Below are 55,987 nucleotides of genomic sequence, written 5' to 3' on the forward strand. Positions count from 1 at the left end.
GACGGCTCCAGGCGGGGACGGTCTGGGTCAACTGCCACTCCTTCCTGGGCCCGGAGCTGCCCAAGGGCGGCCACAAGGAGTCCGGCTGGGGCTACGAGAACGGCCCGCAGGGCCTGGAGAACTACCTGGAGACCAAGACGATCGTGGCGGTGATCTGAGTGACCAAGCCCCTCTCGCTGGGCGTGTTCGAGATGATGAACCCCAGCGTCGGCATGCCGACCTGGACCCACCCGATGGGCAAGGGCGACCACTGGGACTCCGTCGAGCACTGGGTGCAGCTGTCCCGGCTGCTGGACGGCGCCGGCGTCGACTTCCTGTTCTTCGCCGACACCTACGGCTACCCGACGATCGACGGCCGGCTGCCCGACGCGGTGGCCGAGCACGGCATCCAGTTCCCCGCGCTGGACCCGATGCTGCTCATCAGCGCGCTGGCCCGGGAGACGGAGTCGCTCGGCTTCGTGGTCACCTCGCCGACGACGGTGGAGCGGCCCTACGCCACGGCGCGGCGGTTCGCGAGCCTGGACCACTACACCGCCGGGCGGATCGGCTGGAACATCGTCACCGGCAGCTCCCAGTCGACGACCGACGAGCTCTTCGGCCTGCCGGACTCCGGCACGCACGACGGCCGCTACGACGCCGCGGACGAGTTCATCGACCTGTGCCTGGCGTTCTGGGAGGGCGTCTGGGAGGACGACGCCCTGGTCCGCGACGCCGCGCGCAACGTGTTCGTCGACCCGCGCAAGCTGCACCCGGTCGACCGGCAGGGGCGCTGGTTCTCGGGCGCGGGGGTCTTCGCCGTGCCGCCGTCGGTGCAGCGCAGCCCCGTGCTGTTCCAGGCCGGCACCTCCGACCGCGGCCGCGCCTTCGCCGCCCGCAACGCCGAGTGCGTGCTCATCCAGGGGCAGTCGATCGGCAAGGCCGGCGAGCACGTCTCCGACATCCGTGCGCAGGCCGTGGCGCACGGCCGGGACAAGGACGACGTCAAGGTGCTCACCGGCGCGACCGTCACGGTGGCGCCCACCCGCGAGGAGGCCCACGCCCGCCGGGCCGAGCTGGAGCGGCTGTACACGCTCGAGGACGCCGCCGTGATCTTCGCCGGCTTCACCGGCGTGGACCTGACCGGCCTGGACCCGGCCACCGAGCTGACCGCGATCCGCTCCGACCAGGGGCAGACCCTCATCGACCGGTTCGTCCGGCCGGGCGCGCCGGTGCCCACGGTGGCCGACGTCCTGGACGGCTTCCGGGTCAAGGCCAACCGCGGCTTCCAGATCACCGGCTCGCCCGAGGACGTCGCGGAGGAGATCGAGCAGATCGCTGTCGGCACCGACGTCGACGGCCTGCTGCTGGAGCCGACCTTCGGCGGCACCGACGCCTACGCGGACGTGGTGGAGCTGGTGCTGCCGCTGCTGCGCGAGCGCGGCCTGTGGGCCGACAAGCCGGCCGGCAGCCCCCTGCGCAGCCGGCTCACCGGCGGCCCCGACGGACGGCTGGCCGCCACGCACCCCGGCGCACGCTTCCGGCCCTGAGCCGGCGAGGACAGGAGAGACATGCAGCAGGAAGCGGTGGACGCCGTCCTGAGCGGGCTGAAGAAGGCGGGGGTCAGCGTCGCCTGCTACCTGCCGGACTCGCTGCTCGAGGAGCTGTACCCGGCGCTGGACGCCGACCCGGACATCCGCACCATCCAGGTGACCAACGAGGGGGAGGGCGCCGCCATCTGCGGCGGGGTGTTCCTCTCGGGCAAGCGTGCGGTGCTCGTCATGGAGAACTCCGGGCTGCGGGCCTCGGTCGAGCACCTCGCGCGCATGGGCCTGGGCGCCGGCATCCCGGTCATCATGATCATGAGTCACCGCGGCGACCTCGGCGAGAACAACTGGTGGGCCGTCCCGCACGGCATCACGATGGAGCCGGTCCTCAAGGCGCTGCGGGTGCCCTACCGCATCGTGCGGTCCGCCGACGAGGTGGAGCGGGCGGTCACCGACGCCTTCACCTGGTCCTACACCGCCTACTACCACTCGGCGGTCGTGCTCAGCGGGGAGACCGTCCGATGAGCATCAGCCGGTATGCGTGCATGGAGCTGCTGGGCCGGCGGCTGACCGACGAGCTGGTCATCCTGTCCCTCGGTGGGGCGGTCGACGAGTGGTACGACGCCGCGCCGCACATGCGGGCGGCCAGCCTCTTCCAGCAGCAGCTGGGCTGCGTGAGCGCCGAGGCGTTCGGGCTGGCCGTCGGGCTGCCGCACCGCCGCGTCGTCTCCCTCGACACCGACGGCGGGCTGCTGTTCAACCTGGGCATCCTCGCCACGCTGGGCAACGAGCGGCCGGAGAACCTCTTCGTCGTCGTCTGGGACAACGAGCAGTACCAGTCGATCGGCGGGCCGAGGACGCACACGGCGTCCGGCCGTGTCGACCTCGCGGCCATCGCCCGCGGTGCCGGCATCGACCAGGCGCACACCGTCGACACGCTGGAGGACTTCGACGCCCACTGCGCGGCCGGGCTGGCGGCCCGCGAGCCCTACCTGGTCGTGGCCAAGACCGACGGGGTCCTGCAGCCGGGGATCAGGCGGAAGCACTCCGACGGGCTGGAGGACAAGTACGTCTTCGTCCGGCACGTCGAGGAGACCGAAGGCATCACGATCATGGGCCCGAGCGAGCACAACTGATGGGGGCCACCCGACCGCTGCAGCCCGCCTACGACGTCGTGGTCGTCGGCGGCGGGTCGGCGGGCTGCGTGCTGGCCTACCGGCTCTCCGCCGACCCGGACGTCTCGGTGCTGCTGGTCGAGGCCGGGCCCAGCCACCGCGGCCTGGCCGAGCTGCTCGACGCCGGCCGCTGGGCCGGGCTGCTGGGCGGGCGGCACGACTGGGGCTACGACTACGCGCCGACCGACCTCGTCGACGGCCGGGTGGTGGCCATCCCGCGGGGCCGCGTGCTCGGCGGCTCCAGCAGCATCAACGCGATGCTCTGGTACCGGGGGCACCCCTCGGACTACGACGCCTGGGCCGCGGCCGGGGCGACCGGCTGGGACTGGGCCGGCCTGCTGCCGTACTTCCGGCGCAGCGAGGACTGGGAGGGCGGCGAATCGGCGCTGCGCGGCGCCGGGGGGCCGATGCGGGTGGAGACCTCGAAGGCGCCGCACCCCGTGGCCGAGGCGCTGCTGGGCGCTGCCGCCGAGCTCGGGCTCCCGGTGATCGAGGACGCGAACGGCCCGGACAACGAGGGCGCCACGCTGGCGAACTTCAACGCCACCACCCGCCCGGACGGCCGGCTGGAGCGGTGGAGCACCGCCCGCGGCTACCTGGAGCCGGTGCTGGACCGGCCCAACCTCACCGTCCTCACCGGCAGCGCGGTGCGCCGCGTCGTCCTCCGCGACGGGCGGGCCGTCGGGATCGAGCACGTGGTCGGCGGCCTGCCCACGACGACGGCGGCCCGCAGCGGTGTGGTCCTCACCGCGGGCGCGATCGACTCACCGCGGCTGCTGATGCTCTCGGGCATCGGCGACCCGGGGGACCTGGCCGCCCTCGGCATCCGGCCGGAGGTGCCGCTGCCCGGCGTGGGCCGTGGCTACCAGGACCACCCGCTGCTCATGGGCATGAACGTCCGGGCCCGGGCGCCGCTGGGTCCGGTCCGGGACAACGGCGGCGGCAGCATGCTCAACTGGCGCAGCTCGCTGGCCGGCGACCACCCCGACCTGCACGCCTTCGTGGTGCAGGGGCCGCACGCGAGCGCCGAGGTCCGGGCCGAGCACGACCTCTCTGGCGACGTGTTCGCCGTCTCCCCGGGGCTGATGCGCTCGCGCAGCCGGGGGCACGTGCGGCTGCGGTCGGCCGATCCGGCGGTGGCGCCGGAGGTGCAGCCCAACTTTCTCGCCGAGCCTGCGGACCTCGAGGCGCTCGTGGAGTCGGTGGACACGGTGATGGACCTGCTCGCGACCGGCCCCTACCGCGCGCTGAGCGCGGGTCCGGCCGCCCCGGACCGCCGGCTGGACCGCGCCGGGAAGGTCCGCTTCGTGCGCCGGAGCGTGGCGACGTTCTTCCACTCCTGCGGCACCGCGGCGATGGGCTCGGGGGAGGAGGCGGTCGTGGACCCCGGGCTCGCGGTGCGCGGCGTCGACGGGTTGTGGGTGGCCGACGCCTCGGTCTTCCCGGTCATCCCGACCTGCAACACCCAGTGGCCGGTCATCGCCGTCGCCGAGCGCGCGGCGGAGCTGGTCGGCGCCGCCATCGGCGCCGGCGTCCTCCAGGAGGCCGTCGGCCGCTGAAGCTGTCCGCACTCTCCCGTTCGCTGCGGCGATGACGATCCCGGCTCCCATGGGCCGGGGACAGGGACACCGCCGGCGCCCGCGGGCGCCGCGTCACCCGGTCCTGCCGGGAGAACGGTCGTGCCATGTCGGTCGATCTGCTGATCCGCAACGCCTCCCACGTCTACGTCGACCGGGGAGTGGAGGTGACCGGCGGGGGCAGCTGGCTCGCCGTGACCGGGGACCGGGTGAGCGGCTACGGCTCCTCGCTGGACCCCGAGCCCGAGGCTCTCCGCGTCATCGACGCCGGTGGCCGGCTGGTCACGCCGGGGCTGATCAACACCCACCACCACATCTACCAGAACCTGACCCGCTCGTTCGGGCCCGCGGTGAACGGTGACCTGTTCACCTGGCTCACCACGCTGTACCCGGTGTGGGCGCGGCTGGACGAGGAGGCGGTGCACACGTCGGCCTACATCGGCCTGGCGGAGCTGCTGCTCGGCGGCTGCACCACCTCCACCGACCACCTCTACGTGCATCCGCGGCCGAACCTCGTCGACGCCGAGATCGCCGCGGCCCGGGAGATCGGCTTCCGGTTCTCGCCGACCCGCGGGTCGATGAGCCGCTCGGAGGAGGAGGGCTACCTGCCGCCCCGGTCGGTGGTGCAGGACCGGGACACGATCCTCGCCGACTGCGAGCGCGTGGTGGCCGCCCACCACGACCCCGCGCCCGGGGCGCTGATCCGCGTGGGCCTGGCGCCCTGCTCGCCGTTCAGCGTGGACGACGGCCTCATGCGGGCCACCGCCGAACTGGCCGAACGGCTCGACGTCCGGCTGCACACGCACCTTGCGGAGGCGGAGTCGGAGATCGACTTCTGCCGGGAGGTGTACGGGCGCACCCCGGTCGAGCACTTCGAGGACGTCGGGTGGGCCACCGACCGCGCCTGGGTGGCGCACTTCGCCTACCCGAGCGAGGCGGAGGCGGAGCGGCTGGCCCGCGCCGGCGTCGGGGTGGCGCACTGCCCGAGCTCGAACATGCTGCTGTGTGGCGCCACCGCGAAGGTCCAGCAGTACCGCGGCTGGGGCGGTCCGGTCGGCCTGGGCTGCGACGGGTCCTCCTCGGCCGACGCCGCGTCGCTGTGGATGGAGGCGCGGGCGGCGCTGCTCGTCGCGCGGCTGCTGCACGGGCCGGCGTCGATGACGGCGCGCGACGCCCTCGACGTCGGCACCCGGGGCTCGGCGGCCTGCCTGGGCCGGGACGACGAGATCGGCCACCTGACCGTCGGGGCCCTCGCCGACGTCGTCGTCTGGGACATGGACCCCGTCTCGCTGGCCGGGGCGCACAGCGACCCGGTCGAGGCGTGGCTGCGGTGCGGTCCGGCGCGGGCGTGGGTGACGACGGTGGGTGGCCGGGTCCTCGTCGAGGACGGTCGGCTGAGGCTGCCCGGCCTGTCCGAGCAGCTGCGGACGCACGACCGGATCTCGCGGGAGATGCAGGGCCTGGTCTGAGGAGCCGGGTGCCGCCCGCTCACCGGGGGGCGGGCGGGCCCCGGCCGCAGGTCAGTCCCGCAGCGCGATGACGACGATCCGTCCGAGCTCGATCCGCTCGAACTCCGGGCCGGTGAGCACCCGGTCCGGGAAGCTGACGTCGTCGCCCACCGTGCGGTTCGGGAAGTCGTCGACCGTGAAGGGGAGCACCAGCGCCTCGCCGACCCGTGGCAGCACGAGGCCGTCGACCCGGTCGAACTCGTTGTCGCGCAGCAGTTCGGCCGCGCACGCCGAGGTCGGGCAGTCGCCGACCTCCTCGAGCAGCTCCACCCGTTCCTCGAACTGCCCGTTCGGATGGGAGTAGATGCTCTTGAAGGTCAGGAACCCGTGCACCGGCGTCGTGGCGAGCAGGTCCACCTGCGAGGTGACCAGGACGGCCTCGTCCAGGGGGATGTCGGGCCGCAGCGTCCGCCAGGCCGCGCGGACCTCGGTGACCGGCTCGTCGGCGGGGTCCACGAACAGGGTGGGGATGTAGGGCGGCCCGTCGGGGTCGCCGGCGGGCACCGAGCCGTCGGGGTAGCGCGTGGTCTGGGCGGTCAGCGCGTGGTGCCCGACCACCCAGTACGACGCGAGGTGGTGGGCCGCCGACGCTGCCGCGCACCCGACGAGGACGACGGCGGCCAGCCTGGGGAGCCAGGCGGCGCGCGCCCTCCGCTCGGAGTGGCGCAGCCAGCGCCCCAGCCAGTCGGCGGCACCGACCACGCCGGTGGCCAGCAGCACCATCAGGAGGGCGTCCTGCGTCTTGAAGGCGAGGAAGCCGATGTCGGCCCGCTCGGCGAGAGCGCCGAGTTTCAGCGTGGCGCAGCAGCCGAGGACGGCGAGGCCCAGCCCGCCGGCGAGCGGGTAGGTGCTGCCGCCGAGGTCCCGGCCACGGAGCCGGCACCAGGCGGCCCAGGCGAGCCAGGCCAGGCCGACCAGCCCGGCGGCCTGGGCCTCCTCGAACGGCGAGGGCAGCACCAGGTCGTGGCCGCCGAGGACCGAGTAGCGGATCTGCAGGCTGTCCGACGGGAAGCGGAGCCGCGCCACGACGAGGGGCACCCAGGTGGGCGTGGACACCACGAGTCCCACGACGCCGATGGCCGCGGCCCGCCGCAGCGGCAGCCGCGGAGGGGGTCGCTCGCCGTCGCGGCGCGGGAGGCGGCGCCGCACCGCGTCGTAGGCGAGGGCCAGCACGGTGGCGACGCCGAAGGGCAGGAGCCAGTAGGTGTGCACGAGCGCGAGCAGCCCGAACACCACACCCAGCCGCCAGGCCGGCCACCGGGCGACCCCCGGCGCCCGGACGTCGCGTACGGCCAGCAGCCACCACGGCAGCAGGCAGGCGAGGACCAGCCACTCGTCGGGCTTGTGCGGCTCGGCGGTCCAGATCGTCACGAGAGCGGCGACCGCTGCCGCCGGGAGGGCGCCGGCCACCGGCCGCCACAGCAGGTAGGCCGCCAGCGGCACGAGCACGCCCACGAGCAGCTGGACCGGCTTCACCGCCTCCCAGCCCGCCAGGTCGGTGAGGGCCGCGAAACGGCCCTGGACCCAGCCCAGGGCGGGCGGGTAGTAGGCCGGCAGGCCGCGGTAGTTGTAGTCGAACAACCCCGGTGTCTCGGCGTACCGGGTGGCGATCTGCGTGCGGAAGGAGGAGTCGGCGTAGAGGCCGCCCCAGCCCCAGCGGGTGCCGTGCAGCGCGGCCGTCGTGGCCGCGCCGATCAGCACTCCCGCGAGGACCGCACCGGCGTCCGCGGCGGTCCCCGGCCGGCGGCGGGCCACGAGGGCGACCGCCGCGCCGGCCAGACCACCGACGGTGGTCAGGACCGGCACGAGGCGGTCCCGCCACTCCGCCTCGACGATCGACACCTCCCAGAGGGCGACCAGCCAGGCGGTCAGCGCCCACCCGGCCAGCGCCGCTCCGACGAGCAGGGCCGGCCGCAACCGGCCGGCGACCCACCGGGGACCGGGGTGAGCCTGCGGAGGGGGAGGAGGGGGGACGGGCGTGCGCACGTCCTCGGCGGCGGGCGTGCTCACGTGCCGGCGGGGCCGTCCGACGACGACGGCGCCGGGATCCGGGGGGACGCCGGGCGGGAGGTCATGCAGCCATTCTGACGCGGCCGGCGCAACCGCACCGGCCGACCCGGCTGGGCCCGCCCCGCGGCGCCGCGGTCACGGTTGCATCCTCGGGTCGTGCGTGGGGTCGGCGTACATGCCGGGGCACCCCCGGTCCGCCGCGCCGGCCCGCAGCTCGTAGTGCCACGGCTCGTTGCGGTAGATCTGGCACAACCCGTACGCGGCGCCGTGCTCGGCGAGCCACGACCGGGCCGACGCGGGCCCGAGGTCGACGGCGTCCCCCGACACGTGGGCCGACGTGTCGGAGGTGGCCACCCAGCGGGCGGCCTCCTCGGCCGAGCCGTGCTCGGCGACCGCCTCCCGCAGCAGCTGCTCCTGGTACTCCGCGGACCGCCAGCCGCTGGTGACGGTGAACGCCACGCCGTCGTCCGCCGCGGCCCCGGCCGCCCGGCGCAGCGCGGTCAGCAGCGCGGGGTCGAGCTCCGTGACGGCGGGCAGCCCGCTGCCGACGGTCGTGCCGCCCCCGGGGACGACGCCGTCGTCCACCGTGACGCCGTCCGGGACGAGCGGGACCGCCGCACCCAGCTCGGGAAGGGGACGGACCACCGTCGCGGAGGACGCGTCCACCGCCTGGGATCCGACGACGGCACCGACGCCGGCGGCGAGAGCCACGGCCAGGAGGGCGACGACCGCCCCTCGCACACGTCGTGCCGCCCTGCTCGGGGATCGCGGGTTCTGAGGCATGCCGGCAGTCAAGGCAGCTGCGCGTTGCCTGCCCGTAAGGCGATCTCCATATGCCGGCGATACGCAGCGGCTCTCTAACCTCGGCGCATGCGCGTGCTGATCCTCGAGGACGAACCCCTGCTGGGCGAGGCCATCCGCGACGGGCTGCGGCTGGAGGCGATCGCGGCCGACCTCGCCGGGGACGGCGACACCGCCCTGGAGCTGCTGCGGCTGAACTCCTACGACCTCGCCGTGCTCGACCGCGACGTCCCCGGCCCCTCCGGTGACGAGGTCGCCCGGCACGTCGTCGCCTCCGGCAGCGGCATGCCGATCCTGATGCTCACCGCCGCCGACCGCCTCGACGACAAGGCCTCCGGCTTCGAGCTGGGCGCCGACGACTACCTGACCAAGCCCTTCGAGCTCCGGGAGCTCGTGCTCCGGCTCCGGGCGCTGGACCGCCGGCGGGCGCACCACCGGCCACCGGTGCGGGAGATCGCCGGCCTGCGGCTGGACCCCTTCCGGCGCGAGGTCTTCCGCGACGGCCGGTACGTGGCGCTCACCCGCAAGCAGTTCGCCGTGCTCGAGGTGCTGGTCGCCGCCGGGGGCGGTGTGGTCAGCGCCGAGGAGCTGCTGGAGAAGGCCTGGGACGAGAACGCCGACCCCTTCACCAACGCGGTGCGCATCACCGTCTCGGCCCTGCGCAAGCGGCTCGGCGAGCCCGCCCTCATCGCCACGGTGCCCGGCGTCGGGTACCGGATCGGGAGCGCGCCCGCGCCCGGCGGGGGAGCAGCCGGTGCCTAGGCCGCCCGGGCCGAGCGTCCGGCTGCGGCTCACGCTCAGCTACGCCGGCTTCCTCCTGCTCGCCGGTGGCCTGCTCCTGGCGGTGGTGTGGGTGTTCCTGCTGCGCTACGTGCCCGACGCCGTGGTCATCAACGCCACCTCCCGCGGACGCGGCCCCGGGCTCTTCGTGCCCAACCGGTCGGACCTCCAGCGCGCCTTCGCCCCGAGGGCCGCCGCGGCGCTGGCCTTCCTGCTGCTGCTCGGCCTCGCGGGAGGGTGGTTCCTCGCCGGACGGGTCCTGGCCCCGCTGACCCGCATCACCGACGCCACCCGTGCGGCCGCGACCGGATCCCTGTCCCACCGGATCGCGCTGCCCGGGCGGCGGGACGAGTTCCGCGAGCTCGCCGACGCCTTCGACGGCATGCTGGCGCGGCTCGAGGCGCACGTCGGCGAGCAGCAGCGCTTCGCGGCCAACGCCTCGCACGAACTGCGCACCCCGCTGGCGATCACGCAGACCCTGCTCGAGGTCGCCCGCAAGGACCCCCACCACGACCCGCGCGAGCTCGTCGACCGCCTCCTCGCCGTCAACGCGCGCGCCATCGACCTCACCGAGGCGCTGCTCCTGCTCAGCCGGGCAGACCAGCGCTCCTTCGCGCGGGAGACCGTCGACCTGTCCCTGCTCGCCGAGGAGGCGGCCGAGACGCTCCTGCCCCTGGCCGAGGAACACGGCGTCGACCTCCGGGTGTCCGGGAGCATCACGCCCGCTGTCGGCTCACGGCCCCTCCTGCTGCAGCTGACCACGAACCTGCTGCACAACGCGATCGTCCACAACGGCACGGACGGCGGCACCGTGTGGGTCACGACCGGCGTACCGGCCGGGACGGCGGTGCTCACCGTCGAGAACACCGGTGACGTCCTCGCGCCCGAACTGGTGGCCACCCTGACCGAGCCCTTCCGGCGGGGCACGGAACGCGTCGGCGGCGGCTCCGCCGGGGTCGGCCTCGGTCTGGCGATCGTCGAGCGGATCGCCCAGGCGCACCGGGGCGTTCTGGCGCTGGACCCCCGCCCCGGCGGCGGGCTGCGCGCCGTCGTGCGACTGCCTGCGGCGGTGCCGGAGGAGCAGGCTGTCCCTTTCCGTGCCCGTGCCTGAGCCGTGTGGCGGAAGTCATCGCGCGTTCACAAACATTTCGCTCGGACAAAGGTTGCGCGCGCGTTAGCATTCACGGGTGCCTGCCGAACCCGACGACCTCTTCGGCGTGCTCGTGGAGTTCGTGACGCGTCTGATGAGCACGGGCGAGTCCGACGGTCTGGACGCCCTGGCCGAGAGCGACCTGTCGTTCTCGCAGGCACGCACGCTCTTCCTGCTCACCAGGAAGACCGAACCCATGCCGATCCACTCCATCGCCGACGCTCTCGGGCTCTCGATGGCCGCCGCCGGCCGCAACGTCGACCAGCTCGTCGGCCTCGAGATGGTCGAGCGGCGCGAGAGCCCGGTGGACCGGCGGGTGAAGCTCGTGTCGCTCACCCCGCTGGGAGAAGAGCTGGCGACGCAGCACATCGCGGCGAAGCACGAATCGCTCAAGGCGTTCACCCACGCCCTGCCCCCGGAGCAGCGCGACCAGCTGCACCGGGCGCTCACCGACATCCTCGCGGGCGGCGCCCTCCGCCCGGGACCAGACCAGGAGACCTGCCTGTGACCACCTCAGCCCCGCCGGCCCAGCCGGCGTACCCCGAGAAGATCGACGGGCCGGTGCTCAAGATCGCCGGCGTCGTCGTCCTCGGCGCCATCATGTCGATCCTCGACATCACCGTCGTGAGCGTCGCGCTGCCGACCTTCCAGGACGTCTTCGACGCCAGCTACGCCACGGTCGCCTGGACCATGACGGCCTACACGCTGGCGCTGGCCACCGTCATCCCGCTCACCGGCTGGGCCGCCGACCGCTTCGGCACCAAGCGCCTCTACCTGGCCGCGCTGTTCCTCTTCACCGCCGGCTCCGTGCTGTGCGCGATGGCCACCTCGATCGAGATGCTGGTCGCCTTCCGCGTCCTGCAGGGCCTCGGCGGCGGCATGCTGATGCCGCTGGGCATGACGATCCTGACCCGCGCGGCGGGCCCCGACCGCATCGGCCGGCTCATGGCCGTGCTCGGCATCCCCATGCTGCTCGGCCCGATCTCCGGCCCGATCCTCGGCGGCTGGCTCATCGACATCGCCTCGTGGCACTGGATCTTCCTGATCAACCTGCCCATCGGCATCGCCGCGCTCGTCTACTCCTACAGCGTGCTGCCCAAGGACGAGCCGAGCCCGACCGAGCGGTTCGACTTCCTCGGCATGCTGCTGCTCTCGCCCGGCCTCGCGCTGTTCCTCTTCGGCGTCTCCTCGATCGCCGAGGGTGGCGAGGGGGCGTCCTTCGGCCCGCGGGTCTGGGTGTCGGCCACGATCGGCGTCGCGCTGATCCTGACTTTCATCGCCCACGCTCTGCGCACCGAGAAGCCGCTGATCGACCTGCGGCTGTTCAAGAACCGGCGGCTGACGATCGCGACGGTGTCGATGTTCGTGTTCGTCATCGCCTTCATGGGCGCCGGCCTGCTGTTCCCGTCCTACTTCCTGCAGGTGCGCGGTGAGACCACGCTGATGGCCGGCCTGCTCATCGCCCCCCAGGGCCTGGGCGCCATGGTGACGATGCCGATCGCCGGCATCCTCGCCGACAAGGTGCCGATCGGCCGGACCGTGCCGATCGCCCTGCTCGTGATGGCCAGCGGCTTCTTCGTCTTCACGCAGGTCGACGCGGACACGTCCTACCTGGTGCTGTGCAGCGCGCTGTTCGTCATGGGTCTGGGCATGGGCGGCACGATGATGCCGATCATGACCTCGGCGCTGAAGTCGCTGACCAACTCCGAGGTCGCCCGCGGCTCGACGCTGGTCAACATCGTCCAGCAGATCGGTGGCTCCATCGGCACCGCGGTGCTGTCGGTCGTGCTGACCAACCAGCTCACGTCGCGGGTCCCGGGGTCGGCCGACCCGCTGCAGTCCATGGCCGAAGGCTTCGGGACGACGTTCACCGTCGCCTTCGCCCTCATCCTGCTCGCCCTCATCCCGGTGGCGTTCCTGCCGCGGAAGAAGGAGGAGTCGCACCTCCTCGACGACGAGGACGGCGCCGTCCCCGCCCCGGTGCTCATGCACTGATCCGCCCCGACGGCACGACGACGGCCCTCCCGGTCCTCCCGGGAGGGCCGTCGCCGCGTCCGGGTCGCCTCCGTACCCTCGGCCGGGTGTCCGACCTCTTCGCGCCCCTGACGTTGGCCCACGGCCCGGCCGCTCCGAACCGCATGTGGCTGGCCCCGCTCACCAACACGCAGAGCCACCCCGACGGGCGGCTCTCCGACGAGGAGCTGCACTGGCTGTCGCTGCGGGCGCGCGGCGGGCACGGGCTGACCATGAGCTGCGCCGCGCACGTCCAGGCCGGCGGTCAGGGCTTCCCCGGGCAGCTCGGCGTCTTCTCCGACGACCACCTGCCCGGGCTGACCCGGCTGGCCACCGCGCTGAAGGACGCCGGGTCGCTGTCCTCCCTCCAGCTGCACCACGCCGGCATCCGCTCGCCGCAGGAGCTGGTCGGGCAGCCGGTGGGGCCCTCGGACGACGAGGAGACCGGCGCCCGCGCCATGACCGGGGACGAGGTCGGGCAGCTGGTCGAGGACTTCGCCGTCGGCGCGGAGCGGGCCGAGCGGGCCGGTTTCGACGGCATCGAGGTGCACGGCGCGCACGGCTACGTCGTCGCCCAGTTCCTCTCGCCGGAGATCAACCGGCGCACCGACGGCTACGGGGGCTCCCTGGAGAACCGCGCCCGGCTGCTGTGGGAGATCCTCAGCGCCGTCCGCGAGCGGTGCAGCCCCGACTTCCAGGTGGGTGTGCGGCTCTCGCCCGAGCGCTTCGGCCTCCGCCTCGGTGAGATCCGGGACGTCGCCGCGGAGCTGATGGGCCGGGGTGACGTCGACTACCTGGACATGTCGCTGTGGGACGTGGCCAAGCTGCCGGTGGAGGAGGAGTACTCCGACCGCCCGCTCATGGAGTGGTTCACCGACCTCGACCGTGGCACCACGCGCCTCGGCGTCGCCGGCAAGGTGCGCAACGGCCGCGGGGCCGCCGAGACCCTCGAGCGGGGCGCGGACTTCGTGATGGTCGGCCGGGCCGCGATCCTGCACCACGACTTCCCCGAGCAGGTGCGGCGCGACGGCGGCTTCGTGCCGGTGCCGACGCCGGTCAGCCCCGACCACCTGGCCGCCGAGGGCCTGTCGCCGGTGTTCGTCGAGTACATGCGCAACTGGCGGAACTTCGTCGCCGACGCCTCGTGACCGGCGCGGGCTGGGCCGACACCGTCGTCTGGTGGCACGTCTACCCCCTGGGGTTCACCGGTGCGCCGATCCGGCCGGAATCCGCCGCCGAGGGCCCGGTGCCGCGGCTGGACCGGCTGCACGCCTGGCTGGACCACGTCGTCGAGCTCGGGCTCAACGGTCTGGCGCTGGGGCCGGTGTTCGCGTCCCGGACCCACGGCTACGACACGGTCGACCACCTCCGCGTGGATCCGCGCCTGGGCACCGAGGCAGACCTCGGGCGGCTGATCGGGGCCTGCTCCGACCGGGGGATCCGGGTCTGCCTGGACGGCGTCTTCAACCACGTCGGCCGAGCGCACCCCGCCTTCGCCGAGGTGGAGGCCCGGGGGCCCGAGGCGTCGACGGCGGGGCTGTTCCGCATCGACTGGACCGGCTGGCGGCCCGGCGACCCGGTGCGGGCCGACGTCTTCGAGGGGCACGACCAGCTCGTCGCCCTGGACCACTCCTCGCCCGCGGTGGCCGACCTGGTGGTGGAGGTGATGCGCCACTGGCTCGACCGGGGAGCCGACGGCTGGCGTCTGGACGCCGCCTACGCGGTGCCCCCGGAGTTCTGGGCCCGTGTGCTCCCCGAGGTGCGGCGCACCCACCCCGACGCCTGGTTCACCGGCGAGGTCATCCACGGCGACGCCGCCGCGATCGTCCGGTCCTCGACGGTGGACTCGCTCACGCAGTACGAGCTGTGGCAGGCGATCTGGCACGGCATCGCCGAGCGGAACTTCTTCGAGCTGACGCACGCCTTGGAACGGCACAACGGGCTGCTGGCGACCTTCCTGCCCTCGACCTTCGTGGGCAACCACGACGTCACCCGGATCGCCTCGGCCGTGGGCCCCGAGCTGGTCCCGCACGCGCTGGCCGTGCTGTTCACCGTCGCCGGCGTGCCGAGCGTCTACGCCGGCGACGAGTACGGCTGGACCGGCGTCAAGGAGCAGCGCCTGGGCGGTGACGACGCCGTGCGCCCCGAGTTCCCGCCCCGCCCCCCGGATCCCGCGGAGCTGGACGCGACGGCCCGCAGGACGCTGGACGTGCACCGGGCCCTCGTCGCCCTGCGCCGCCGCCACCCCTGGCTGACGCGGGCGCACGCCGACGTCGTCCACCTCGCGAACGAGCAGGTCGTCCTGCGGTCGGGGACCGCGGGCGCGGCGGTCGTGGTCGCCCTCAACCTCGCCGCGCAGCCCGTCGAGCTGCCCGCGGCGGACGCCACCACCGTGGAGTGCGGGACGGCACGGCTGACCGGCGGCCGGGTGCAGCTGCCCGCGCAGGGCTGGGCGGTGCTCTCGGCCTGAGACACGGGAGCCCGCCGCGATCCCGGCGGAGCGGCCGTGCGAGTCTCCGAGGTGTGCACCAGGGCATGAGGACGGCGCCGTGACGGACCGGACCCTGGTGGCTGCCGGGTGAGCGAGCAGCCCGACGTCCCGCGCCCCGAGCGCCGCCGGTGGATCCTGGTCGCCTGCCTGGCCGGCATGTTCGCCACCACGTTCCCGGCGACGATCCTCACCATCGCCGTCCAGCCCATCGCGCTCGACCTGGACTCGACGCCCTCGACCGTGCTGTGGGTGACGACGGCGCCGCTGCTGGCCGCCGCCGTCAGCACGCCGGTGCTGGGCCGGCTGGGCGACCTGCGAGGGCACCGGAAGCTGTTCCTCACCGGCATGGTCGTGGCCGCGCTGTTCGCGATCGGGACGGCGCTGGCGTGGAACGCCGGGAGCCTGATCACCGCGCGCACGATCTCCCAGCTCGGCTCGGCGGCGACGATCCCGAGCTCCTTCGCCATGCTGTTCCGCGCGCACCCGCCCGAGCAGCGGGTGCGCGTCTCGTCGCTCGCGTCTGCCGTGCTGGCCGGTGCGGCCGTGGTCGGCGTGGTCATCGGCGGTCCGCTGGTGGACCTGGTGGGGTGGCGGATTATCTTCGCCGTCCAGGCGGCGGTCTGCGTGGCCGCGCTGGTGGCGGCGATCCCCGTGCTCCCGGCCGACCCCGCCGATCGGGAGAAGATCCCGCTCGACCTGCCCGGCGCCCTGGCCCTGGCGCTCGCCACGCTCGCGCTCACCTTCGGCGTCAACCGGCTGGGGGTCTGGGGCCCGTCGCCGGTGCCGATCGCCTGCCTCGTCGTCGTGCCGTTCGCCGTCTGGGCCCTGATCCGCATCGAGCGCCGGGCACCGCACCCGCTGCTGCCGATCCGGGTGCTGTCGACCCGCAACACCCGGGTGGTGACCGCGGCGAGCTTCTTCCTGGGTGCGGGGTGGATGGGCAACTTCGTGCTCACCCCGCTGCTCATGCAGTCGGTGATGGGGCTGTCGGCGGGGCTGACCTCGCTGCTGAGCGTCCCGCGCGCCCTCTTCATCGTGGGCGCGGCGCCGACGGCCTCGCGCTGGGGTCAGCGCTTCGGGGAGCGCAAGCTGGTGGTGGTCTCGGCCGCCGGGCTGGGGCTGGTGATGGCGTCGATGACGGTCGGGGCGCTCACCACCTCGATCGTCGCCATCGCGATCGCCCTGCCCCTGTCCGGCTGGGCCTTCGGGCACGCGCAGCCGGGCCTGGTGTCGGCCATGGGCCACGCGGTGGACGAGCGCGACTTCGGGCTGGCAACCTCGCTCCAGCAGACGGCGAACCAGATCGGCGCCGTCGTGGGCATCGGCCTGTTCACCGCGCTCGCGGGCGACGCCACGACCGCCGGTCCCTTCGCCGTCGTCTACCTGCTCACCGCGCTCTGCGCCTGCATCGCGGTGCCGTTCGCCCTGCTCATCCGGGACGGGCACACCTCTCGCTGACCGGCGTGGCGCACGCTCGCCCCTCCCGCCGACCGGTGCGTGGAAGGGGGGTCACGTCGTGCGGTGGTTGCTGGCGGCGTACTCGGTGGTCCAGACGCTGTCGGGCAGGTCCCGTGGCAGGTCCTCGTTCCCGGTGGTGCGGAACACCGGGTCCTGGCCTGCCCGCAGCTGCCGCTCGTAGTCCCGGAGCGCGCCGAGGGCCCAACGGCCCAGCAGGACTAGGGCGACGAGGTTGACCAGCGCCATGAAGCCCATGGCGACGTCGGCCAGCGCCCACACCGTCGCCAGTTCCAGCACGGCCCCGGCTCCGACCACCGCGACGACCAGCGCGCGGAACACCATCAGCGCGAGGGGCCGTGCGCGCATGAAAGTCATGTTGACCTCGGCGTACGAGTAGTTCCCGAGCACCGAGGAGAACGCGAAGACGAAGATGAGGACGCTCATCACCCAGGTCAGGCCGCTGCCGAGCTCGTGGGCCACGGCGGCCTGGGTCAGCGAGGCGCCCTCGGTCGTCTCGCCGGGCCGGTACACCGCGGAGCCGGCGAACAGGATGATGAACGCCGTCGCGGAGCAGACGATGATCGTGTCGACGAAGACCCCGAGAGACTGCACCAGTCCCTGCTTCACCGGGTGACTGGTGGTCGCCGTGGCCGCGGCGTTGGGCGCGCTCCCCATGCCGGCCTCGTTGGAGAACAGCCCGCGCTTCGCGCCGTTGAGCAGCGCCGCCGCGAGCCCACCGGTGATGCCGGCTGCGGCCTCGCCCAGACCGAAGGCCGCGGAGAAGATCTGGCCCAGCACGGGACCCACCTGGGTCACGTTGAGCCCGATGATCACGGCGGCCAGCAGCACGTAGGCCAGGGCCATCGCGGGCAGGACGATCTCCGCGACGCGGGCGATGCGGCGGACGCCACCGAAGACCACCGATGCGGTGAGGACCATGAGAGCGGCAGCGGACCACCACTCGCCGACCCCGTGCCCGCTGGCCAGCACATCGCTGATGGTGTTGGCCTGGACCATGTTGAACGCGACGCCGAAGGTGAAGATCAGCAGGACGGCGAAGACGATCCCACCCCGCCGCGAGCCGAGCCCGCGCTCGATGTAGAAGGCCGGGCCGCCGCGGAAGCTGCCGTCAGCGGCCGGGATCTTGAAGATCTGCGCGAGGGTCGCCTCGATGAGGGCGGTCGCCATGCCGACGAGTGCGACCACCCACATCCAGAAGATCGCCCCGGGGCCACCGAGGGTCAGGGCGATGGCGACGCCCGCGATGTTCCCCGTCCCCACGCGGGAGGCCAGGCCGACGCAGAAGGCCTGGAACGACGAGATGCCTCCCTCGGAGTCGCTGCGGGAGGAGCCGATCTGACGGACCATGCGCCCGAACATGCGGACCTGGACGAAGCGCGTGCGTATCCCGAAGTAGAGACCCACGCCCAGCAGCACATAGATCAGCACGTACGACCAGAGGACGTTCGAGACGGGGCCGATCAGGGTGTCCTGGATGAAGTCCATGAGGGTCTCCACGGAGGGTGCGTGCGGCGCGGGGGACGTGACCTCGCGGGCGCGCCGTGTGCTCGACGCCGAGCCGAAGTTCCTCGCAGGGAAATCGTCAGGCCCCGCGCTGTGCCGCGCACGCCGAGCCGTGTGCCCGGGCCGGGACGCGCACACCTCCCGCTGATCCGCCCGGGTGCGCCGCATCGAGCGCGGGGAGATCCGCCTCCTCCTGCTTCGGGAGAGGCGTAGTTCCCCGCGCTCGGTGTTCCGCGGACGACGGGCGGCCCTACTTCTTGCGGCGGTTCACGACCTGGAGGTCGGTGAAGCTCTTGTAGCCCCACGTGCCGTTCTCCACCCCGACGCCGCTCCACTTGAGCCCGCCGAAGGGCAGGTTCGGGGCGAGTGCCGCGTGCGTGTTCACCCACGCGGACCCGGCCTCGAGCTGCCGGGCGACGCCCTCGCCGCGCTCGGTGTCGGTCGCCCAGACCGACGCCCCGAGGGCGTAGGTGGTGGCGTTCGCGCGCTCGATCGCGTCGTCGAGGTCGCGGTAGGCGATGACCGGCAGCGCCGGCCCGAACTGCTCCTCGGCGACGATCCCGGAGCTCTCGCCGGCGCCGGTGAGGATGGTCGGCGCGAAGAAGTAGCCGGGCCGGTCCAGCGCCGTGCCACCGGCCGCGGCACGGGCGCCGGAGGACAGCGCCCCGGCGACCAGATCGGAGACCCGGTCGAACTGCGGCCGGTTGTTCAGCGGGCCCAGCTTCGTCGCCTCGTCCATGCCGTCGCCGACGACGACGCTCTCGGCCTCCGCCACGAGGGCGTCGACGACGGCGTCGTGCAGGCTCTCCGGCACGTACACGCGCTTGACCGCGATGCAGGTCTGGCCGTTGTTCTGGAACGCCGCGGCGAACAGCGCCTTGCCGACGACGGTGGGGTCGGCGTCGTCCAGCACGATGGCCGGGTCGTTGCCGCCCAGCTCCAGGGTGACCCGCTTGAGGTCGGCGGCGGAGGCGATCGCGACCTTCTTGCCGGCGCTGACCGAGCCGGTGAAGCTCACCTTGCGCGGGGTCGGGTGGGCGGTCATCGCCGCACCGAGGGCGTCGCCACCGGTGACGACGTTGAGCACGCCCGGCGGCAGCACCCGGTTGAGGACGTCGACCATCGCCAGCGACGACAGCGGGGTGTACGGCGAGGGCTTGAGGACGACGGTGTTGCCCGCCCGCAGCGCCGGGGCGATCTTCCACGACGACAGCAGCAGCGGGAAGTTCCAGGGCGCGATGGCCGCGACCACGCCGATCGGCCGGCGCACCACCTCGACGAACGCCGCGTCGTCGTCCTGCAGGATCTCCCGCTCCACCTGGAGGTCGGCGTAGTACTGCAGCCACATGCCGACGCCCATGACCTCGAACATGGCCTCGTTCAGCGGCTTGCCCTGCTCCTGGGTGAGCAGCGTGGCGATCTGCGGGACGGCCTCGTTGATCGCGGCGGCGGCCTGCCGCAGGCTCTCGCGGCGGGCGTCGTCGTCGAGCTTCCAGGTGCGGAAGGCCCGCTGGGCGCCGGCCATGGCGTCGTCGAGGTCGGCGGCGGTGGCCTCGGGGGCGGTGGCGAAGGCCTCGCCGGTCGCCGGGTTGATGACGTCGAAGCGGTCCGACGAGCTGCGGCGCTCCCCGTCGATGGTCATGAGGTGCTCGGTCATGTCAGGGGTCCTTCGCAGGCGGTGGGCGGGGGAGAGGGCAGGATCAGAGGACGTCGGCGGCGTCGAGGTCGAGCGCGTGCCGCGCGTGCCGGTCGGCCATGGCGAGGAACATCGCGTCGCCGCGGTCGGTGCGCTTCACGCTCATGGAGGCGAGCACGGCCATGGACAGGCCCGCCCAGGTGCCGCGGCGGTAGTCCAGCCAGCACTCGTCCCAGCCGTAGTCGGTCACTCCGGCCGCGAGCAGGCCGTCGTGGTAGCTCCGCACGAGCTCGTCCTCGGCCGCGCGGCGGACCTCGGGCGCCAGGCCGGCGCCGAGGAAGTAGGCGACGTCGCTGGGTCCGACCCCCGTGCCGCAGGTCTGCCAGTCGACGACGGTGACCACGCCGTCCGGGGCGATGAGCAGGTTGTCCAGGCGGTAGTCGGTGTGCGTGACGGTGGCGACGCGGTCGGGAGCCCGCCCCCTGGCCGGCCGGCCGAAGGCCATGGCATCGAAGTACAGGTCGCCGGCCTGCTTCACGTGCGGCAGCAGCGACGTCGCGTACCGCTCCTGGAAGCCCGCCCACAGCATCGGCAGGACCTCCCCGAGCAGCGCGCCCCGGCCCTCCGGGTCGCCGTGCAGCCACTCCAGCTCCGTCAGGAACGGGTCGCCCCACAGCGGTGCGTGCAGATTGACGAGTTCCGCGACGGCGGCCGCGGCGACGTCGGTACCGCAGCCTCGCAGCTGGTCGCCGGGCTCGGCGGGCGCGAGGTCCTCCAGCAGCAGCACGAACGACGCCGTCTCGACGTCGAGGTCGGCGTAGTGCAGGTGGGGCGTGCGCACCGGCAGGCGGTCGGCCAGCTCCTGGTAGAAGCGGACCTCCTTCTCGTAGGAGCGGAAGGCCTTGGCGGTGGCCCGGCTGCCCTCGTCCGCGGCGGGCAGCTTCGCGACCAGGGAAGCCGGTCCGGCGTCCGGGTCGTCGTAGCGGAGCCCGATCCGCACGCTGTCGCACATCTGGCCGGTGCCCAGGGGGCGGACGTCCGCGCCGACCACGCGCGACCCGGACAGGGTGCCGGCCGCAGTGAGTGCGGCGGTCAGCCACTCCGGCGTCAGGGCGTCGGCGGTGTCGGCGATGCTCAGCACGGCAGGACGCCGTCCACGTCGGTGTCCGGGAAGAAGCGGTGGTGGCGGGCACCGGTCACCTCGTACACCGCGGTACCGGTGCGGCCGTCCCCGGTGCGCACGCGGACGACGTTCAGCCCGCCGCGGTGGAAGGGCTCGTAGGGCCGGACGAAGTCGCCCTCGGCCTCGACCTCGATCGTCCGCCCGTCGGCGAGCACGAACCGGCAGCTGCCCGCGAGCCCGGCGACCTGCTCGCCGTTCTTCCCGTAGGCCACGACGGCGCCGGACCGGTCGCGCCAGTCGACGTCGTAGGTGAACCCGACCAGCGGCACCGGGTCGCTGCCGTCGGCGGCGGCCCAGCAGCCGTCGGTGTAGATGGTGGCGCCGTTGGCCAGCTCCCAGTGCCAGACGCCGAGCATCCCGTCCTCGAGCTGGATCTGGAACCAGATCCACAGCGGGCAGCGGCCGTGGTCGCGGATGCCCCACGAGTGGTCGCGCTGGCCGACCCACCCGTCGACCGAGTGCTCGGTGCCGCCGACGGTGTAGGTGCCCGACCAGGTGCCGGACTGGAGGATGTGGCTCTGGTCCCAGACGATGCCGTCGGTGGCGCGCATGGTGCCGCGGCGCAGGCCGTAGGGCTGGGTGCGGGCGGTGAAGGTCAGGTCGACGCCGATGGGGCTGACGTCGGGATCGGCCCAGAGCCGGACCTCCTGCCAGGGCTTCACGATCTCGACGCGGGCCCCGGGGACCTCGGGCGTCTGCGGGTCGTCGCCCAGCGGCCGCGCGCTGCCGTGCAGGATCTGCTCGCCGCCGACCCGGCCCATCTGCAGGCTGTCCATCTTGTCCTGCGCCGGGCGCACGGCCATCGTGAAGAAGACGGCGTCCCCGCTGCCGGAGGGGTCGTGGACGTCGAAGAAGTGGCTCTCGCGCCAGTGGGGATGCGGTGTCGCGACCGCGGGGAGCAGCTCGGGCAGCTGGTGGACGAGCTGCTCGTCGGCAGGGGTGGGACGGGCCACGGTGGTGCCTCCTCGGGGTGTGACCCGGAACACTAGCGAGCAACGCTCGCATCCGTCAGCCCCTCTGGATACCGTCCAGGAACATCTGCAGACCGAAGGCGAACACGTCGTCGCTGCTGCGCCGCTCGTGCGGCGGCCGGCCCTCGCCGGTCATCTCCGCGGCGTCGAAGGCGACCGAGCCGAGCACGTAGTCCAGCAGCGCGAGGTAGGCGGTGCGGGCCCGCTCGGGCGCGTGGCCGGCGGCGAGCAGGTTGTCCAGCCCGCAGGCCGAGGCGCGCATCGCGTTCGGGCCCAGGATCGGCGAGCCGCTGAGCGCCGGAACGACGTGCGGATGGCTGCGCAGCACCCGCCGCAGCTCGCCCGACAGCTGCTCGACGCGCACCCGGCCCGGCAGCTCCGGATCGGGCAGCCGCACCTCGCCGAGCACCGCGTCGACGAGCAGGACGAGCAGCTCGTCCCGGCTGGCGACGTGGCGGTAGAGGGTCGAGCTGCCGGTGCCGAGCCGGGTGGCCAGCGCCCGTACGGTGAGTGCGTCCATGCCCTCGGCGTCGACCAGGGCCAGCGCCTCGGCCAGGACGAGCTCGAGCGTGAGCCCGTCGGTGTGCGGCCGCCGGCGTGCCAGCCGCTCCTCGTGCTCGCGCCACCAGGCGGCGGTCCCGGGTGTCCCCATCAGCGCGCCGCCACGCGGAACACCGGCCAGCCGATCTCCGTCCGCCAGGCCAGCGGGTCCGCGGTGTCCCGCGGGCCCACGAGGTAGGTCTCCCGGACCGGCCCGGCCACCGCCAGGGCGTTGGCGACCACCCAGGCGCCGAGCTCGCCGTAGGTGACGTCGATGTCGCCGTGCTCGCCGACGTGGGTGGTGACGGCGAGTTCCACGGCGGGCAGGGTCACCGGGTGGACGCGGCCGCGGCGCGGGGGAGCGTCGGCCGGCCGGTACACGAGCAGGTGGCCGCAACCCTGCTCGAACAGCGCGTTGTCGTACAGCCCGCCCGGGACGCCGGTCCCGTCGCCCACGACCGCGTCCAGCTCCGCCATGGCCCCGGCGTACCAGGCGAGCACCTCGTCGTGCGCCACGTCGTCCTCGACCGCGGCCACCGTGGTCTCCGGCACCGCGCGCAGCTCGACCGCCAGCGGGGCCGGCTCCGGCCGCAGCAGGCGGCGCAGCGACGTCACCGCGGCCCGCGTGCGGTCCAGCTCCTGCTCGAGCCGCCGCAGGTGGTCGGCCACGAGCGCGGCGCGGGCGCCGGGGTCGGGCGAGCGCAGGATGCGCTGCACGTCGGGCAGGGGGACGTCGAGCTCGCGCAGGCGGTGGATGACCTGGGCCGTCGGGATCTGGTCGGCGGCGTAGTAGCGGTAACCGGTCGCGTCGTCCACGGTCGCGGGCTCCAGCAGGCCGGCGTCGTGGTAGCGGCGCAGGGTGCGCACGGAGAGGTGGGTCAGCCGGGAGAACTCGCCGATCGCCAGCACCCGGTCAGGGTGCACCCTCCCCCCGGGGGAGACACCAAGGCTTGACCCTCCCGACCGGGGAGCCCGGACGGTGGAGCCATGACCGAAGCGACCAGCATCCCGACCGACCAGCTCCCCGCGACGATCCGCGGCTACCTCGCCGCGCACGTGGCGGGGGACGCCGGCACCGCGCTCCGCGCCTTCACGCCGACCGCCGTGGTCGTCGACGACGGCAGCACCTACCGCGGCACCGACGAGATCCGCAGGTTCCTCGCCAAGGCGGGGTCCGGGTTCACGTACACGACCACGCTCGTGGGCGCGGAGCGCGCCGACGACGACCACTGGGTCGCCGTCAACCACCTCGAGGGCGACTTCCCCGGCGGCGTCGTCGACCTCCGCTACCGGTTCACGATGGAGGGCGATCTCGTCGCGGAGCTCGTCATCGCCCCCTGACCGGCGGATCGGGTCGCTCACGCCTCGGCGCTCGGCAGGCTGTGCCAGGTGTCGTAGGCGACCGCGGCGGCTCCGGCGACGTCGCCGGCGGCGCAGAGCCGGATCAGCTCGTCGTGCTGGGCCACCGACTCCCGGGCCTGGAGCGAGGCGAACCGCAACCGCTCCGCCCGGCGCACGGTCGGCGTGAACTGTTCGAGGACCGTCTCCAGCGCCCGGTTGCCGGCGATGCGCACGAGCACGCCGTGCAGCTCGTCGTCGGCGAGCAGGGCCTGCTCGGCATCGCCGGAAGCCAGGGCCGCGGCGAAGCGCCGGTTGGCGTCGCGCATGGCGGCGACGTCGGCCCCGGTGAGGGCGGGCACCGACTCGCGTACGGCGACCTCGTGCATCGCGGCGACCACGTCGCGGGCGTCCCGGACGGCGCGGGCATCCAGCGTGCTCACGACCGTGGAGCGGCCCGGCTGGGCCTGGACCAGGCCCCCCTGCGCGAGGCGCAGCAACGCCTCGCGGACCGGGGTCCGGCTGACCCCGAGCCAGCCCGCGAGCTCCAGGTCCCGGAGCTGCTCGCCGGGAGCGAAGGTGCCGTCGACGATCGCGTCGCGGAGGCGGCGGTAGACGTCGTCTCGGAGCAGGCCGCGGTCGAGGCCCGGGCCGGACAGGGGGATCGGCACGGGAAGACCTCCTGGTCGGACGCCCGCAGAGCGGAACGAGGAAGAGCGGAACGGGACCTTCCCGGCTGCCGTCGGGAGATGCAATATATCGCATACCGACGGTGCTGACGGGGAGCGCTCGACGGGGCGCGACCGGACGGGCGACGACGGGTCGCCCGCGGATCTGGAGGAGATGTCATGACCAGCAGCACGCTCGACCCCCGCACGGACCTGCCCACGGTGGTGCTCGTGCACGGGGCGTTCGCGGACTCGTCGAGCTGGAACGGCGTGATCGCCCAGCTCCGGCGCGACGGCTATCCGGTGATAGCGGTGGCCAACCCGCTGCGCTCCCTGGCCGGCGACGCGGAGTTCCTGCGCGACGTCCTGGACGGCGTGGGCGGGCCGGTCGTCCTGGCCGGCCACTCCTACGGCGGCAGCGTGATGAGCGAGGCTGCCGACGGTCACCCGCAGGTGGTGGCGCTGGTGTACGTCGCCAGTTTCCTGCTCGACGAGGGCGAGAGCACCGGTGAGCTCGCCGGGAAGTACCCGGGCAACGAGCTCGGGTCGGCGCTGCGGCCGGTGCCGGTGCGGAGCCCGGGCGGGCAGACCGTCGACGACCTCTACATCGAGCAGGAGAAGTTCCAGGCGATCTTCGCAGCGGACGTGCCTGCCGACGCTGCCGCGCTGATGGCCGTCACGCAGCGGCCGATCCTGGGTGACGCCCTGGCGGACAAGGCGACGAAGGCAGCCTGGAAGACCATCCCGTCCTGGACGCTCGTGACGGCGGAGGACCTGGCCGTGCCGGCGGAGGCACAGCGGTTCATGGCGGAGCGGGCGTCGTCGACGGTCGTCGAGGTCGACGCGTCGCACGCGGTGACCGTCTCCCGTCCCGTCGCGGTCGCACGGCTGATCGACGAGGCGGCCCGCGCGACGGCTGCGTGATCCCGGCCGGGCGGCGCCGCCCTCTCAGGGGGCCGCCCGCACGGGTCCGGGAGGTCCCATGCAGGTGCTCGACCTGATCGGTGTGTTCGCCTTCGCGGTGTCCGGGGCGCTTCTGGCGATCGATCGCGACTTCGACGTCGTGGGCATCGCGATCCTGGCGGTGGTCACCGCGCTGGGCGGCGGCATCCTCCGCGACCTCGTGCTGGGGGACACGCCGCCGCCGGCGTTCACCGAGTGGCCCTACCTGGTCGTCGCGCTGGCCGCGGCCGCCCTCACGGCGCTCGCACCCCGCGGTTCCGCCCGGCTGGGACGTCCCCTGCTGGTCTTCGACGCGGCCGGTCTGGGGCTGTTCGGCGTGGCGGGCACGGAGAAGGCCCTGGAGCACGGCCTCGACCCGGTGGCGGCGGCCTGCCTCGGGATGACGACGGCGGTGGGCGGCGGGGTGCTGCGGGACGTCATCGCCCGTGAGGTGCCCGCGCTGGTCCGGGCGGGCTCCGAGCTCTACGCGGTGCCGGCGCTGGCCGGGGCCCTCGTCGTCGCCACCGCGTCGTCCCTCGGCGTCGGCAGCCCGGCGATGGGTGCAGGGGTCGCCGCTGCCGTCTTCGTCGTCCGGGTGATCGCCCTGCGGCGCCACTGGCACGGGCCCCGTGCGCGCGGGCGCCGCAACCCGCGTCGAGGGGGCAGGATCCGTCCCGGGGCGCTGCCGCGCACCGCAGGGACGACCGAGGAGGCTCCGTGATCGACGACCTGATCGCCCGCTGGCACCGCTACATGGACGGCGAGCTCGCGGGCGGGCTGGACGAGCTGCTCGCCGACGACGTCGTCTTCTACTCGCCGGTGGTCTTCACGCCGCAGCGAGGCAAGGAGATCACGACGCAGTACCTCGCGGCGGCGTCCCGGGCGCTGGGCGGGGATGACGGAGGCACCTTCCGGTACACGAAGGAGGTCGTCTCCGGGAACACCGCGGTGCTCGAGTTCGAGACGAGCGTGGACGGCAAGTACGTCAACGGCGTCGACATCGTCACCTGCGACGACGGCGGCCGGATCGTCGAGTTCCGCGTCATGATCCGGCCGCTGCAGGCGATCCAGGCCGTGCACGAGCAGATGGGGCGGATGCTGGCCGCCGGCGGCTGAGGGCGCGTCCGATCGCCGCTGCTCAGACCTCCACAGCGGTGCCGCAGATGCCGCAGACCTCCAGCCGCCGTCGTCCCCAGCGGGCGATCGGGATGAAGAAGACGGTGATCTGCTTGACCATGCGGACGCGCGCCCACGGCGTGGTGTTCCCGCAGTTCGGGCAGGTGCGCACCTCCCCGGGGCCGAGGTCCTGTTCCTTGGTCCCGAACCCGAAGAGGAAGAACATCCCGCCACCGTAGGCCCCGGACCCGCCGGTGCCCTCGACGGGCGGACCTCCGGGGGCCGGGGCACAGTCGTGGGCATGACGGACGCGGAGCGCACCCCCGGGGTCGAGCAGCAGCTGGCGCAGGAACTGGACCCGGCTCGGCATGCGAAGCCCTCCGAGGGCGTCCCCCAGGACCTGGCGGACGACGAGGACGACCCCGCCCCGGCGTGACGGGAGCCCCCAGCCATACGGCGTTCGTCCTCGGGGGCGGGGGAGTGCTGGGCGCAGCCGAGGTCGGGATGCTCCAGGCCCTGGTCGAGCGCGGTGTCCGCCCCGACCTGGTCGTGGGCACGTCGGTGGGTGCCATCAACGGTGCGTTCGTGGCCGCCGACCCGGGGCCCGGCACCGTGGACCGGCTGCGTGCCGTGTGGGAGGAACTGGCCGCCGCACGGATCTTCGGCGGATCGGTGCTGTCCCGGGTCGGCACGCTCGTGCGGACCCGGACGCACCTGCACTCCCGCGAGCCGCTGCGGGACCTCCTCGAGGCGCACCTCCCGGTGCGGACCTTCGCCGAGCTGCAGGTGCCGTTCCAGTGCGTCGCGGCGAGCATCGAGCGGGCCGCTGAGCGCTGGTTCTCCGACGGGGCGCTGGTCGAGGCCGTGCTGGCCTCCTCCGCCGTCCCCGGGCTCCTGCCACCGGTCGAACTGGACGGCGAGCACTACCTGGACGGAGGACTCGTGCACAGCATCCCCGTCGGCCGGGCCGTCGCCCTGGGCGCCGACACGATCTACGTGCTCCACGTCGGGCGGATCGACCGCCCCCTGCGCCCGCCCACCCGACCGTGGGAGGTCGCGACCGTGGCCTTCGAGATTGCCCGCCGGCACCGGTTCGCCGCGGATCTGGCGACGCTCCCGCCGGGCGTCACCGTGCACGTGCTGCCGGCGGGGGACCCGGCTCCGCCGGGAGCCGCCAACCTCCGCTACCGCGACTTCTCCGCCGTGCCGGCCAGGATCGACCGGGCGCACGCCGCGGCCCGCCACCACCTCGACGCTCTGGACGCGTCCCCGGACGGCGGTGTCTGAGTGCTGCCGCCCCGCCGCGTCCGCCGGATCACCGGTCCACTGCTCCTCGCAGCCCTGGTTGCCGGGGTCGCCCTGTTGCCGCTCCTCGTCGTCGTCGCGCTGGTCGTCTCGGTGTGGCTGCCCGGGCGCTGGCGCGCGCTGCGGGTGCTGGCCTTCGCGCTGGTCTACCTGGCGCTCGAGGTCGGGGCGCTGGTGGCCGCCGGCGTGCTGTGGGTGCTCAGCGGGCTCGGCCGCCGCCTGCACACCAGCGTCTTCGAGGCGGCCCACTACACCGTCCTGCGGCTGGTCCTCGACGCGCTGATGCGGTCGGCGCAGCGACTCTTCGCCCTGCGGCTGGTCACCGACGGGGAGTCCTGGTCACCGCTGGACGACGGGATCCCCGGGTCGACGAACGCGATGGTCGTGCTCTCGCGGCACGCGGGGCCCGGCGACTCCTTCCTGCTCGTGCACACGCTGATGAACCGCGACCACCTGCGCCGTCCGCGGATCGTGCTGAAGGACGTCCTGCAGCTCGACCCGTTGATCGACGTCCACCTGAACCGGCTGCCCAACCACTTCGTCTCGTCCGGCCCGGGGGCCGGGGAGCGGTCCGAGGCGGCGATCGCCGAGCTGGCCCGCACCCTGGGGGACGAGGACGCGCTCCTGATCTTCCCGGAGGGCGCGAACTTCACCCCGGGGCGCCGGACGCGCGCCATCCAGCGGCTCCGCGACCGCGGGCTGCGGTCGGCGGTCGCCCGGGCCGAGGCGATGCAGCGCGTGCTGCCCCCGCGGCCGGGCGGGGTCGCGGCGGCGGTGACGGCGGCTCCGCACGCGGACGTCGTCTTCGTCGCGCACACCGGCCTGGAGCACCTGAGCACGATGCGGGACGTGTGGCGCGGGCTGCCGATGGACAAGACGCTGCACCTGCGGTGGTGGTTCGTCCCCGCCGCCGAGGTGCCCAGGGAGGAAGCGGAGCTGACCGCCTGGCTGTTCGGGTGGTGGGAGACGATCGACGCCTGGATCACCACCACCTCGGCCGCGTCACCGCCGACCGACACCGCGGAGCAGCCATGACCCCCGCCGACCTCGACCCGCGCACCCCCGTCCTCGTGGGTGTCGGGCAGTCCTCCGAGCGCATCGACAGCCCCGGCTACCGCGGCCTGTCCGCGGTCGACCTGGCCGCCGCAGCAGCCCGCGAGGCGCTCGCGGACACCGGGGCCGCTCCCGAGGTCGTCGCCGCGGCCGTCGACACCGTGGCCGGTGTCCGGCAGTTCGAGATCTCCTCGCCGGGGGCGTCGGCGCCGCTGGGCAGGTCGGACAACTACCCCCGCTCGGTCGCCGGCCGGATCGGGGCCGCGCCACGGCGGGCGGTGCTGGAGGTGGTCGGCGGCCAGTCGCCCCAGCACCTGGTCAACGAGTTCGCCGCCACCATCGCCGCCGGCGGGGCCGAGGTCGTCCTGCTGTTCGGCTCCGAGGCGATCTCCACGGCACGGCACCTCGCGGCGGCGGCGGACCGTCCCGACTTCACCGAGCACGTGGCCGGGGACCTGGAGGACCGCGGCTACGCGCTGGAGGGGCTGTTCCCTCCGCGTGCGGGTGAGTACGGGGTGGCCGGCGCGCCGGCGATGTACGCGCTCTACGAGAACGCCCGCCGGGCCCGCCTCGGCGTGCCGCGCGAGGAGTACGCCCGGGGGATGGGGGAGCTGTTCGCCCCGTTCACGCGCGTGGCCGCGAAGAACCCGCACGCGTCGGCGCCGGTCGAGCGGGACGCGCTCGAGCTGATCACCCCGACGGAGGCGAACCGGCCGATCGCCGACCCGTACCCCCGCTACCTGGTCTCGCGCGACCAGGTGAACCAGGGGGCGGCGGTCCTGCTCGTGTCGGTGGCGGCGGCGCGGCGGCTCGGCGTCCCGCAGGAGAAGTGGGTGTTCCTGCACGGGCACGCCGACCTGCGCGAGCGGGACCCCCTCGACCGTGCCGACCTCGGCAGCAGCCCGGCGTCGGTGCTCGCGGCCCGGCACGCGCTCGAGGTCGCCGGCGTGGGGGTCGACGACGTGACGACGTTCGACTTCTACAGCTGCTTCCCCGTCGCCGTCTCCGCCACCGCGGTCGACGGTCTGGGGCTGGCCGCCGACGACCCGCGCGGGCTGACCCTCACCGGCGGGCTGCCGTTCTTCGGCGGCGCCGGCAACAACTACTCCATGCACGCCATCGCCGAGACGGTGCAGCGGGCACGCACCGCACCCGGCTCCTTCGGGTTCGTCGGCGCCAACGGCGGCATGCTGAGCAAGTACTCGGCGGGGGTCTACTCGACCGCGCCGGTGGCGTGGCGGCCCGACGACAGCCGCGCCCTGCAGGCGGAGGTCGACGCGTGGGCCGCCCCGCCGCAGGCGGAGCGGGCCGACGGCTGGGCGACGATCGAGACGTACACGGTGACGCACAGCCGGTCGGGCAGCCGCACCGGCGTCGTCGTCGGCCGGCTGCAGGCCGACGACCGGCGCCTTGTCGCCAGGCACGACGACGGGGACGACGAGTTCCTCGACCTGCTGTCCACGGGTGAGCCGATCGGGCAGCGGGTGTTCGTCCGGTCCAGCGAGCGCGGGAACCGGGTCACCACGAGGAAGGTCCACCCGGCGTGACCGGTGCGGCCGCTGGCAGGGTGGGGCCCATGGCCGACTCCTCTTCCGTCGTCGTGGTGACCGGTGCCAACGGACTGGTGGGCGCCGCGGTGTGCCGTGCGCTCGTCGCGCGGTCGGCGCAGGTGCGCGCCGTCGTCCGCCGCGCCGGCAGCGCCCCCGCGCTCGACGGTGTCACCGAGCACGTGGGCGACTTCGCCGACGAGGTGTTCGCGGGGGAGGTCACCCGCGGCGCCGACGCGGTCGTCACCACGGTCCACCCGATGGGCTCGTCGCGGGACGAGCAGCACCGGGTGGGCGCTCAGGGCACGCCGGTGCTCGCCCGGGCCGCCCGGGACGCCGGTGTCGCCCGGCTGGTGCACGTGTCCACGGCCGGTGTCTACGACCGGTCGGCCGGCCTCGGAGACGTCGCCGAGGACGGGGCCCTGCTGCCCGACGGCAGCGGCGCCTACCCCGACACCAAGAACGCCACCGACGCCGCGCTGGCGCAGGTGGACGGCCTCACGACCGTGCTGGTCCGGCCGCCGGCGATCATCGGGGCGGGGGAGACCTCGGTCTGGAACACGCTGCGCCCGCGGGCGGTCCTCGGCGGCCAGCGCCGGGCGAACCCGGAGCAGACGTGGTCCTGGGTGCACGTCGACGACCTGGCGGCCTTCATCGCCGACGTCGCCACGGGCGCCGTCGCCACCGCCGACGACCCGGAGCAGGGCCCGGTCGCCGGGCGCGCGACCCCGGTCATCGTCGCGGGGGAGTCCGCGACGTGGCGGGACTACCTCGGCACGGTGACCGACGCGCTCGGGATCGCTCCCGAGTGGACCGACGAGCCGGTCTGGATCGGGCAGCTCCGCACCGACCGCGCGCGGCGGTGGGGCTGGGCGCCGCGGGTGGGCTTGGCCGACGCCCTGACGGAGCTGAGGCAGGGCCTCAGCGCGTCGGGCCCCGTCGACTAGGTTCGAGCCATGCCGAGAGCCCTGCTGCTGGAGAACATCGACCCGGTGGCGGTCGAACTCCTCGAGTCCGCCGGGTACGACGTCGAGGCGCGCCGCGGTGCGCTGGACGAGGCCGATCTGATCGCCGCGCTCGACGGCGTCGCCCTCCTGGGCATCCGGTCGAAGACCCAGGTGACCGCCGAGGTGCTGCGTGCGCGTCCCGAGCTGGTGGCTGTGGGCGCCTTCTGCATCGGGACCAACCAGATCGACCTCGCCGCGGCCGCGGGAGCCGGGACCGCGGTGTTCAACGCGCCCTACTCCAACACGCGCAGCGTCGTGGAGATGGCGCTCGCGGAGATCATCATCCTGGCCCGCCGGATGGTCGACCGGGACCGGTCGCTGCATGCCGGGATCTGGGACAAGTCGGCCGCCGGCAGCCACGAGGTGCGGGGCCGGACGCTCGGCATCGTCGGGTACGGCAACATCGGCAGCCAGCTGTCCGTGCTCGCGGAGGCGCTGGGCATGCGGGTGCTGTTCTACGACCTCGAGGACAAGCTGGCCCTCGGCAACGCCGAACGCTGCGACAGCCTGGACGAGCTCCTGGAGCGGGCGGAGGCCGTGACGCTGCACGTGGACGGCCGCGGTGGCAACGCCGGCCTCTTCGGCGCGGAGCAGTTCGCCCGCATGCGCCCGCGCAGCCTCTTCCTCAACCTCTCCCGCGGCTTCGTCGTGGACCACGAGGCGCTGCGCGACCACGTGCTCAGCGGCCACATCGCCGGGGCTGCGGTGGACGTGTTCCCGGAGGAGCCCCGCGAACAGGGCGATCCGTTCGACTCCGTGCTGCGCGGGCTGCCCAACGTCGTCCTCACCCCGCACGTGGGCGGGTCGACGCAGGAGGCGCAGCTGGACATCGGGCGGTTCGTCGCGGGCAAGCTGGTCGACTACGCCGCCTCGGGCACCACGACGCTCAGCGTGAACCTGCCCACCGTGGTGCTCCACGGGGAGTCGGCGGCGAGGTTCGCCCTGCTGCACCGCAACGTGCCCGGTGTGCTGGCGCGGGTCGACGCCCTCGTGGGGGAGCACGGCCTCAACGTCGACGGCCAGGTGCTCGCCACCCGCGGGGAGCTGGGCTACGTGATCACCGACGTGAACGCGGAGCTCCCCACCGGGCTCCTCGACGCCCTGCGGGCGCTCCCCGAGAGCCTGCGCCTGACCACACCCGCGCGACGCGGCGCCGGCTGACCGGCGCGGATCCCTCAGTCGACCGGCGTGCGCGGTCTCGGGACCCCGGCGGTCCCCGGGCGCCAGGCGGTCACCGCGGCCCAGCCGCTCCCGTGGTCGACCTGCAGCTGGTAGCGCTCCTGCGAGCGGAGGTCGTGCCAGCCGTGGGCGGCGTGCGCGTCGGCGAGGAGGTGGGCGACCCTCAGCGCCGGCTGCAGGTCGGCCGCGCGGAAGGTGTCCAGCACCGTTCCACCACCGATCAGCAGTCGGTAGGTGCGCATGTTCTGACCGTAGGCGTTCCGGAATACGGATGTCGGGAGCCGCGTCCGCGGGGCGCGCCGCCGTGTCGCCGGCCCGGGCGGCCGGTACGGGTCAGCCGGCCGACGGCGCCAGGGCCTCCCGCCGGGCCGGATCGGCCGGACGGTGCGGTGCCTCGCGGTCGACGAGCCGGCAGCACACCGCCACGACCGCCAGGCCGGCGACCAGCGACCAGGGGTACTGCCCGCCGTCGCCGAGGACCTCGGCGTCGACCCGCAGGAGCTGGTCGACGCGCTGGTGGAGTCCTGGAGCCCGGCGATCGACGAGGTGCTGGCCGCCGGGGAGATCACCGAGGAGGAGGCCGACCGGTACCGCACCGCGCCGAGGAGGCCTTCACGTTCCGCATCACCTGGGACGGCGAGGAGGCCACGCCGACGTTCAGCGGCCTGGCAGCGTGACCCCCGTGCCGTCCCGCGTCAGTCCGCGACCGCGCCGGTCCGTGACCGGTACAGCAGGTCGCTGTACTCCGGGTGCCGCTGCACGTAGCCGCTGACGAAGGGGCAGACGGCCAGGACGGCGAGGTGCTGTCCGCGGACGTCGTCCAGGGCACGACCGACCAGGACGCTGCCGACGCCCTGCCCCTCGAACCCGTCCAGGACCTCGGTGTGCGTGAACGCCACCAGCTCGTCGGTCGGGATGTAGTCGGCTATCGCGGCGAGGGTGCCGTCCACCCGTGCCTCGTACCGCTTCCGGTCCCGTGCGTTGGTCACCGTGACGTCCATGCGAGTGCTCACGCGCTCAGCATGGCGTACCGGGCACCGGCCCGGCCGGCGCCCACCGATGGGGCGTCGGTCTGGATCGCGACCGACCGGGTCGCGGTGACCGCGCACCGGGGGCAGGCTGTGCCGGTGAAGGTACTGGTCACCGGGGCGTCCGGGTTCGTGGGCAGCCGGCTGGCGGCCGCGCTCGAGGAAGCAGGGCACGAGATCCGGGCGATGACCCGGCGGCCCGAGGGCTACGAGGGGCCGGGCACCCCTGTCGCCGGGGACGTCGGAGACGAGGACTCCCTGCGGACGGCGCTCGAGGGCTGCGAGGCCGCCTACTACCTGGTGCACTCCCTCGACGATCCGGACTTCGAGCGCAAGGACGCCGACGCGGCGCGTGCCTTCGCCCGGGCCGCGGCCGCGGTGGGTATCGGCCGGATCATCTACCTCGGCGGGCTGGGCCAGGACGGCGACCAGCTGTCGAAGCACCTGCGCAGCCGCCGCGAGGTCGAGCAGTTGCTGGGTGGCACCGGTGTGCCGGTGACCGTGCTGCGTGCGGGGATCGTGGTCGGCCACGGCGGGGTGTCGTGGGAGATGACCCGCCAGCTCGTGGCGCACCTGCCGGCCATGGTCACCCCGCGGTGGGTCAGCACCCGGACGCAGCCGATCGCCGTCGCCGACGTCGTCCGGTACCTGGTCGGTGTCCTCGAGGCGCCGGAGGCCACCGGGCGTGTGTTCGAGGTGGGCGGCCCCGAGGTGCTGACCTACCTGCAGATGATGATGAGGGTCGCCGACATCCAGAACCGGCACATGTTCGTCGTCCCCGTGCCGCTGCTCAGCCCGCAGCTCTCCTCGCGCTGGCTGGCCCTGGTCACCGACGTCGACCTCGCGACCGGGCGCTCGCTGATCGACTCGATGACCAACGAGGTGGTCGTCACCGACGACGCCATCCGCTCGGTCGTGCCCTTCGAGCCGATGGACTACGACGAGATGGTGATGACCGCCCTGGTCGAGCGGGCGCGGGAGCGCCGGCAGCAGGCCCGTGACCGGCGCGGCGGATGGCTCAGCCGCGGGGCCCGGCGGTGACCCGCGGATGTGCGCTGCTCAGCCGGGTCGTCCGGGCGGCCGAGCCGCTGCTGCGGAGCGTGCCCCGCGACCACTGGGAGAGCGACGAGGCCTTCCGGCGGCGCCGCCGGGTCACCGCCGCCACCGCGGTCGCGGGCGCGTCGCTGCTCGGGGTGTCGCTGTCGACGCCGCCGGGCTCTCCCCGGTTCTACGGGTTGACGCTCGGGGTCGCCGGCACCTGGGTGGTCGGCGGGCTGGCGTCCGGGCCGCTGCACCTGGGGCGGATGTTCGGGCCGGGGGAGCAGTTGCGGCGGCCGGTGGTCACCCCGGTCCTCTCGGGGGTCGGCGCGTTCGGTGCCTTCTACGCCGCGGCGCTGGTCGCCCGGCGGATCCCGGTCCTCGAGCGGGCCATCGCCTCGGTGCTCCGCTACGCCGACCAGGGGACGACGCCGCTGGTGCTCACCACCACACTGGCCAACGGCGTCGCGGAGGAGGTGTTCTTCCGGGGCTCGGTGTACGCCGCGGCGGGCGCCGACCGGCAGGTGCTCACCTCGACGGTCGTCTACGGGCTGGCCACGACCACCACCCGCAACCCGGCGCTCGTGCTGGCGAGCGTGCCGATGGGCCTGCTCTTCGCGCAGCAGCGCCGGATCACGGGCGGCATCCAGGCGTCGATGCTCACGCACGTGGTGTGGTCGGCCCTGATGCTGCGCTACCTGCCGCCGCTGTTCACCCGCGGACTCGCCGAGGAACGGGTCACCGCGTCGGCCTGAGGTGTCGCGGCGCGCCCGCCGCCGCGCCCGACCAGGTCACCGACGGCGGTGCACCAGGACGCTGGCCAGCACCGCCGCCACCGCGCCCGCGGTGAGGAACCGACGTCCGCGGCCGGCGGCGATCACCACGACAGCGGCGCCGGGCCGGACCAGCCGGGTGCCCAGGAGCAGGCGGCCACCGGCCGGCGAGTCGACGCCGGCGCCGGCCACGGCCACCGGGCGCGTGGGCGAGGACGGTGCGCGGTGATGCCTGCCTCGGACAGGGCCTCGGCCAACCCGCCCAGATCCCGGCGGCCGGGTGCCACCCCGCTGCGTGCGGTCGCCGCCTCCCGGACCCGGGCCACGACGGCGCCGGCGTCCTCGGCGACGATCCGCACGTCCGATCCGTCGGCGTGCACCTGCACGCCCGCCCCGTCCACTTCCCGCGAGAGCTCGCCGGACACGTGCAGAGGGTCGGGCGGCGGCGTCATCCCCGGCTGGCGTTCTCGGCGGTCGTGATGCGCAGGGTGCCGTTGAGCTTCCAGGTCGCGCGGGGCGCGTCCGGCCCGGTCTCCCGCGGCACCTCGACGGTCATGTCGACGAACTCGTAGTTGATCGCCGCACCCTTGCCGGTCAGGTAGGCCCACATCTCCTTGCCGAGATCGGCGAAGCTCGTCGACTCGAGGCTCTTGATGTCGCGGGAGCCGGTGGCGGCGTCTGCGTCGGTCATGCTCATGGCAGCGATGTCCTCGTGCATCGGGGGTGGCCGCCGGCGGTCCGACGACTTCTGTTGTGCGCTACCCGACCGCGCCACCGCGAACCCGTGCCGGCTCGGCCGATGCGGCGGCCCACGCATCCGTGACCCCGGTGGGCGACGAATACGGGGCATGGACGCACTCCGCACGTATGCAGCCCCGGACGCCCTGCTCGTGGAGTTCGACCTCGCCCGCCTGGACCTGGCGGCAGCCGTGACGGCCCAGCGCCGGCGGGACACGCCCGCCGCGCGCCGCGAGGTCGCCGAGTGCCGGGCCCGCATCGACGGGATCCTCGACTCCTGGAACGCCGGCGTGCGCGTACCGCTGTAGGTCCGCGCCGTCCGTTCCCGGGTGCAGTCCGGCGCGCACCCGTCGTGGATACCGTCGCGCCATGACGCATTCCAGCCCGGCCGCCGGATCGTTTCTCCCGGTGGGTTCCTGGACCCGTCCGGAGGCGGTGGCGCTGAACCGGCTGCCGATGACCACCTTCCTCCGGGAGGGGGCCGATGTGCTGTCGCTGGACGGCCCCTGGTCCTTCACGCTGCTCGACCGCCCCGGAGGCATTGTCCGCTGCGGGACGACCGTGCAGGTGCCGGGCTGCTGGACCATGCAGGACGTCGGCGACCCGCCGCAGTACACCAACATTCAGATGCCGTTCCCGGGTCCGCCGCCGCACGTCCCGGACGAGGACCCCACCGGCGTCTACCGACGGCAGGTCGAGGTACCCGCGGACTGGCAGGGGTCGCGCGTCGTGCTCCAGGTGGGCGGCGCGGACTCCGTCCTCTACGTGGAGGTCGACGGCCGAGCGGTGGGCATGGGCACCGACTCGCGGCTGGCGCAGGAGTTCGAGCTCACCGACCTCGTCACCCCGGGCCGGCCGTGCGAGCTGGTGCTCACCGTCGTCCGGTGGTCGGCGGCCAGCTACCTGGAGGACCAGGACCACTGGTACCACGCCGGACTGCACCGGTCGGTGCTGCTCTACCGCACCCCGCGGGTCCACCTCGCCGACGTCCGCGCCGTCGCCGACCGCGACCCGGAGACCGGCGTCGGGCAGCTCACCGTGCACGCCACCACCGGGGAGGCGCGCAGCGAGGGGGCGCAGGTCCGGGTGCACCTGGACGGGGCACCGGTCGGCCGGGCGACGGCCCGCTGGGAGCACCGGACGAACGTGTCCACCAACGCGTACCGGTTCACCGGCCGCGGGGCGACGGTCTCGGCCGAGGTCCCGGGCGTGGAGGCGTGGTCGGCGGAGCACCCCCGCCTGCACGACCTCCGGGTCGAGCTGGTGGACGCCGACGGCGCGCGGCTGGACTCGGTGAGCCTGCGCGTCGGCTTCCGCCGGGTGGAGGTGCGCGGGCACGAGCTGCTGGTCAACGGCCGGGCCGTGCTGATCAAGGGCGTCAACCGGCACGACCACGACCCGCGCGGCGGCAAGACGGTCAGCCGTGCGGCGATGCGCCGGGACGTCGAGCTGATGAAGGGGCACAACCTCAACGCGGTGCGCACCTCGCACTACCCGAACGACCCCTACTTCTACGACGTGTGCGACGAGCTCGGCATGTACGTCGTCGACGAGGCGAACATCGAGACGCACGCCTACCTGCGCTCGCTGCTGACGTCGAGCGAGTGGGGTCCGGCCGTGCTCGAGCGGGTCACGCGGATGGCGCTGCGGGACAAGAACCACCCGTGCGTCGTGATGTGGTCGCTGGGCAACGAGAGCGGCTGGGCGCCGGTCCTGGACGCCGCCGCCGCGTGGCTGCGGGCCTACGACCCCACCCGCCCGGTCCACTACGAGAACGGCTACCTCGACGGGGCGCTCGCCGGTGGGCTGACCCCACCCCAGTCCTGGCGCACCCCGCGGCGGGAGACCGACGTCGTCCCGCCCATGTACCCCTCGATCGAGGACCTGGAGGAGTGGGCGACGACGGTGGCGCTGCCCGAGCGGCCGCTCATCATGTGCGAGTACGCGCACGCCATGAACAACTCCGGCGGCGACCTCGACCGGTACTGGGCGGCGATCCGGCGGCACCCCGACTTGCAGGGCGGGTTCGTGTGGGACTGGGTCGACCAGGCGCTCGTGCAGCGACTGCCGGACGGGACCGAGCGGCTGGCCTACGGGGGCGACTTCGGCGACACCCCGCACGACGGGCCCTTCTGCCTGAACGGCGTGGTCGCCGCCGACCGCACCCCGCACCCGTCCCTGCTGGAGCTCGCGCACGTGGTGCAGCCGGTGGGCTTCGCCTGGACCGGGGGAGAGGGCGTCCGGCTCACCAACGAGCACGACTTCACCGACCTGGCCGACGTCGCCGACGTCGACTGGGCGGTGACCGTCGACGGCGAGGACGTCGCGGCCGGCACGCTCGGCCGGGTGCCGGTGGCGCCCGGCGCGACGACGGACGTCCGCGTGCCCGTGCCGCCGCTGCGGTTGCACGGCCGCCAGGTCGCGCACCTCTCGCTGCGGGTCGGCGCGGTCGCGTCCTGGCAGACCGAGCTGGCCCGGGCGCAGGACGCCGAGCCGCCGGCTGCCGCTGCCGGGCCGGGCCTGCCGACCCGGCTCGCGCTGTGGCGGGCGCCGATCGACAACGAGACCTACGGTCCGCGGCACGCCGAGCGGTGGGAGCAGCTCGGGTTGCCCACGGCGCACGAGCGGGTGCAGCTGCGCACGGAGACCGAGGGCGCCCGCGTCATCCACGAGGTCACCGTGCCCGACGGCTGGGACGACATCCCACGCGTGGGGGTCCGTCTCGGGCTGCCGCCGGGCGTCGTCGCGGTGGACTGGCTGGGGCGCGGTCCGCACGAGAACTACTCGGACCGCCGGGCCGGGACGACGGTGGGCCGCTGGCGGACGGCGGTCGACGACTGGCCGGTGCGCTACGTGCACCCGCAGGCCAGCGGCAACCGCACCGGGGTGCGGTGGCTGCGCTTCCTCGACGCCGACGACCGGGTCGTCCTCACCGTCGACGACCTGGACGACCTCGACGTCACCGTCAGCCGCTGGACCGACGAGGAGCTGGCGGCGGCCGGGCACCTCGAGGACCTGCCGGCCCGCGAGCACGCCTACCTGTGGATCGACGCGCGGCACCGCGGCGTCGGCTCTGGCGCGGTCGGACCCGACGTCAGCGCCCCGCACCGGATCGGCCCCGGCACGTACCGCTGGAGCTACCGGCTCCGGTGAGGACGGAGCGCGCCGCTCCGGTCAGCTCATGTCCACCGCGATCTTCAGCTGGCCCGGCCGAGGGGCGATCGCAGCGCCGAAGGCCGCCTGCACGTCGGCGACCGGGTGGACGTGGCTGACGTAGCCCTCCCTGAGTTCCGGGTGGGCCCTCAGGTAGCTGCCGGCGTCCGCCAGCACCCGACGCCGCTCCAGGGCCACGCCGGAGCGAAGCGTCAGGTTCTTCCGGAGGAAGGTCATCATGTCGAACGGGTAGATCGGGTCGTCGGGCACGCCGAAGTAGAAGACCTGGCCGCCGAACGCGACGGCGTCCAGAGCCGGCGCGAGCGTCGAGATCTGGTGGCCCACCGCCTCCACGACCACCGAGGGCCGGTCGGCGTCTGAGAGGCGGCCCGCCCAGCGCTCGGCGCGGGCGGTGACCATCTCGTCCACGCCGAAGACCGACGCCACGTCGGTGCGGTCCACCGGGTCGATGCCGGTGACGCGCCGCGCGCCGCGGGCCTTGAGGACGTGGCTGAAGAGCAGGCCGATGGGACCCTGACCGATCACCGCCACCGACTGCCCCGAGACGTCGCCGAGCTGCTCGACGGCGTAGAGCACGCAGGCCAGGGGCTGGAGCATGACGGCGGTGGTGGCCGGCACGCCGTCGTCGTAGCCGGCCAGACCGTCTCCGTCGGTGACCACGAGCTCGGCGATGCCGTCGAACATCGATGCCCAGCCGACGACGAGGTCACCGGGGGAGTGGTCGGGATGCCGGCTGGCGACGACCTCGCCGACGATCTCGTGCATGGGGAAGCCCGGCGCCCGCGTGGCGCCCCAGCCGTCCTCGGCGGCCGGGTGGGGCCACAGCCCGCCGCGGAAGTTGGGCAGGTCGCTGCCGCAGATGGCGCCGGCGCGGGTGGCGAGGAGCACCTGCCGCGGGCTGAGGACCGCGGGGTCGGGGGCGGCGATCTCGACCTGCTCGAAGCGGAAGGGGCCGCTGAGGGTCTGTGCCCACATGGAGGGTCTCCGTCCTGCTGGTGCCGGCACCTGGACGATGCCGACCGACGTGGTGCCCGCGGGCCCGTGGTGGGAGCGCCCGGTGGTCCCGTCAGCCTGCCTCACAGGCCGCACCCGCACGACACGGTGGGCACGCGAGGCTCAGAGCTGCTCCGTCGTCCTCCGGATCAGCTCGAGGGACTCCGCCGGGTCCAGCGCCATCCTGCTGAGCAGGTCGAACGCCTGCTCGTAGCGCTGCACCTCGGCCTCCGAGTCGAGGTAGAAGACGCGGGTCTTGTTCTCGAGGTAGACGACGTCCGGTGTGCCCGTGGCGCGCGACTCGAGGACCGAGAACGAGCCCGCGGTCACCGGCGGCAGGCCAGCGGCGAAGGGCAGCACCTGCAGGGTGACGTTCGGGCGCTCCGCGGCGTCCTCGAGCCACGCGAGCTGCCCGCGCAGGACGGTCGTGCCGCCGTCCCGACCCGGCGCCGTCGCGGTGCGCCGGAGGACTGACTCGTCGAGGACCGCGTGGAACCGGAGCGGGCCGTCGGGTGAATCGGCATCGAGGACGTCCTGACGGCGCCGGCACACCTGCATGCGCCGGTCGATCTCCACCTGCGACGGTGTCTCCCAGGTCGACAGGATCACCTGCCGGACGAAGTCGGGGCTTTGCAGCAGGGCGTGCGGCACGAGGGCCCCGTAGCACCGGAGCGCGCGCGAGCCTGCCTCGAGCCGGATGAGGTTCGCGTAGCCGGCGGAGAGCGTCTCGGCGTAGGCGTCCCACCAGCCCTTGGGCCGCGCGGAGGGTGCGAGGCGGCGCAGGAAGCCGGCCTGCACCTCGGAGACGGCGTACAGCTCGAGCAGCCGGTCGAGGTCGTCGGCCGAGATGCCGATCCGCCCGTTCTCGATGCGCGACACCTTCGACGCCGACCAGCCCAGGCGGGCCGCGACTTCCTTGCCGTGCATCGGCCCAGCCGCGCGGAGGTCGCGCAGCTCCCGAGCGAGCCGGCGCTCCCTCGCGGACGGCGACTCCACCACCATGGGGCGACGCTACGGCAGCCGTGCAATCTTGCAAGGACTCTGTCGTGCCCCGGATTCCGGGTGCCACCGTTCGAGCCATCAACCAGCTCGACCGGCCGGAAGGGATCGACGCCATGAACGGAGCCCGCACCCTCGCCATCGATTACGACGTGTACGAGATCGCCCATCTCGCCGGCGGACCGCGCCGGGCGGTGGAGGCCGCGGTCGTCGCGCTCGCCGGAGGCGGCCACCTGACCGTCGACCGCTCGACGGGCCACCTGTCGGCGGCGGGCGTCCCGCGGCGCCACTGGCTCGAGGCAGCCGTCTCCGACGGGGTCGGGCAGCGTGACTGGCGCTCGGTCCGGACGCTGCGGCGGCGGCTGGTGCTCGACGAGCGGCTCGCCGCGGTGGGCCGGCGACTGGAGAGCGACGGCCTGCTGCGCCGGTCGGCATCCGGCTCCCGCCGCCACCGCACGTGGCAGCTGGTGGCGCTCACCGGCGAGGGACGACGCACGCTGCGGTCCCTCCGGGCACAGCCGCCGGTCGACCACCTCGCCGAGGGCACGGACGCCATGGCGGTTGCGCTCGGCGGACCCGAGGCTCTGGGCGACACCTCGCTCCGGCGCGCGCTGTTCCACCCGCCGGCTCCGGGACCCGTCCCGGGCGATCGCCGCAGCCGGCGCGAGATCCGGGACGCCCGCCTCGGGTTGTCCGCGTCCGCGGCCGGGGCGACGTTCTGGATCGCCGGGAGCGAGCACGGCACGGGGAGCGGCTTCTACGGCGACGGCTTCGGCGGCGGCTTCGGTGGCGACGGCGGAGGCGGCGGCGGTGGCGACGGAGGGGGCGGCTGAGCTCGACGTCCGGCACGACAGGACCCCCGCGGTCGCCGACCCGGGGGTTCTCTGCTGCCGTCCCCGTGACCTGGCTCACCGTCGTCCGCCGTCTGTGGCAAGGTCGGGGGTGCGCCCGCCCGCTCGGGAGGTGGTGCTGGACGGTCCGGTCGCCCCGCGGGGGCGCCGGACGAGGGGAGCCATGAGCGGGAGAGCCATCCGGCCGGACGACGCGCAGCGCGACCAGCCCGGATGGACACCGGCGGTACCGGAGCCGGGTCCGCTGTCCGAGGTGCCGGTGCCGGCGGTCCCGGTGCCGGGGGAGACCGCGCTCCCCGTACCGCCCGAGACCTCGCCGCTCGGCTCCATGGCCATCCTGCGGACCGCCAGCTTCCTCGTCCTGTACCTCAACTCCGCCGCGGTGTTCCTCGGCGTCATGGCGCAGGCGATCGCCCGCGGCTGGCTCGCCTTCGAGCTCACCGGGTCCAACGCCGCGCTGGGCGGGATCCTGCTGGCGTTCGGGGTGGCGCTCCTGCTGGCCACACCCTGGGGTGGGGTGGCCGCCGACCGGCTGCCCAAGCGGCTGGTGCTGCAGCTCTCGGTGCTGCTGCTGGCGGTGTCGAGTGCCGGCATCGGGCTGGCCGTCGTCCTCGACGTCATCGCCTACTGGATGCTGCTGGTCGCCAGCGTGCTGCAGGCCGTCGGGTTCGCCCTGTTCGGACCCGCCCGGATGGCCTTCCTCGCCGAGCTCGTCCCGCGCGGGTCGATGCCCCAGGCCGTCTCCCTGCTGCTGGTCAACGCCGAGGTGAACCGGGTGGTCGGTCCCGCGCTGGCCGGCGTGGTCATCGGAGCCGTGACCTGGGGCATCGAGGCGATCTTCCTGGTCAGCGCGGTCCTCGCGTTCGTCGGGATCCTCCTCACCGCCGGGCTCCCGGCCGGGCTGCCGGGGGAGCCCTCCGGCCGGTCGCCGCTCGGGGAGCTGGCCGACGGCGTGCGCTACGTCCACCGGCACAGGGAGCTCAACGCCCTGGTGTGGTGCGGCATCGGCGTCACGATGCTGGGGATGCCGTACCTGGCCTTCATGCCCACCATCGCCAGCGACCTGTTCGGCCTGGGCTCCGCCGGCTACGGGGTCCTGTCCGCGACCTCGGCGGTGGGTGGCGTCGCGGCGGGCCTGTTCCTGGGACGGCGCGGTGCGTGGGTCCGGCGCAGGCGGGTGTTCGTGGGCGCGGGCGCCGTCTTCGGCCTCGCCGTCTGCTCGCTCGCGGTCGCGCCGACCGCCTACGTCGCCGTGGTGGTGCTCCTCGCCGTCGGCGCGGCGATGCTCGCCTTCCAGACGAGCAACCAGTCGCAGCTGCTCGACCTGACCGACCCGGAGTACCAGGGGCGGGTGCAGGGCCTGGTCATGCTGAGCTTCGGCGCCTTCGGCATCGCCGCACTCCCGCTGGGCCTGCTCGCCGACCTGGTCGGGTTGCGCTGGACGCTCGGGGGGATGGGTGCCGGCGTGGTCGCCGTCGTGGCCCTGTACGCGGTCGCCGGCCGGCGCAGGTCGGCGGCGGCGCGCCGGTAGCCGAGCCGACCGGCTCCCCGGCCGAGGACTACCCGCTGAACCGCACGATCCCGCCGTCGGTCGCGCTGAGCCGGGCGGCGTCGAGCACGGTCGCCGACGCGACGGCGTCCCGCGGTTCCACCGGTACCGGCCCCAGCCCGCGGACCGCGCGGGCGAAGGCGGGGTAGAAGGCGTCCCAGCTCCCGCGCTCGCTCGGCACCGGCTCCCCGGCGTCCCCACGGTGCAGCCGGCCCCAGTGCAGGCTCGGTTCGGCACCCCAGGCCGGGCCGAGCGACGCCGGCGAGTGCCCCGCCACCAGCAGGTGCTCCTGACCGTCCATGGGGGCTCCGCTGACATAGCCGGCCGTCGTCCCGGTGACCCGGAATCGCGGCCCGGGTGCCGGCTGGCGCCGGCTGCCCCACAGGTGGGACCGGCTCCCGCCGGTGTGGGTGAGGGCGATGAAGAAGTCGTCGTCGGGGCCGTCGTCGCGCAGACGCCACTCGGCGTAGACGGAGGCGACCGGGCCCATGAGCAGGAGGGCCTGATCCACCAGGTGGCTGCCGAAGTCCAGAAGCGTGCCGCCGCCCGAGGTCCCCGGTCCGCGGTCGGGAGCGAACCGCTCGAACCGCGACTCGAACCGCACGAGATCGCCCAGCGCGCCTTCGGCGGCGAGGCGGCGCACGGTCAGGAAGTCCGAGTCCCAGCGGCGGTTCTGGTACGGCGCGAGCGGCAGCCCGAGCCGCTCGGCCAGCTCCGCGGACCGCGTGGCCGCCGCGGCGTCCAGGGCGAACGGCTTGTCGCAGACCACGGCCAGGCCCAGCTCCAGAGCCCGGTCGGTGAGTTCGCTGTGGGTCGCTGCGGGGGTGGAGATCGCCACCGCCTCGGCTCCGATGGACGCCAGCTGCTCCAGGGAGTCGAAGGTGCGCCGTCCGGGGGAGTCCTGGGCCACCTGCGCCCGACGGTCCGGCGACGACGTGACGACGCCCAGGAAGTCGACCTCGGGAGCGGCACCCAGCAGCGGCGCGTGGAACCGGCGCCCGCCGAAGCCGTAGCCGAGCAGACCGAAACGGACGGGAGGCATCGGGGCGGCCGCTGTCATCGCGCCATCCTGTCCGACATCGCGAGGCCGGAGCGGTCAGGCGGCACAGCGGAGCGGGCCGCCGTGGTAGGTGACCATGTCGCGCAGGGCGGCGAGCACGTCGAGGTCGGCTCCGCGTCGGCCGCCGCCGGCCTCCAGCAGTGCGCGGTGGAGGTTCCCCACGATCCGCTCGGAGTCCAGCCACCCGGCGTACTCGCCGAGGTCGGTCTCGCGGGCGGCGTCCAGCGCGGACAGCCCGGCGGCGTGCGCCTGCTCGGCGGTGCGCTGCACGAACCGCAGGTAGCCCTCGGTGCGGTCGAAGACCTCGGGCCCGCACACGGGCCCGTGTCCCGGGACGACGACCCGCGGCGACAGCGCCCGCAGCCGGTCGAGGGCGTCGAGCGCCCCGGCGATCGACCCGCTGAGCAGGAAGGGCGTGCCGCCGTTGAACACCAGGTCGCCGGTGAACAGCACGCCCTGGTCGGGGAGCCAGGCGATCGAGTCGTTGGTGGTGTGCGCGGCGGTGCCGATGAAGCGCGCCTCGACCCGGAGGTCGTCCACCCAGATGTCGACGCCGTCGCGGTAGGTGAGGAACGGGGGAGCGGGCGGTAGCTCCCCCCACTCCACCGGCTCGAAGAGGCCGTCGGGCGGCGGGGCCTGCCCGATCATCAGCCGGCGGGTCTCCTCGTGGCCGACGATCGTCGCCTCGGGGAACCAGCCGTTGCCGAAGGTGTGGTCGCCGTGGTGGTGGGTGTTGAGCAGTGTGCGCACCGGGGCGCCGGTGACCGTCCCGATCGCCGCCAGGAGGCCGCGCGTGCGCCGCTCGGTGGAGCAGGCGTCGACGGCCAGCACCCGGGAGGCGCCGACGACGAAGCCGGTGTTGTTGATCCACCAGGTGCCGTCGGGCTGGATGTATGCGAAGACCCCGTCGCTCACCTCCTCCACCCGCGGGTCGGGCAGCACTCCTCCGTCGGTGCCGTGTCCGGACACGTCCGCTCCTCTCAGCCCTGCTCGCCGCGTGGTCGCAGCGTCGCCGCCGCGGCTAGGAGCCCTCGGGACGGGTTCCGCGGGCGCCGAAGACGGGGTCGCGCTTCTCGACGAAGGCGCGCGCGGCTTCCGCGTGATCGTCCGTGGCGAACGTCGCAAGGTGGTGTGTCACCTCGACGTCCATGTACTCGTCGAGCGGGGCCGTCAGCGCGAGCGCGACGTTCTCCTTCATCGACGCCAGCGCCATGCTCGGCCCGTTCGCCAGCCGGTGCGCCACCGCCATCGCCTCGCGCTCGAGCGCGTCCGGCGGCACTACGACGTTGACCAGTCCCATCTGGAGGGCCTCGTCCGCCGTCAACCGCGGCGAGAGGTACAGCAGCTCCCGGGCACGCGCCGGACCGACCAGGCGCACGAGGAACCATGCGCTGCCGTAGTCGCCGGCGAGTGCGACGCGGGCGAACGCCGTGGTCAGCACGGCCGACGACGCCGCGTAGCGCAGGTCGCACGCCAGCGCGAGCGACAGACCCGCTCCGGCAGCGGCCCCGGGGAGCACCGCGATGGTCGGCTTGGGCATTCGCCACAGGCGCCCGCTCGTGGCGCGCTGGTTCGCCCGCTGCAGCCGCTCCTTCGACGCCTCGGGCGCGCCGGGGGAGCGCTCGGCGAAGCCCTTGACGTCACCGCCCGCGCAGAACGCGCCACCTGCCCCGGTGAGCACCACGGCACCGACCGCGTCGTCCGCCTCCACCTGCGCGAGCGTGGTGGCCAGGGCGCCGATCATCTGGTCGGACAGCGCGTTCCGGCGCTCCGGGCGGTTCAGCGTGAGCACGGCGACGCCGTCCTCGATGCGAGCGAGCAGGTGGTCCGTACCGGTCTCGATGTCGGTCACGCCTCCTCCAGCGGGACGATGTCGAAGCGCACTCCGCCGATGTCGGCGGCTCGATGCTCGACGCCGGGCAACGACAGGCGCACTGCGGTCACGGCGGCGACGTCGCCCGCGCCGTCGGTGAAGGACAGGTGCTGGCGGCCGTCGTCGAGCTGCAGGCGAGATCCGACGTCGACCACCGGAACGTCCAGCAGCGCCGCCCACCGGCGGCTCACCTCCGCCGGGTCGGGGACCGCGACGGTGACCTCGCGCAGCCCACCGGCGCACGCCGGGCTGCTCCCGGTCCAGGCCGGACCCGCCCATCGCCACGACCCGGCCGGGTCGACGGCGTCGAGGGCGAGGAGCACGCCGCCGGTGTCCCGGGGATGCAGGTGCACGTCGACGACGTCGGGCAACTCGGCGCGGTGCACCTCGCGCACGGCGAGTGCCGCGAGGCGGTCGGGCGCCGTGAGCGTCGGTGGTCCATCGACCATGAGCATGTATCCGCCGTCGCCGCCGTGTCGTGCCAGCCAGCGACCGGCCGCCGTTCCGGGCTCCGAGGGCGACACGACCTCGACGAAATCGCAGCCCGCAGCGAGGACGACGTTGGTGAGGCCGAACCGCCCGACGCCGGGGTCGCGGTGCCCCGAGGAGGCGGCGAGCAGTGCACTCAGTGCCTGCTCGACCGATGCGCGCTCGTGCGCGGCGAGGACGACCTGGCGCAGGCGCAGCACGCGCCGAGTCCAGCACGCGGAGGGCATCGCCGCAATCGGCCGCCAGGGTTGCGAGGAGGGTGCTACTGACTGGGGTACCCCGCACCGGGGGGATACCGGTGCCAGGCGTCGACGTCGAGCGTCGGTTCCCTCCGGGACTAGTCCCCGATCCAGTTGCCGTGGAAGCCCAGGGGGACCCGCACCGGCAGGTGCACCCGGGCCACCGGCTCACCGGTGAAGTCCTGGCCGGCCAGCAGCACCAGGTCGGTGGCGCCGCGGTCGGGGTCGTGCACGAAGGACATGACGTAGCCGTCGTCCTCGGCTGCATCGGGGGACGACGGGGCGAACACCGCCTCACCGGCAGTGGCGTCTTTCCCGAACGGGTGAGCCTGCGTCGTCCCGGCCATCAGGTCGTGCTTGATGAGCGTGTTGGCGAACGCGGCGTCGGTGAGGTCGCCGTTCCCGTCGACCATCGCGCGGCTGACCTCTGCGATCTGGGCGCTGTAGCCGTAGCGGTAGGGGCGGGAGATCATCCGTTCATCGGCCCGCGGATACTCCTGCGCGCGGTCGTCGAGACGCTGCTGGACGACCTTCCCGGCGGCGGGGTCGATGATCCACCGGTCGAGGGTGAGCGGCCCTCGGCCGGAGAGGATGGAGACGTCGTAGGAGCCCTCGTAGCGGCACACGTCCACCACGACCCGGCCGCCATCGTCGTAGGCGTTGAGCGTGTGGAAGACCCAGCACGGCTCTACCTCGATCCACTGCACCTCGCGGGCGGTGCCCGCGCGGGGCAGCAGGCCGATTCGGGCCTGGTGGGTCGGGTTCCACGTGTAGGGCAGCTGCCGTCCCGCGGCGACGGCATCCATGCTGAAGGTGACCGGCAGGTCTAAAAGGACGACGTAGCGCTCGGTCAGGGCGAAGTCATGGATCATCGGCCCGTCGCTGACCGGGATGTCGGTGGTCGATCCGACCGTGCCGTCCGGGCCGACCACGATGTGCTGGATGTGGTTCCAGGCCCAGTAGTAGGCGATCGCGTGCAGGTCGCCGGTCCGCCGGTCGAGCTTGGTGTGCGCGGCGTAGCCGCACGGCAGGGTGCCGCCGAAGTCGCACGGCGCGACCGTGTCCAGCTCGTCGGTCAGCTCGTAGGGCAGCGGACCGGACTCCACGGTGGCGAGGGTCCGTCCACCGTGCGACAGGACGTGTGTGTTGGCCGGGAAGTCCCTCCCGTCGTGCTCCGGGCCACCCGCCCATGTCTCGCCCAGTGCCGCGGCCACGTCCCGCGACCGCACCCAGCGATTGCGGTACCACTCGGCCCGGCCGGCACGCAGCCGGACGCCGTGCACCATGCCCGCGCCCAGGAACCAGTGTGCTTCGGCGTCGTCGAGACCGATCGGGTTGGGGCCGTTGCGCAGATAGCGGCCGCTGAGCTCCGCCGGCAGGCTGCCCGTGACGGGGAGGTCGAACGCCGTGACCTCCTCGGTGACCGGAGCGAACGGGCCTTCGTGGAACGCGCTGTGGGTCATGGCGGTCTCCTCCGGCGCTCCCGAGGCCGAGGGCACGGCGCCAGCGTGCCCTCCGGCGGAGCATGCGACCAGGGTCGGACTGCTCGGGCGGAGGCAATGCACCGGCGCCTGGCGACAAAGGGCCGAGTCTGGTGTCGCTAGACCTGCGGGTGGGGGTCCGCGCCACGTGCCCGGGCGCGGTCGGCCCCCGGCATCCCGGACAGCACCTGGTGCAGGTCGTCGAGCACTTCGAGCATCGCGTGCAGGTCAGCCGGCACCCGGCGTAGTTCCGGGCCTGCGGGTAGGTCGCCGTCCACTGCCGAGACCATCCGCGGTACCCGGTCGGCCAAGGCTGCCAGGTGCGCGGTCCGCTCCTCGGTGAACAGCACCGGCAGCCGCTCGAGCAGCGATGCCAGCGCTTCCGGCCCCGCCGCGGACAGTGCCCGGTCCAGGTGGAGGAACACCCGGACGGCAGCCGCCACCCGATCGTCGGACGACAGTCCCTCGATCGACGCCAGGCGGTCCTCGGCCAGCAGCCGGTCCAGGCGTTCACCCAGCCGGCTCAGTCGCTCGTCGTGCAGGACCTCGTCGGCACGATCGATCAGGCGCCGCGCGCGGTCGTCGACGAGGAGGACGTCGAGGCGGTCCAGCAACCTCTCGACGCGCTCGTCGGCGGCCAGGTCGAGCAGTCGCTCGACGCGGTCGTCAGCAGCGATGTCCAGCAGGCGGTCCAGTCCCGGGTTCGCCAGCACCCGTCCCACGGCATCGCCCAGCCGTTCCAGCCGGGGGGAGGACACGAGTCGGTCGATCGCCTCCAGCGTTCGGGGCAAGAGGTCCGGACGCGACGCCAGCCCGTCCAGCGCCTGCGTCGTGGCCTGGACGCGGGCGGGGGTCAGCGCGGCGTCCAGCCGGTCGACGAGTCTGCCGACGGCGGTCATCCGGTCCAGGGTCAGGACAGCAGAAAGCCGCTCGAGCAACTCCGCGGCGGTGTCGATGAGGGGTGGAACTGCCCGGGCCATGGTCGGCGCGCGGTCGAGCAGCGCCATCGCCCGGGTCAGGACGTCGTCCGCACGGGGCAACAGCGCCTCGGCACGAGGCAGAGCGGCGGCTGCTGACCGGAAGGAGTCGACGACAGAACGCGGAAGGCCGAGCAGATCGGTAGGACCCGGGAGCGAGAGAGGCACTGTCCGGCCTTACCCGGGGTGGCGACGGTCACGTCTGGTGCACCGCGTCGAATGTGGGATGAACCGTGCGGCCGAGCCTCCGAGACCGGGGACGGCGAAGCGGCTGGCGCCGATCCCACGGCGGTGCGCCGGGTGGAGGTCCGGCCTCTGCCCTCCCGCAGAAGGCCGCGGCCCAGCCTTCAGGCGGCGAGCGGACGTGCCGACGTCGGAAGCAGGAGAACCCCCACCGGCCCTGAGACCGTGGGGGTTCAACGTGGTGTCCGAGGGGGGACTTGAACTCCCATCGGTACGCAGGCATCTGGATGCATCTAGACCCGTCCAGCTGCGCTTTCGCCAGCGACCGGCAGTCGCGATGGTCCGGAGAGTGCATCGAGATACCCCGATATGCGCCGGCGGCAGTATCACGCGAAGTATCACGAGCGAGGCCCGCGTCGCCTTTGTTGAGAAGTGTGAACGTCTGACGCGCGTCGACAGCCATCGCACATCGGCGGAGAGTCTCGTGGGATGACCCGCCAGGGGAGTGTCACCAAAGCCGGGAACACTTGGTCGCCGCTACCGCTCAGGGTTCGTCAATCCCGTGCGGCGCTGGTCGGCGGAATGCCGTCCTGTTCCTCTATGCGGTCAGAGTCCACGCTCGCGCCCAGTGCAGCCAACAGCAGCAGGGCGTCGGCATCCCTCCAGGCGTTGTCAGGTGCAACGGTGTCAGTTGACCCCGGCCACGTCTCATCCGTGCAGACGGGCTAACCCGGCAGCACTCGCCCGAAGCGGCCCACTCTGGGCGCCCGCCCGGATAGTCGCAGTGCATCCCTCGGGACCGCCCGGTACCGCTACCTTCTCGTCCGTGGATGACAACTGGATCGCCGAGGCCCACCGCCGCATCGGCGATGCTCAGCACGGCGTGGCTCGAAGGATGCTCAAGCTCGCCGGCTCGGTCCCGGACCCGGAGGAGATGCGACGCCGGGCGTTTGCACTGGCGGCCAGCGCGGACAGGCATCTGGTGAAGGCCGCCCAGTTAGACGACGGGGCCAAGCCGCGGTAGCCCGAGGCGGCCTACTGCCGATGGGCGCGAGAGTTTGATCGGTTCTACCGTTCGAGCAGCCGCAACCCTCCAACAGGAGGCGGCCCGGTCAGGTCTCGCCTGCTGACTGCAGCAGCGGGCGGGGCCGCTACACACCTAGCCGGCCTGCACGCCCTCGACGATGCTGGCCGCGATGTCCCGCAGCTTGCGGTTGTAGCGCATCGACGCCTCCCGCAGGATCTCGAAGGCCTGCTCGGCGTTGACACACCGTTGGGCCATGATCACGCCCTTGGCCTGCTCGATGACTGCCCGGGATTCCATGGCGAGGCGCAGGTTCTTGGCCTCCTCGCTGAGGCGGGCGTGGGCGTGGATGTTGCCGACCGCGACTGCGACGGTGTCGGCGACGAGCAGCGCCGCGTCGAGGGCCGGTGTGGAGGCGAAGGTCTTCGGCTTGGTCGAGTAGACGTTCAGGGCGCCGATCACCGCCCCTTGGAAGGGCAGGGGGATCGACAGAGAGCTGCGCACACCGTGTTGCAGGACGTTGGCGGTGTAGTCGGGCCAGCGCTGCTCCGTGCTCATGTCGTCGATGCGGAGCACCACCCCGCCCCGGCCGGCGTCCATGCAGGGGCCGTAGCCACGTTCGTACTGCAGCTCGTCAGCGTGCAGTGCGAGTGGCCCGGAGTAGGCGGCGGTGTAGCTCGCATCTCCGCGCAGCAGCGTGGTGGAAACCGAGTCCGCCCCGGGGATTCCCTGCTCGGCGACCTGGACGATCTCTGTGAGCACGTCACCCGCCGCCCGGTCAGCGAGGGTGATCTGGGTCAGCGCCCGCAGTAGATCCTCCACATGGAGAATTTTGCCAGCTCCGGGCTTACCGAGAGCTGGCGGGCGGGGCGCTGCCGACGCGCGGGACGCCGGGGCCCCCGCCCAGGGCATTCGACCCCGCACTCCGGGCGCCTGCAACTCGATCAGCGCTTCCCAGCGGGCCTCGCTACAGCGCCGTCGTGCCGAGCTACCGACCTGTGAGCGGCTATGGGTACCCGCTCTCGAACTTTCAGGCTGACGACGACATGCAGGGGCTGCGGTTGGCCCGCGAGCTCGTGGGCAGCCGTCGGCCGGAAGTCGGGTTCGGTAGACGGGGCGCTTTCGCCGTGGAGCGGCAGGACGGCGAGCGGTGGTACCTCGTGTCGGCCTGGGTGCCGCGGCCCAGGGCCGGCGGGACGTCCGTGTCGGAGCCGCTCCAGTCTCGTGGCTCGTTCTGAGCGGGCCCCCTCTCGGCGACCGCTCCGACGGTCGCAGTCCGTCCCCGGGACCGCCCGGTACCGCTAGCTTCTCGTTCCTGGATGACAACTGGCTCGCCGAGGCACACCGCCGCCTGGCGGAGGCCGAGCACTCCTTGGAGCGACGGATGCTCGACCAGGCCCAGGCGTTGCTCGACCCGGAGAACATGCGCCAACGTGCACGCGCCATCGCGAGGAACGCCCGCAAGCACGAGGAGATGGCCGACCGTCTCGAGCAGCGCAGCGGCGGCGGTCGCTGAGGTCCGGTCCAGGGCGACGACTCCCCTTGCGTCGGCTGCGCGCTTACGCCGTAAGCTGCCCGCCGTGATCGAGCCGGCGGGCCTCCCGCAGGAGGAGATCGCCCAGCTGCGCAAAGAGCTCGAGGTTTCGGCTCAGCACGTCGCGGAACTCGAGCAGGCGCTGAGCTCCAGCCGGCGCATCGGCATAGCACTGGGCATCGTCATGGAGCGGTACAAGCTCACTGCGAACCAGGCGTTCGACGTGTTGAAACGGCTGTCCATGGAGCGCCAGGAGAAGCTGCGGGCCGTTGCCGAGCACATCGCCGACACCGGCACGCTGCCAGACCCGTAGTCGCCCGGAGGGCCCACTCCGCGCCACTGCTCGGTGCGCCGGACCTCTCCGCTGCCGTGACCGCCACCACAATCGAGTACGAAGGCCCTGGGGCAGCGCCTAAGAACTCGCCCCGGCCCCGTGCGCCGCTGCGGGTCCCAGCAACGGTTGTCATCTCGCTCGGTCGCCATCGCTCAGGCTTCGTCAGACCCGAAAGGGCCCCGGTCGGCGGAATGCCTGTCATGTTCCTCCGAGCGATCAGAGTCAACGGTCACGCCCAGCGCAGCCAACAGGGGCAGGCGCGGAATCAGGACTCGTCGCCCAAGCCGTAGAGCCGGCAGTTCACCGTTGTCGATCGCGCGAGTCACCGTGCGCACGTCCACGCCGAAAACGGAGGCAGCCTCAGCGACCGACACGACGGCGGCCCGGCTGATCCGGAGGTCGTCAAGATCCACTGCGAACTCCTCTGCGAGGGCGGCGTGGTCGCCCGGGTCCGGCGACGTGCGGGAGCTGCCGACCGTGCGGGACAGAGCCCCTGAGATCCTCTGGTCCCGCTGCGATCGGCAGGTCATCCGCGCAGCGTCGTGCAAGGGCGAGGTCCTCAGCCCCGACAGCGCTACTGGAGAGGGCCCTCCTTCGGATAGCCACGGACGGCGCCGCGACGCGTGACTTTGGCGGGTGGCGGTGGCATGTGGCAGTCGCACTCTGAAACCACGGAGGCACGATGGGAGACGTTCGATGTCTCGAGTCGTGCACGCGCAGCTACGCCCCTTCGATTCGGAGAGGACACACGTCGAAATGCGGCCGGGGGGAAGATTGCCGCCGATAGCCTCCGGGACCACAGGGCCGTCCGATCGGGGCCCGATGGGGGGCTGCTGTGGCGCGGCCACTACTCCGAGGCGATCGCCTCCTCGCCGCTCGAGAAGCCGCTGGTATGACTCGGGAAGACCTCGCTCTCGCGCTCGGACTGTCGAGTCCGGCGCGGCTCAGGGTGTGGGAGTCGGGCCTGGAACGTCCGCGGCCACGCCTCATTCCTCTGTTGGCGGCCGCGCTCGGCGTCGAGCCCTTGCACTTGCTCGACGCCGATCTCGACGACCCTTCCTTGGCGGCTCTTCGCTTGGCGGCGGGACGTGCAACGAATGAGATGGCCGCTCCAGGCGTCTCGGTGATGACGTATGTGCGTCTGGAGGACGGTCGCCCCGGTACTGAGCTGACGGCCGACCTGGTTCATGCAGTCGCCGGACTCTTACGAGTGGACGTCGCCCGCGTGGAGGCAGCGATCCGCCGCTCTCGCATTGATCACGCGGCCTCGGCATCGTCCGGCCGATAACCGGAGAATTACTGGAGACTTGGACTTCCCTTCCTGTGGGTGTGCGGTGGTAATTTCCCGCCACCTCGCTGAAGGGAGGCGCCGTGATCCGCAGGCAAAGCCCATGCGTAGATCGCTGGGGCGCCCGCGTTCGAGTCCTGCAGCAGGGGCGCGTTGTACGGCTGGTCGCCGTGTACGGCACGGCCCCGAAGACCGCGCGTATCCGCGCAGCCGTGACCGCAGTTGCGGCAGTGCTGACCGTGACCTCTTGCTCCGCCGACAGCGACACATCAGAGAGGACTCCGCCAGCGCCGTCAGCACGTGAGACGAGTGCGGCAACCAGCAGCTCCAGCCCGTCACCAGACCCCGACGAGTCGTCGGCAGCGGACGCCGCAATGGCCGTATATCGCGATCTTTCCGACCTGGTTCAGGGCGCTCGTCGCGATCCGGCACAGGACTGGCTCCCCGCCTATACGCAGCTGACCGCAGACCCTTATCGGTCCGCGGAGCTACTCGAAATCTCCGCGCTCAATGACCGTGGCATCACCCACACCGGCGACGTCCTACACGCCCCTGAGGTCGTCGAAGTCGACCTGGCAGGTGGTACCGACGGCACGCTCGGCACCGTCACGATCGAGGACTGCGTCGACACCCGGCAGTTCCCCGCCACGGTCGAGGCCACCGGCGAGGTCGTCAGCGCCGAGCGGCCACCCCACATCGCTGTCGCCACCCTCGTCTTCTACCCACCACCTGAGAGCCGCTGGCTCGTCTCCACTATCGATGTGCGGGACGAGACGTGTTGACCCGTTCCTGGACGCGAGGAGCCGCAGGCATTCTGGCGGCCGTCCTTCTGCAGGCGCCGGCCGGGGTCGCCGTCGCTGCTCCGAACGAGATCTGCCTTCCGTCCGGGTTCTGCTACATCGAGGACATCCGGCCGGTCGTCCCGAGCTCCCCGGCAACAATCCCGGCCTCAGCTCCGGCAGCTGCGCCGGCCGAGTGCAGGTCGGCGACCACCGCGGTGCCCTGCTATCTCGAGAACCTTGGCTGGTACGAGCAGTCGAGCAACTGCTACCTCGACCTGATGGATCCTCAGCCGCCCCCCGGCTCACCACTCTGGGGCGGGCATGGGTCGGAGGCCGGTGGTGCCCTCTACACCGCGAACTGTGGAGTGGGTGAGGGCGGTTTCCTCGGGTCTACGGCGACAGGGACGGTCTGGCGGCGTGGGCCACCTTCAGGCTTCGTCGATCCAGAAGACCTTGCCGGGCGTGCGATCGCTGCCATGCAACTGCAGCCGCCGCTCCTGCGAACCGCACCACCGCAGGGTTCGCGCAGTGGACTGGTCGGGCTCCCGGTGTGGATGTGGACCGACCGCGCGGAGAACGTTTCCGGACCCATCACGCGTTCTGCCTCCGAAGGACCCGTTGCGGTTGCGGCGACCGGAGTCGTCTCAAGCATCGCGTGGAACATGGGCGACGGGACCACCGTCACCTGCGGCCTGGGAACGCCCTACCCGACAGGCGCCGAGACCGCCTCTCCGGATTGCGGCCATGTCTATGACCGCGCGTCGGCCAACCACATCCCCGGCGGCGGGGCATGGCCGATCAACGCCACGACCACGTGGACAGTCACGTGGTCCGGTGGCGGGCGTGCCGGTATCCAGGTCGTCCAGCTGTCCTCGTCCGGCGAACTGCTCGTCGGCGAACTCCACGTGCTGAACCGGGCCGAGGAGCGCTGATGGGCAGGCTGCGGACAACCTCCACCGAGCAGGCCGGCAAGGGCAACGGCTGGGTGCCACCGCCGCTGCCGAAGGCGCCCGTGCTCCCGCCACCTCGACGACGCCGCCGACCCGCATTGCTGGCCCTGGCTGTCGCGATGGTCGTGCTGGGCG

At 73.4% G+C, this 55,987-nt stretch carries 60 protein-coding genes (2 of these 60 running past the window's edge); 36 read left to right on the plus strand and 24 right to left on the minus strand.

Going from position 1 to position 55,987, the window contains the following annotated elements:
* From BLS70_RS18405 to BLS70_RS18430, 6 genes are all read left to right on the plus strand, one after another.
* Window positions 1-158: the 3' end of an aldehyde dehydrogenase family protein gene (locus BLS70_RS18405; protein ID WP_255362571.1), read on the plus strand. The gene continues 1,357 nt to the left of window position 1, outside the view; the window shows 158 of its 1,515 coding nt (coding positions 1,358-1,515); the start codon falls outside the window, past its left edge; its stop codon occupies window positions 156-158.
* A complete protein-coding gene (locus BLS70_RS18410) occupies window positions 159-1,526 on the plus strand; it encodes an NtaA/DmoA family FMN-dependent monooxygenase (protein ID WP_091770925.1) in 1,368 nt (455 codons plus the stop codon).
* A gap of 21 nt (window positions 1,527-1,547) precedes the next feature.
* Entirely contained in the window at window positions 1,548-2,048 is a 501-nt protein-coding gene (locus tag BLS70_RS18415; protein ID WP_091770927.1) for a thiamine pyrophosphate-binding protein, read from the plus strand.
* Window positions 2,045-2,659, plus strand: coding sequence for a thiamine pyrophosphate-dependent enzyme (locus BLS70_RS18420; RefSeq protein WP_091770929.1), 615 nt, complete (start codon window positions 2,045-2,047; stop codon window positions 2,657-2,659). The genes BLS70_RS18415 and BLS70_RS18420 overlap by 4 nt, the downstream gene beginning before the upstream one ends.
* Window positions 2,659-4,257, plus strand: a complete 1,599-nt coding sequence (locus BLS70_RS18425) for a GMC family oxidoreductase (RefSeq protein WP_091770931.1) — start codon at window positions 2,659-2,661, stop codon at window positions 4,255-4,257. Before BLS70_RS18420 ends, BLS70_RS18425 begins: the two co-directional genes overlap by 1 nt.
* 125 nt (window positions 4,258-4,382) lie before the next feature.
* The gene (locus BLS70_RS18430) at window positions 4,383-5,744 is read left to right on the plus strand and encodes an 8-oxoguanine deaminase (protein ID WP_091770933.1); all 1,362 of its coding nucleotides are present in this window, start codon (window positions 4,383-4,385) and stop codon (window positions 5,742-5,744) included.
* Between the two features lie 51 nt (window positions 5,745-5,795).
* Here the strand turns inward: BLS70_RS18430 and BLS70_RS18435 are convergent, their stop codons facing one another.
* Window positions 5,796-7,793 carry an arabinofuranosyltransferase gene (locus BLS70_RS18435; protein WP_143030452.1) on the minus strand — a complete coding sequence of 666 codons (1,998 nt, stop codon included), beginning with the start codon at window positions 7,791-7,793 and terminating at the stop codon, window positions 5,796-5,798.
* 135 nt (window positions 7,794-7,928) lie between these two features.
* The gene (locus BLS70_RS18440) at window positions 7,929-8,504 is read right to left on the minus strand and encodes a M15 family metallopeptidase (protein ID WP_218122492.1); all 576 of its coding nucleotides are present in this window, start codon (window positions 8,502-8,504) and stop codon (window positions 7,929-7,931) included.
* A 159-nt stretch (window positions 8,505-8,663) separates the two neighbouring features.
* On the opposite strand from BLS70_RS18440, the gene BLS70_RS18445 reads away from it, so the two are divergent.
* From BLS70_RS18445 to BLS70_RS18475, 7 genes are all read left to right on the plus strand, one after another.
* Window positions 8,664-9,356 (plus strand): response regulator transcription factor, encoded by a 693-nt coding sequence (locus tag BLS70_RS18445; RefSeq protein ID WP_091770939.1) that lies wholly within the window; start codon window positions 8,664-8,666, stop codon window positions 9,354-9,356.
* On the plus strand, window positions 9,349-10,485 hold the full coding sequence (locus BLS70_RS18450) for a sensor histidine kinase (protein ID WP_091770941.1): 1,137 nt from the start codon (window positions 9,349-9,351) through the stop codon (window positions 10,483-10,485). The genes BLS70_RS18445 and BLS70_RS18450 overlap by 8 nt, the downstream gene beginning before the upstream one ends.
* Window positions 10,486-10,561: 76 nt before the next feature.
* Window positions 10,562-11,032: a MarR family winged helix-turn-helix transcriptional regulator gene (locus BLS70_RS18455; RefSeq protein ID WP_218122493.1), complete on the plus strand. Its 471-nt coding sequence runs from the start codon at window positions 10,562-10,564 to the stop codon at window positions 11,030-11,032.
* Entirely contained in the window at window positions 11,029-12,519 is a 1,491-nt protein-coding gene (locus tag BLS70_RS18460) for a DHA2 family efflux MFS transporter permease subunit (protein ID WP_218122494.1), read from the plus strand. The genes BLS70_RS18455 and BLS70_RS18460 overlap by 4 nt, the downstream gene beginning before the upstream one ends.
* A gap of 86 nt (window positions 12,520-12,605) precedes the next feature.
* A complete protein-coding gene (locus BLS70_RS18465) occupies window positions 12,606-13,685 on the plus strand; it encodes an NADH:flavin oxidoreductase (protein WP_091770943.1) in 1,080 nt (359 codons plus the stop codon).
* On the plus strand, window positions 13,682-15,007 hold the full coding sequence (locus tag BLS70_RS18470) for an alpha-amylase family glycosyl hydrolase (protein WP_091770945.1): 1,326 nt from the start codon (window positions 13,682-13,684) through the stop codon (window positions 15,005-15,007). Before BLS70_RS18465 ends, BLS70_RS18470 begins: the two co-directional genes overlap by 4 nt.
* Before the next feature lie 108 nt (window positions 15,008-15,115).
* Window positions 15,116-16,486: an MFS transporter gene (locus tag BLS70_RS18475; RefSeq protein ID WP_091770947.1), complete on the plus strand. Its 1,371-nt coding sequence runs from the start codon at window positions 15,116-15,118 to the stop codon at window positions 16,484-16,486.
* 51 nt (window positions 16,487-16,537) lie between these two features.
* Here the strand turns inward: BLS70_RS18475 and BLS70_RS18480 are convergent, their stop codons facing one another.
* From BLS70_RS18480 to BLS70_RS18500, 6 genes are all read right to left on the minus strand, one after another.
* Window positions 16,538-17,992 (minus strand): alanine/glycine:cation symporter family protein, encoded by a 1,455-nt coding sequence (locus tag BLS70_RS18480; RefSeq protein WP_091771184.1) that lies wholly within the window; start codon window positions 17,990-17,992, stop codon window positions 16,538-16,540.
* Between the two features lie 268 nt (window positions 17,993-18,260).
* Window positions 18,261-19,667, minus strand: coding sequence for an aldehyde dehydrogenase family protein (locus BLS70_RS18485; protein ID WP_091770949.1), 1,407 nt, complete (start codon window positions 19,665-19,667; stop codon window positions 18,261-18,263).
* 43 nt (window positions 19,668-19,710) lie between these two features.
* On the minus strand, window positions 19,711-20,787 hold the full coding sequence (locus BLS70_RS20565) for a phosphotransferase family protein (protein ID WP_143030453.1): 1,077 nt from the start codon (window positions 20,785-20,787) through the stop codon (window positions 19,711-19,713).
* Window positions 20,781-21,782 carry an Rv3169 family protein gene (locus BLS70_RS20570; protein ID WP_143030454.1) on the minus strand — a complete coding sequence of 334 codons (1,002 nt, stop codon included), beginning with the start codon at window positions 21,780-21,782 and terminating at the stop codon, window positions 20,781-20,783. The genes BLS70_RS20565 and BLS70_RS20570 overlap by 7 nt, the downstream gene beginning before the upstream one ends.
* Window positions 21,783-21,837: 55 nt before the next feature.
* A complete protein-coding gene (locus BLS70_RS18495; protein WP_091770951.1) occupies window positions 21,838-22,452 on the minus strand; it encodes a TetR/AcrR family transcriptional regulator in 615 nt (204 codons plus the stop codon).
* Window positions 22,452-23,249 (minus strand): MerR family transcriptional regulator, encoded by a 798-nt coding sequence (locus BLS70_RS18500; protein ID WP_091770953.1) that lies wholly within the window; start codon window positions 23,247-23,249, stop codon window positions 22,452-22,454. Before BLS70_RS18500 ends, BLS70_RS18495 begins: the two co-directional genes overlap by 1 nt.
* A 78-nt stretch (window positions 23,250-23,327) precedes the next feature.
* On the opposite strand from BLS70_RS18500, the gene BLS70_RS18505 reads away from it, so the two are divergent.
* Window positions 23,328-23,681 carry a nuclear transport factor 2 family protein gene (locus tag BLS70_RS18505; RefSeq protein WP_091770955.1) on the plus strand — a complete coding sequence of 118 codons (354 nt, stop codon included), beginning with the start codon at window positions 23,328-23,330 and terminating at the stop codon, window positions 23,679-23,681.
* 17 nt (window positions 23,682-23,698) lie between these two features.
* On the opposite strand, the gene BLS70_RS18510 is transcribed toward BLS70_RS18505, so the two are convergent.
* A complete protein-coding gene (locus BLS70_RS18510) occupies window positions 23,699-24,349 on the minus strand; it encodes a GntR family transcriptional regulator (protein WP_091770957.1) in 651 nt (216 codons plus the stop codon).
* Window positions 24,350-24,526: 177 nt separating this feature from the next.
* Between BLS70_RS18510 and BLS70_RS18515 the strand changes: the two genes are divergently transcribed.
* Genes BLS70_RS18515 through BLS70_RS18525 form a run of 3 tightly spaced genes read left to right on the plus strand, consistent with a single transcriptional unit; the run spans window position 24,527 to window position 26,404 of the window.
* Window positions 24,527-25,270: an alpha/beta fold hydrolase gene (locus BLS70_RS18515; RefSeq protein ID WP_091770959.1), complete on the plus strand. Its 744-nt coding sequence runs from the start codon at window positions 24,527-24,529 to the stop codon at window positions 25,268-25,270.
* 58 nt (window positions 25,271-25,328) lie between these two features.
* Window positions 25,329-26,009: a trimeric intracellular cation channel family protein gene (locus tag BLS70_RS18520; protein ID WP_091770961.1), complete on the plus strand. Its 681-nt coding sequence runs from the start codon at window positions 25,329-25,331 to the stop codon at window positions 26,007-26,009.
* Entirely contained in the window at window positions 26,006-26,404 is a 399-nt protein-coding gene (locus BLS70_RS18525) for a nuclear transport factor 2 family protein (protein WP_091770963.1), read from the plus strand. The genes BLS70_RS18520 and BLS70_RS18525 overlap by 4 nt, the downstream gene beginning before the upstream one ends.
* 22 nt (window positions 26,405-26,426) lie before the next feature.
* Here BLS70_RS18525 and BLS70_RS18530 read toward each other — a convergent pair whose 3' ends face one another.
* A complete protein-coding gene (locus tag BLS70_RS18530) occupies window positions 26,427-26,630 on the minus strand; it encodes a zinc ribbon domain-containing protein (protein ID WP_091770965.1) in 204 nt (67 codons plus the stop codon).
* Between the two features lie 75 nt (window positions 26,631-26,705).
* Here BLS70_RS18530 and BLS70_RS21430 point away from each other — a divergent pair, with 75 nt between their 5' ends.
* From BLS70_RS21430 to serA, 6 genes are read left to right on the plus strand one after another with little or no spacing between them, the layout of a single operon-like run.
* On the plus strand, window positions 26,706-26,840 hold the full coding sequence (locus BLS70_RS21430; RefSeq protein WP_255362573.1) for a hypothetical protein: 135 nt from the start codon (window positions 26,706-26,708) through the stop codon (window positions 26,838-26,840).
* On the plus strand, window positions 26,837-27,691 hold the full coding sequence (locus BLS70_RS18535; protein ID WP_091770967.1) for a patatin-like phospholipase family protein: 855 nt from the start codon (window positions 26,837-26,839) through the stop codon (window positions 27,689-27,691). The genes BLS70_RS21430 and BLS70_RS18535 overlap by 4 nt, the downstream gene beginning before the upstream one ends.
* Window positions 27,692-28,744, plus strand: coding sequence for a lysophospholipid acyltransferase family protein (locus tag BLS70_RS18540; protein ID WP_091770969.1), 1,053 nt, complete (start codon window positions 27,692-27,694; stop codon window positions 28,742-28,744). It begins immediately after the preceding gene.
* Window positions 28,741-30,309 (plus strand): acetyl-CoA acetyltransferase, encoded by a 1,569-nt coding sequence (locus tag BLS70_RS18545; protein WP_091770971.1) that lies wholly within the window; start codon window positions 28,741-28,743, stop codon window positions 30,307-30,309. The genes BLS70_RS18540 and BLS70_RS18545 overlap by 4 nt, the downstream gene beginning before the upstream one ends.
* A gap of 29 nt (window positions 30,310-30,338) precedes the next feature.
* Window positions 30,339-31,256, plus strand: a complete 918-nt coding sequence (locus BLS70_RS18550) for an NAD-dependent epimerase/dehydratase family protein (protein WP_091770973.1) — start codon at window positions 30,339-30,341, stop codon at window positions 31,254-31,256.
* Window positions 31,257-31,265: 9 nt separating this feature from the next.
* Window positions 31,266-32,477 (plus strand): phosphoglycerate dehydrogenase, encoded by a 1,212-nt coding sequence (serA, locus tag BLS70_RS18555; protein ID WP_091770975.1) that lies wholly within the window; start codon window positions 31,266-31,268, stop codon window positions 32,475-32,477.
* 14 nt (window positions 32,478-32,491) lie between these two features.
* Here serA and BLS70_RS18560 read toward each other — a convergent pair whose 3' ends face one another.
* Window positions 32,492-32,737, minus strand: a complete 246-nt coding sequence (locus BLS70_RS18560) for a hypothetical protein (protein WP_091770977.1) — start codon at window positions 32,735-32,737, stop codon at window positions 32,492-32,494.
* 453 nt (window positions 32,738-33,190) lie between these two features.
* Window positions 33,191-33,508 (minus strand): GNAT family N-acetyltransferase, encoded by a 318-nt coding sequence (locus BLS70_RS18570; RefSeq protein WP_218122496.1) that lies wholly within the window; start codon window positions 33,506-33,508, stop codon window positions 33,191-33,193.
* Window positions 33,509-33,622: 114 nt separating this feature from the next.
* Between BLS70_RS18570 and BLS70_RS18575 the strand changes: the two genes are divergently transcribed.
* Together BLS70_RS18575 and BLS70_RS18580 are read left to right on the plus strand one after the other, a co-directional pair.
* Window positions 33,623-34,564, plus strand: coding sequence for an NAD(P)H-binding protein (locus BLS70_RS18575; protein WP_091771188.1), 942 nt, complete (start codon window positions 33,623-33,625; stop codon window positions 34,562-34,564).
* Window positions 34,561-35,316 (plus strand): CPBP family intramembrane glutamic endopeptidase, encoded by a 756-nt coding sequence (locus tag BLS70_RS18580; RefSeq protein WP_255362574.1) that lies wholly within the window; start codon window positions 34,561-34,563, stop codon window positions 35,314-35,316. Before BLS70_RS18575 ends, BLS70_RS18580 begins: the two co-directional genes overlap by 4 nt.
* Before the next feature lie 36 nt (window positions 35,317-35,352).
* On the opposite strand, the gene BLS70_RS20575 is transcribed toward BLS70_RS18580, so the two are convergent.
* Together BLS70_RS20575 and BLS70_RS18590 are read right to left on the minus strand one after the other, a co-directional pair.
* Window positions 35,353-35,532 (minus strand): hypothetical protein, encoded by a 180-nt coding sequence (locus tag BLS70_RS20575; protein WP_143030455.1) that lies wholly within the window; start codon window positions 35,530-35,532, stop codon window positions 35,353-35,355.
* 250 nt (window positions 35,533-35,782) lie between these two features.
* A complete protein-coding gene (locus BLS70_RS18590; RefSeq protein ID WP_218122497.1) occupies window positions 35,783-36,031 on the minus strand; it encodes a hypothetical protein in 249 nt (82 codons plus the stop codon).
* A 151-nt stretch (window positions 36,032-36,182) separates the two neighbouring features.
* Between BLS70_RS18590 and BLS70_RS18595 the strand changes: the two genes are divergently transcribed.
* Both BLS70_RS18595 and BLS70_RS18600 read left to right on the plus strand, forming a co-directional pair.
* On the plus strand, window positions 36,183-36,380 hold the full coding sequence (locus tag BLS70_RS18595; RefSeq protein ID WP_091770987.1) for a hypothetical protein: 198 nt from the start codon (window positions 36,183-36,185) through the stop codon (window positions 36,378-36,380).
* Window positions 36,381-36,441: 61 nt separating this feature from the next.
* Window positions 36,442-39,225, plus strand: a complete 2,784-nt coding sequence (locus tag BLS70_RS18600; RefSeq protein WP_091770989.1) for a glycoside hydrolase family 2 TIM barrel-domain containing protein — start codon at window positions 36,442-36,444, stop codon at window positions 39,223-39,225.
* 21 nt (window positions 39,226-39,246) lie between these two features.
* On the opposite strand, the gene BLS70_RS18605 is transcribed toward BLS70_RS18600, so the two are convergent.
* Both BLS70_RS18605 and BLS70_RS18610 read right to left on the minus strand, forming a co-directional pair.
* Complete coding sequence (locus tag BLS70_RS18605) at window positions 39,247-40,221, minus strand: zinc-binding dehydrogenase (protein ID WP_091770991.1); 975 nt, start codon at window positions 40,219-40,221, stop codon at window positions 39,247-39,249.
* Window positions 40,222-40,362: 141 nt separating this feature from the next.
* Complete coding sequence (locus tag BLS70_RS18610) at window positions 40,363-41,241, minus strand: helix-turn-helix domain-containing protein (RefSeq protein WP_091770993.1); 879 nt, start codon at window positions 41,239-41,241, stop codon at window positions 40,363-40,365.
* Window positions 41,242-41,285: 44 nt separating this feature from the next.
* On the opposite strand from BLS70_RS18610, the gene BLS70_RS18615 reads away from it, so the two are divergent.
* Entirely contained in the window at window positions 41,286-42,071 is a 786-nt protein-coding gene (locus BLS70_RS18615) for a TIGR04222 domain-containing membrane protein (RefSeq protein ID WP_091770995.1), read from the plus strand.
* 181 nt (window positions 42,072-42,252) lie between these two features.
* On the plus strand, window positions 42,253-43,620 hold the full coding sequence (locus BLS70_RS18620; protein WP_091770997.1) for an MFS transporter: 1,368 nt from the start codon (window positions 42,253-42,255) through the stop codon (window positions 43,618-43,620).
* A 28-nt stretch (window positions 43,621-43,648) separates the two neighbouring features.
* Here the strand turns inward: BLS70_RS18620 and BLS70_RS18625 are convergent, their stop codons facing one another.
* The 6 genes from BLS70_RS18625 to BLS70_RS18650 all read right to left on the minus strand — a co-directional run bounded on the left by BLS70_RS18625 (window position 43,649) and on the right by BLS70_RS18650 (window position 49,820).
* Entirely contained in the window at window positions 43,649-44,698 is a 1,050-nt protein-coding gene (locus BLS70_RS18625) for a Gfo/Idh/MocA family protein (protein WP_255362575.1), read from the minus strand.
* A 36-nt stretch (window positions 44,699-44,734) separates the two neighbouring features.
* Window positions 44,735-45,667 carry an MBL fold metallo-hydrolase gene (locus BLS70_RS18630; RefSeq protein ID WP_091770999.1) on the minus strand — a complete coding sequence of 311 codons (933 nt, stop codon included), beginning with the start codon at window positions 45,665-45,667 and terminating at the stop codon, window positions 44,735-44,737.
* Between the two features lie 52 nt (window positions 45,668-45,719).
* Window positions 45,720-46,550 carry an enoyl-CoA hydratase-related protein gene (locus BLS70_RS18635; RefSeq protein ID WP_218122498.1) on the minus strand — a complete coding sequence of 277 codons (831 nt, stop codon included), beginning with the start codon at window positions 46,548-46,550 and terminating at the stop codon, window positions 45,720-45,722.
* Window positions 46,547-47,260, minus strand: a complete 714-nt coding sequence (locus BLS70_RS21105) for a hypothetical protein (protein WP_218122499.1) — start codon at window positions 47,258-47,260, stop codon at window positions 46,547-46,549. Before BLS70_RS21105 ends, BLS70_RS18635 begins: the two co-directional genes overlap by 4 nt.
* Before the next feature lie 137 nt (window positions 47,261-47,397).
* Entirely contained in the window at window positions 47,398-48,762 is a 1,365-nt protein-coding gene (locus BLS70_RS18645) for a carotenoid oxygenase family protein (protein ID WP_091771003.1), read from the minus strand.
* A 137-nt stretch (window positions 48,763-48,899) separates the two neighbouring features.
* On the minus strand, window positions 48,900-49,820 hold the full coding sequence (locus BLS70_RS18650) for a hypothetical protein (protein ID WP_091771005.1): 921 nt from the start codon (window positions 49,818-49,820) through the stop codon (window positions 48,900-48,902).
* 946 nt (window positions 49,821-50,766) lie between these two features.
* Between BLS70_RS18650 and BLS70_RS18655 the strand changes: the two genes are divergently transcribed.
* Window positions 50,767-50,964 (plus strand): hypothetical protein, encoded by a 198-nt coding sequence (locus tag BLS70_RS18655; RefSeq protein ID WP_091771007.1) that lies wholly within the window; start codon window positions 50,767-50,769, stop codon window positions 50,962-50,964.
* Between the two features lie 135 nt (window positions 50,965-51,099).
* Here the strand turns inward: BLS70_RS18655 and BLS70_RS18660 are convergent, their stop codons facing one another.
* Window positions 51,100-51,786 carry a GAF and ANTAR domain-containing protein gene (locus tag BLS70_RS18660; protein WP_091771009.1) on the minus strand — a complete coding sequence of 229 codons (687 nt, stop codon included), beginning with the start codon at window positions 51,784-51,786 and terminating at the stop codon, window positions 51,100-51,102.
* A 562-nt stretch (window positions 51,787-52,348) separates the two neighbouring features.
* On the opposite strand from BLS70_RS18660, the gene BLS70_RS21435 reads away from it, so the two are divergent.
* Both BLS70_RS21435 and BLS70_RS20920 read left to right on the plus strand, forming a co-directional pair.
* A complete protein-coding gene (locus BLS70_RS21435; protein WP_255362576.1) occupies window positions 52,349-52,480 on the plus strand; it encodes a hypothetical protein in 132 nt (43 codons plus the stop codon).
* Between the two features lie 64 nt (window positions 52,481-52,544).
* Window positions 52,545-52,811: an ANTAR domain-containing protein gene (locus tag BLS70_RS20920; protein ID WP_176946488.1), complete on the plus strand. Its 267-nt coding sequence runs from the start codon at window positions 52,545-52,547 to the stop codon at window positions 52,809-52,811.
* Window positions 52,812-52,984: 173 nt separating this feature from the next.
* Here the strand turns inward: BLS70_RS20920 and BLS70_RS18675 are convergent, their stop codons facing one another.
* The gene (locus BLS70_RS18675) at window positions 52,985-53,245 is read right to left on the minus strand and encodes an excisionase family DNA-binding protein (protein WP_218122500.1); all 261 of its coding nucleotides are present in this window, start codon (window positions 53,243-53,245) and stop codon (window positions 52,985-52,987) included.
* Between the two features lie 422 nt (window positions 53,246-53,667).
* Between BLS70_RS18675 and BLS70_RS18680 the strand changes: the two genes are divergently transcribed.
* The 4 genes from BLS70_RS18680 to BLS70_RS18695 form a co-directional block, all read left to right on the plus strand.
* Window positions 53,668-54,120, plus strand: coding sequence for a helix-turn-helix domain-containing protein (locus BLS70_RS18680; RefSeq protein WP_091771017.1), 453 nt, complete (start codon window positions 53,668-53,670; stop codon window positions 54,118-54,120).
* Between the two features lie 212 nt (window positions 54,121-54,332).
* Window positions 54,333-54,902 carry a hypothetical protein gene (locus BLS70_RS18685; protein WP_176946489.1) on the plus strand — a complete coding sequence of 190 codons (570 nt, stop codon included), beginning with the start codon at window positions 54,333-54,335 and terminating at the stop codon, window positions 54,900-54,902.
* Between the two features lie 476 nt (window positions 54,903-55,378).
* A complete protein-coding gene (locus BLS70_RS20580) occupies window positions 55,379-55,834 on the plus strand; it encodes an ATP/GTP-binding protein (RefSeq protein ID WP_143030456.1) in 456 nt (151 codons plus the stop codon).
* Window positions 55,834-55,987, plus strand: the start of a protein-coding gene (locus tag BLS70_RS18695) for an SAF domain-containing protein (RefSeq protein WP_091771022.1). The gene runs 539 nt beyond the window's last position; only the first 154 of its 693 coding nucleotides appear in the window; its start codon is at window positions 55,834-55,836; the stop codon falls past the right edge of the window. The genes BLS70_RS20580 and BLS70_RS18695 overlap by 1 nt, the downstream gene beginning before the upstream one ends.

This window comes from Blastococcus aurantiacus (assembly GCF_900102425.1).
GTDB classification, from domain to species: Bacteria; Actinomycetota; Actinomycetes; order Mycobacteriales; family Geodermatophilaceae; genus Blastococcus; species Blastococcus aurantiacus.

Coding starts and splice junctions, on each gene's coding strand:
- BLS70_RS18480 (WP_091771184.1), bottom strand. CDS start 17,992: ATGGACTTCATCCAGGACACCCTGATCGGCCCCGTCTCGAACGTCCTC.
- BLS70_RS18425 (WP_091770931.1), top strand. CDS start 2,659: ATGGGGGCCACCCGACCGCTGCAGCCCGCCTACGACGTCGTGGTCGTC.
- BLS70_RS18560 (WP_091770977.1), bottom strand. CDS start 32,737: ATGCGCACCTACCGACTGCTGATCGGTGGTGGAACGGTGCTGGACACC.
- BLS70_RS18590 (WP_218122497.1), bottom strand. CDS start 36,031: ATGAGCATGACCGACGCAGACGCCGCCACCGGCTCCCGCGACATCAAG.
- BLS70_RS18420 (WP_091770929.1), top strand. CDS start 2,045: ATGAGCATCAGCCGGTATGCGTGCATGGAGCTGCTGGGCCGGCGGCTG.
- BLS70_RS18545 (WP_091770971.1), top strand. CDS start 28,741: ATGACCCCCGCCGACCTCGACCCGCGCACCCCCGTCCTCGTGGGTGTC.
- BLS70_RS21435 (WP_255362576.1), top strand. CDS start 52,349: ATGCTCGACCAGGCCCAGGCGTTGCTCGACCCGGAGAACATGCGCCAA.
- BLS70_RS18430 (WP_091770933.1), top strand. CDS start 4,383: ATGTCGGTCGATCTGCTGATCCGCAACGCCTCCCACGTCTACGTCGAC.
- BLS70_RS18600 (WP_091770989.1), top strand. CDS start 36,442: ATGACGCATTCCAGCCCGGCCGCCGGATCGTTTCTCCCGGTGGGTTCC.
- BLS70_RS18530 (WP_091770965.1), bottom strand. CDS start 26,630: ATGTTCTTCCTCTTCGGGTTCGGGACCAAGGAACAGGACCTCGGCCCC.
- BLS70_RS18445 (WP_091770939.1), top strand. CDS start 8,664: ATGCGCGTGCTGATCCTCGAGGACGAACCCCTGCTGGGCGAGGCCATC.
- BLS70_RS18605 (WP_091770991.1), bottom strand. CDS start 40,221: ATGTGGGCACAGACCCTCAGCGGCCCCTTCCGCTTCGAGCAGGTCGAG.
- BLS70_RS18595 (WP_091770987.1), top strand. CDS start 36,183: ATGGACGCACTCCGCACGTATGCAGCCCCGGACGCCCTGCTCGTGGAG.
- BLS70_RS18415 (WP_091770927.1), top strand. CDS start 1,548: ATGCAGCAGGAAGCGGTGGACGCCGTCCTGAGCGGGCTGAAGAAGGCG.
- BLS70_RS18610 (WP_091770993.1), bottom strand. CDS start 41,241: ATGGTGGTGGAGTCGCCGTCCGCGAGGGAGCGCCGGCTCGCTCGGGAG.
- BLS70_RS18520 (WP_091770961.1), top strand. CDS start 25,329: ATGCAGGTGCTCGACCTGATCGGTGTGTTCGCCTTCGCGGTGTCCGGG.
- serA (WP_091770975.1), top strand. CDS start 31,266: ATGCCGAGAGCCCTGCTGCTGGAGAACATCGACCCGGTGGCGGTCGAA.
- BLS70_RS20580 (WP_143030456.1), top strand. CDS start 55,379: ATGCAACTGCAGCCGCCGCTCCTGCGAACCGCACCACCGCAGGGTTCG.
- BLS70_RS18515 (WP_091770959.1), top strand. CDS start 24,527: ATGACCAGCAGCACGCTCGACCCCCGCACGGACCTGCCCACGGTGGTG.
- BLS70_RS18620 (WP_091770997.1), top strand. CDS start 42,253: ATGAGCGGGAGAGCCATCCGGCCGGACGACGCGCAGCGCGACCAGCCC.
- BLS70_RS18645 (WP_091771003.1), bottom strand. CDS start 48,762: ATGACCCACAGCGCGTTCCACGAAGGCCCGTTCGCTCCGGTCACCGAG.
- BLS70_RS21430 (WP_255362573.1), top strand. CDS start 26,706: ATGACGGACGCGGAGCGCACCCCCGGGGTCGAGCAGCAGCTGGCGCAG.
- BLS70_RS18495 (WP_091770951.1), bottom strand. CDS start 22,452: ATGGGGACACCCGGGACCGCCGCCTGGTGGCGCGAGCACGAGGAGCGG.
- BLS70_RS18485 (WP_091770949.1), bottom strand. CDS start 19,667: ATGACCGAGCACCTCATGACCATCGACGGGGAGCGCCGCAGCTCGTCG.
- BLS70_RS18550 (WP_091770973.1), top strand. CDS start 30,339: ATGGCCGACTCCTCTTCCGTCGTCGTGGTGACCGGTGCCAACGGACTG.
- BLS70_RS18625 (WP_255362575.1), bottom strand. CDS start 44,698: ATGACAGCGGCCGCCCCGATGCCTCCCGTCCGTTTCGGTCTGCTCGGC.
- BLS70_RS18505 (WP_091770955.1), top strand. CDS start 23,328: ATGACCGAAGCGACCAGCATCCCGACCGACCAGCTCCCCGCGACGATC.